Here is a 45,630-nt window from a genome sequence, read left to right on the forward strand (position 1 = left end):
AAATGTGGAATATATCTATCGCTTATACTGAGGCTGACGGACAGAACAACTTCTTCTGAGGTGCGGAAAAGCGGCCCCAAGCCAAAGAGAACGCGATTTACGCACTGCGAAAATACTGAGATGAGACGACCTGTGCTGCAGTAACCGTGTTTCGCACTCATCTCTATGCTTCCGCGCTGAAAGAACGGAAGCATCCGGAGTATGGGTTTGGTATCCGCCATGCTCGCTCCGCTCACCCGACCAGTTTCCTTATCTGTTTTTACGGCTGCGGTCGACAGACTCTCCAGCGTCAAATGGACCTTGCAGTCGACACGCGAACTTGCCGAAACGCGAGGCTGTCAGGCTAGAGCAGATTCGACTTGTTCTGGGTCATAGCCGGCTGCCTCGAAATAGTGCCTGCATTGGCCGGCGATGAACGCGGAGAGGCAGTTTGGCCTACAAGCGGGATCACGGAACAGGGCCGGCGCCCTGACTGAAGTTAATGTCGCCGCCTTCGTCACTGTCGAGGAAATCGCCAGCAACTGGATTCCCCTCCACAAAGACGCTCACGTCGGTAACCTCCTGCGTCGACAAGCGCGCGGACCAGCTTTTCAGCGGTCATCGGCGTATTGCTGGACGGCTTCAGGATGCGCGCGCCACCGCGACCGTTTCGACAAGTTCCTGTATTGCCTTCGCGCATTCCGGGTCACCCGAATGAATGCCGTCCGCCAGTGCGTGTTGCAGATCTTCGAGTTGCTCTTCGTAGCGCTCCAGGACGGCCGGATGCAGCGATACGACCTCGAAGGCGGATGGAGCTTTCTCCAGTTCTGCAAGAACCGCCTCACGCTCATGGTAAAGTTCAGTCGAGCGCGGACCAATTACGTGGGGATCGCCCATTCCCTGGCGAGGTGATCAACCATCCCGTCAATCTCTCGCAAGGAATGCCCGCGCATTTCAGCAGAAGCGCCAGTATGTCCAAACGGCGGTGTCTCCGGCTATGCCTGTGGACGGCTTTCCTCGACCAGCCGTGCACACATGAAGGCAGGAGGATTTCCGCGGTCGCTCTCCAGAGATCGATACAGCTTGCGAATGTCGGTCGCCGTCACACCGTCGGCGGCCATCAGCTTGCGGACGATTGGTTCTGACAGGATTTCGTCGAGCGTCAGTCTTTTCTCATGTGCCATGCGTGACCTCAAACGTCAGTTCTCGATTTCCAGCATCATAGGCGGGAACGGTGACCAGCTGATATCGTCAATTTGGCCGATATGTGTGGCCAGATGACTGTGTCCACCGTGTCAACTGTGAACAATGTAGTGCCGAACATGAGATCGGTTGGGCTGACTCCTCCCAGATGGCTCTCTTGGGTGCCGGTGCCATTATAGCGGTGCTCGCCAGAGCAGTGTATACGGGGATCAAACGGACTGCAGCCGCCTCGGAAGTGCGGCCGGCCGCAGTGCAGCATCATGGATGGTGCTGACGTGGCGCCCCGAGAAGCGCCTGTTTTACGCTGGTGGGCGGATAAAGATAACGTCCTATATCGCACTTTATACAAAGCTGACGTACAACAACGCCGATCAAAATGACCAGGGAGGCCCTGATGAAAAAGCATGTTGCAACGCTGTGCGCGGCGGCCATGGCGTTTTCGCTCGCGGCTATGCAAACCGCGCCGTCTATCTCCGCGCCATTGTATCCGGCGCCCTCGGCGACACCCTCCAACGGCAAGATGCTTCAAGAGGTAACCCACGAGAGCTGGCGCCATGACCGCGACTATCATCGCTACAAGAAACATCGTCACCGTCGCGGCAATGCGGGTGCATTCTTAGGCGGGCTAGCGGCGGGCGCAATCCTTGGCGGGCTGCTCAGCCAGTCGTCGCGCGCCGCACCCGTCTACCGGGGTGATCCGCATGTGCAGTGGTGTTTGCAGCGGTACCGTTCCTATGACGTGCGCACGGACACCTTCCAACCGTATAGCGGACCGCGGCGGTATTGTAACTCACCCTATCGATGAGGCCCGGTAAATAGCAGAGCCCCACGGCAAGGTGGCACGAGACCGAGCGCACGGCGCGCTATCCTATCCATTTGTGCAGCACTGGCATCGAAAGATGATCTTGCTGAGAGATGGAAAATGCACCCTGATGGTTCTTCACCAACATTGGGGGGGGAGGCACATGGCCCAAGAAATCGACGCATCGGCACAACTGATCTATGAGGTGGTGACCGGCAGGGATTGGTCGACGGCCGACGATGACGAGCGCCGTGTTTGTCGTGCCAAAGCCCGTGAGGTGCAGGCTGGTATTAAGGGACCCTGGCCCACTCACCTGGCCGCCCGCACACCGCAAAGCGGCGGCCGCCAGTCGAGAATTTAGATAGAACAAACTCTGGACTACTCTGGACCAAGTCACCGGTTTCTGTGAGCGGAGCGGTGTCTCGTCAAGCCAATCCGCACGGCGGTCATGCCGGCGAAGTCGTCGACCGATCTTTTCCGGTGCAGCCGCAAGCGGGTACCGCCTTCATGTCCATATCAAGCGGGTACCGCGGCCATATTCGGCGCCCGTCCGTGGGCCGAGGCACGCTGGGCCGTGGCCATCGCCATCCCGTGCTGAAGCGAACGCGTTGGGGTCTGCACATCATCGCCATCGGCGGCAACCTGGCCGGTGCGGCCGAGGTCGGCACCAAGGTGAGACCCGTCAAGATCGGCAATTTCGTGTTGTGCAGCGTGCTCGGCGGTCTCGCCATCCCGGGCGCTTTCCGCATCGGCTCGATCGATCCGCTCGCCGGCGGAACCGAAATCATGTTCGCGGCGATCACCTCGGCTGTCATCGGCGGCACGCTTCTGACCGGCGGGGTGGGCACGATCGTTGGCGCGCTTCTGGGCGCTCTGGTGCTCGGCATCCTCAAGGACGGCTTCACCTTGCTCGGCGTCAGCGCCTACACAAGGCCTGTGATGGTGGATGGAAACGGTTCCGAGGCTCTGCGTGCCGAGCACATCTCGATGTCCTTCGGCCGGGTGCGGGTCCTCGCCGACATCAACTTGCGGCTTGGCCGCAGCAAGATACTTGGTCCCATCGGCGACAACGGCGCCGGCAAGTCGACGCTGATGAAGACCTTTACCGGTAATCCCGGCCGACTGGAGGCCAGCTTTATCTCGACGGCAAGTCCGTCACGGGCAGCACGCCTTTGAAGGTAAGGACGAAATCGACGCTTCGGCTACGTCCGACAACACCGCTGAATGCGCTCTGGGTTCCGATTCCGCCCCAACCCTACCGGCGCTTTTGTGCAGGGCCGATGTCATGCAGGTTCAATGCCGTTCCGACCAGGGCGAGGTGGGAGAAGGCCTGCGGAAAGTTGCCGACCTGTCGGCGCAAGCGAGGGTCGTATTCCTCGGCGAGCAGTCCGACATCGTTACGCAGCGCCAGGAGGCGCTCGAACAGGGCGCACGCCTCCGCATTGCGGTTCTGCAGGGCGTAATTGTCGGCCAGCCAGAAGCTGCAGGGCAGGAAGGCGCCCTCCCCGGGCGGCAAGCCGTCGACGTCCTGCTGCGTGCGATAGCGCATAACCAAGCCGTCCACCACCAGTTCGCGCTCGATCGCGGCGACCGTGCCGAGGACGCGCGGGTCGTCTGGCGGCAGAAAGCCGACGATCGGGATCAGAAGGAGGCTGGCGTCGAGCTCTTTGCTGCCGAAGCTCTGCGTGAAGGTGTTGCGCCGACGGTCAAAACCTTGCTCGCAAATCGTTGCGTGCATGCGGTCGCGAAGCGCGCGCCAGCGCTCGAGCGGAGCCTCGAACCCAAAGTGCTCGGCATCGTGCAAGGCGCAATTGAGCGCCACCCATGCCATCACCTTGGAATAAGTGAAATGCCGCGGCCCACCGCGAACTTCCCAGATACCCTCATCCGGCTGTTCCCAGACCGCCTCCAGGTGGTGGATCAGCTTCTCAAGCAGGTCCCAGCCGGATGGCACCGGCGCGAGACCGTGATTGCGCGCCTGGTGGAGGGCGTCGAGGAGTTCGCCGTAGACGTCGAGCTGCAGTTGATTGCAAGCCGCGTTGCCGATGCGCACAGGGCTGGAGCCCTGATAGCCGGGCAGCCACGGTACCTGCCATTCGTTCAGCTGTCGCTCGCCGGCCACACCATACATGATCTGTATCTGCTCGGGACTGCCGGCGGCACTGCGCAGAAGCCATTCCCGCCAAGCCCGCGCTTCCTCCACATAGCCGGCCGACATGAGCGCGATCAGCGTCATCGTGGCATCGCGCAGCCAGCAATAGCGGTAGTCCCAGTTGCGCGGGCCGCCGATCTGTTCGGGCAGCGAGGTGGTGGGGGCGGCAACGATCCCGCCGGTGGGAGCGTAGGTCAGCGCCTTCAGCGTCAGCAGAGAGCGCTGGACCGGTTCCTTCCAGGCTCCTTCATAGGTGCACTGTTTGCACCAGTCGCGCCAGAAGGTCTCTGTTGCCTGTAAGGCGGCACGCCAGTCGAGGGCCCCCGGCGGGGGCAGGTGGGACGGCCCGTAGGTCAGCACGAAGGGAACGGATTCGCCCTTAGCGACGGTGAATTCCGCGACGGTGGCGTGGTTCTCGCCGCACAGCCTGATCGGCGTGCGCAGGGCGACGGCGTTCGGCCCTGCAACCGCGCAGAGGCCCGAACCGTCCTCGAGCCGCGTGACCCACGGGACGGAGGCACCGTAGTCGAACCGTAGCCTGAGGTCGAAGCGCATTGTCACCTTGCCGGACCGCCCTTCCACCAGCCTGACGATGGAGGAGTTGGGCTGCCCCAGCGGCATGAAATCTATGAGGGCGACCTCGCCCTCGGGCGTTTCGAAGACGGTCTCCAGGACCATCGTGCCGTCACGATAGGCACGCCGCGCACGAGCCGCCGGATCGGCGGGGGAAAGGCGCCAGCGACCGTGCTGTGCCGTGCCGAGCAGGGCGGCGAAGCAGGCGCCGCTGTCGAAGCGTGGCCAGCACAGCCAGTCGATGGACCCATTGCGGCCGACGAGCGCGGCCGTGGTGCAATCGCCGATCAGCGCATACTCTTCGATGGGGAGCGGCAGATCCGGCTCGGCATGAGGTGAAGGCTTCGCCGAGGGGTTGCGATGCCCGAGTTTCCGGTCGTCGGCGGGGGCGGTGGGGCGTTGGCCGCGCTCGCGGGTTCCGCCGGGGCCCGATCCTTGCCCTTGTCCCAGCCCTAAATCTTTGACAATAAGGCGGACGATACCGTCGGTGGGAGAAGCGATATCGACCGTGATCGCGGGCTCCTCCGGCGAAGGCGCTTCGAGCACCGCCATCTGGCTGGCGAGCAAGTCGGGCGGCATGAAGTGGCCTTTGCGGACTGCAAGCCGTGCTGCGATCAGTGTCTGTTCGCCGCACAGATACACGAACCGAACCTCCGGCCGGCCTGCGGCGAGGAAGTCGCGATAGCTGCGCTTCAGCGCAGAGCATGTGATGACGCCTGCACTGCCGGCCCGCCGCCACTCGTCGATCCACACCCGGACTTTCTCAAGCCATGGCTTGCGGTCGGCATCGGTGAGCGGGGTGTCGGCGTACATCTTTTCGATATCGGCGGCGGGATGCAGGTCGTCGCCCTCTTCGAAGGGCCAGCCTAGCCGTTGGGCGAGCGCCTTTCCGATCGTCGTCTTGCCGGAGCCGGAGACGCCCATTACGACCAGGATCGGATGTGGTCGATCAGAGGAAGCCACGAATGCTGCGGCCTTTTCAATGGCGGTCTCGCTTGGGTTGGTCATTGTCTCCCCCACTTCATGTACCAGGGCGAAGAGGCAGCCAGGCGCGGCCGTCACGCGTCATGAGCGTATCGGCTGCCAAGGGGCCGCTGCCGCCGGACTCATAAAGCTGCACGCCGTCGCTGGCCTGAGCCCAACAGTCCAGGAATGGCTGCACCGCGCTCCATCCCGCCTGGATGTTGTCGGCGCGCTGGAAGAGCGTGGGATCGCCGATCAGGCAGTCGTAGATCAACGTCTCATAGCCGGTGGAGGGCTCCGCCGCAAAGTAATCGGAATAGCGGAAATCCATGTCCACCTCGCCGAGCCGCACTGTGCGACCGGGCACCTTGGCGGCGAAGCGCAGCGAGACGCCTTCGCTCGGCTGGATGCGGAAGACCATAAGGTTCGGATCTGGCAGACCAGCCGGCGTGTCCCGAAAAAGGATGCTTGGCGCTTGCTTGAACTGGATGGCGATCTCGGTGCGCCGAACGGCCATCGATTTGCCGGTCCTGATGTAGAAGGGCACGCCCGCCCAGCGCCAATTGTCGATCATCAGCTTGAGGGCGACATAGGTCTCGGTGTTGCTGTCGGGCGAGACGTCCGGCTCCTGTGCGTAGGGGCGCATCGGGCGGCCGCGCACCGAGCCTGCATCATACTGGCCGCGTACCAAGTTTTCCATGGCCTCCTCGGGAGACCAGCGGCGCACCGCCTCGATCACCTTGGCCTTCTCCGAGCGCACCGCATCCGCGTCGAAGGAATTCGGCGCCTCCATGGCGGTCATGGCCAGCAACTGGAACATGTGGTTCGGCACCATGTCCCTGAGCGCACCGGTGGTATCGTAAAAGCGGCCGCGTTGCTCGACACCGACGGTCTCGGCGGCGGTGATCTGCACGTGGTCTATGTGGTCGCGGTTCCACAGTGGCTCGAAGAAGCCGTTGGCGAAGCGCAGCACCATGATGTTCTGGACCGTCTCCTTGCCCAGGAAATGGTCGATCCGATAGAGTTGGCTTTCCCCGGCAACATTGAGGATGCGGCGGTTGAGCGCCTCGGCGGAGGCAAGGTCGGTGCCGAAAGGCTTTTCGATGACGATGCGCCGGAAGCCGTGCTCCGTCTCCCGCGAAAGGCCGACAGCGCCCAGCTGTTCGATGACCGTGCCGAAGAAGCGCGGTGCGGTGGCGAGGTAGAAGACGGCGTTGGCATGACCGCTTTCCTTGGCGCGCTTTTCCAGGCGCCCGGCAAGGCGGTGATAGGTTTCCGGGTTATCGAAATCACCTGTGAGATAGCCGAGGCGTCCGGCAATCCAGCCCCAGGCCTCCATATCAAGCGCCGTTGCCTCGAATTCCCCGCCTCCTCCCGTCACAAGGGCCTGCATTGAGTTGGTGAGATAGGCGCGGAAATCGTCCTCGCTGCGCTCGACATGGTCGACGCCGATCACCTCGAAGGCCGTGTCGAGCGCCTTTTCCCTGGAGAGGTTGTAGAGCGCAGGCATCAAAAGTCGCTTTGTCAGGTCGCCGGAAGCGCCGAAGATGACGAGCGTACTCGGCGGCGCCGGTTCGGTGTCGTCGGGGAGATGGCAGGCTGCGACAGGGGACTTCATGATCAACCTCCTGATGGACGCTCGACATGGCCGCCGAACTTGAAGCGCATCGCGGAGAGCAGCCGCTCGGTGAAGGTGGACTCCTTGCGGGAGCGGAACCGGGCATAGAGGGCGGCCGACAGAACCTCCGCCGGAACAGCTTCCTCCATTGCCGCCATGACTGTCCAGCGCCCCTCGCCGGAATCGGCGACCGCGCCGGAGAAGGCCGACAGCGCTTCGTCCTCGGCAAACGCCATGGCACCGAGATCGAGAAGCCAGGGGAGACGATGCTGCCGCGCCTCCAGACCTCGGCAATGTCGGCGAGATCGAGATCGTAGCGCTCGTCAGCGGGCAGCATCTCCGAGGCCCGGCCCTTCAAGATCGAGGCCCGACCCTTCAAGATGTCGAAGCCCTCGACATAGGCCTGCATCAGGCCGTATTCGATTCCGCTATGGACCCCTTCACGAAGTGACCGGCGCCCACCGGGCCGGTTCCCCTGGTGCCGAGGCTGCTGTTTGCGTGGCGCTACACCGCCGTCGCTATGCTGGTTCGTTACTTCTGATCTTGACGGAATCTCGCCTTCACTCTGATGGGCATGCGGCAACCACCGAGGTGCTGGCAGAAGTGATGCTGCAGGAATGCGCCTCGTCGCCGGGACACTTCTTCGATGCGCCATCGCGCGGTCAGCTTGACGGCCAACAGCATCGGGCGTGAGGCTCAAAACCGCAGATCCGCCGGCGAAAGGATCTCGACAATCCGCAAGCGCGGATCACGCAGGGCTTCGGTCTCCGCCGGACTCGTCGCCATTTCCGGATGCGCCATGACATCCGCGGGTCCCAGCGCGGAGAAATCCAGCATCGTGCGCATGGAAAGATCCGACAGCGTGACCTGGAAGATGCGGAACGGGTCGAGTTCGAGCGTTTCGAGATCGTGCAGAAGGTCGGCCTGGGAGAGCACGAAGGCGGAAATGCGCAAGGCGCCGTCGCTACCCCTGTAGGCGATAAGTTTCCAGAAGCTGCGCGGAAGGAGCGCGTCGCGATATCTGGTGTCGTCGTCGGCGAAGATCGGTCCGCCGAAGACAGAGATCCGGATGTCCTGCGCATCCGCCTGCTCGAGCGCCAGGTTTTCCAGCTCGCCCCAAAGACCCCTTCTGCTCGACTGGTTGAAACGCTCGTGCTGGGGCGCGATGTTGGTGAAAAACGACGAGTCGCGGTTGGCCTGATCGGCCTCGGCCACCGGCCCCCAGCACAGATCGGCCCGCCGGGCGATGTGGCCCCGGTCGAGCTTGTTTCCGGCATAAAGCTTCTCGCCGAGTTGGTGCTTCGGCTCGATGCGCGGATCGAGCTTGAAGGCGCGGCGGGGCAGGATCACCCGGCGCGTCCCGTCCACATTCCATGCCACGAAGCGCGCCATCCGCCGGCGCGCGCTCAGACAGACTGAGAAATGCGTGTAGGGGATGGTCTGTGAGCGGCCGAAATTCACCGCGTCCCGCTTGAGCGACAACGACAGGCCGGGCATGGGAACATGGAGTCCCAGGAAATCGGGATCGTAGCCGGTGCGCGGCACCGCCGTCTCGAGCCGGTCGTCCGGCAGAATCTGGTCGGGCCGCGGCTCCAAAATGAAATCGAGCTTCTTCTGCACCGACAGGGCGTAGCAGGCGAGCGCGTGCTCGTCCGCGCTCGATTCCACTTCGCCGGCGAAATGCAACCCGGCGAAAAGATCGGTCGCCGCGCCATCCTGAGAAATGAGCCAGGCAGCACCCGAGTCCCCGCCCATGCTGATTTCGCCATCTTCCCGGGTGCGCTCGGGGTCCACGCCGATCTCGAAGCAGCCGATCACCCGCACGCCCGCGGGTGGGCCGTAATTGAGCCTGGCCATCACGTCGACGCGGCGAACGATGCCGTATGTAATGCCGGTCGTCCTGCCGGATTTCACCACCCGATCACCGAGTGCCACCCGCGCAAGCCTCTTCGGCACCACGTCGAGTTCGAGGACGCTGCGGTCGTGGCCGCGTGTGCGAATGCGGGCCAGCGCGCAATCACCGGCTGCACCCAGATGGCTGCGCAGAAGCTCGCCACAGAAATTGCCTGCGAGATTGTTGTCGTCGAACGGACCGGGCTGGACGATCGGGGCACCGATCGCGCCGCGATTTCCGTGCAGCACATGCCAGTTGGAGAGGATGGAGGGCGCGCCCGTAGCGCGGTCGAAGACGATGAGGCCGATCGTGCCAGCCGTCTCCTCCACATGGGCGACACTGATGCCGGGACGCATGGGATCGGCACGCATGCGCCGCTCGCCCAGCGTCTCGGGCTCGACCACCTCGAAGGAAGGCCGGTAGTCGCGCTCGATCACGTCGGTCGGCACCTGCCGCCCCTCGACTTCGATCGTCTGCGGAATGCGCCAGCTCCCCAAGCTCTCGATAGCGAACTCGCTCTTCTCAGCCACAGTGAACTGCAGGCAAACGGGGCCGGTGCCATTCTTCAAGCCGATGCCCACAGAGGTGATGTTCGGATCCTTCAGATAGTCGGCGCCCTTGGCCCGCACATGCCGGCGCAGCGCATCCTCCAAGGCCTTGTCCCCTCGCCCCGCGCCTTTTCCCCTTCGCTTCTCCGCCACGGCCACCTCCGCGTCTGGCACTCAGGTCACCCGCCTCCATATCATTTTTGCGCCATGACGGCGAGTTGTCGTGCCGGCCGACAATCCTTCCGGAAACTCTGCAGGAGCACTTCTGACAGAACGCCATCCGGCTTGCTGTCGGGACAGTCAGACCAGGACCATGATGCCCGCCCACAGCACGACGGCCACCTCCGCCAGCCGCGCCCATATCGGCGGGCCGGTGTAACGGGCCGCGCTGCGATGGACGCCGACGACCGCGACCAGCAGATAGGGCAGCGGAAGAAAATGGACCGCCAGCGCGGCTGCCGCCGGCGCCCCGGCGGCAAAGAGCGCGAGAGCCGACCCTGTGGCCAGCAGGCTGGCCAGCGTGCCATAGATGAGCGCGTATTCCCAGAACGCGCGCCGCAACGGAAGCTGGCCAGCCCACAATGCGCGCATAGGCTACTCCGCGTCGGCCGGCTTCTCGGCCGGCACGGCCGGGCTGCCCGGCACCCAGCCCGTGGGCAGCACATGCGGCTCGGCAGGCGGCGCGCCACGCGTGCGGATGAGCGAGAGGACGATCGATCCCCCGATCAGTACCACCGTGATCAGCAGCGCAAGCTCCGTCGGAACAAACTTGCCGCCGTAGAAGTAGTTGGCGATCATCTTGGAGCCGATCACCACCAGCACCAGCGACAGCCCGTATTTCAGGTAGATGAAGCGCGGCACGATGCCGGCCAGCGCGAAGTAGAGCGCGCGCAGGCCGAGGATGGCAAAGACGTTGGAGGTGTAGACGATGAACGGATCGGTGGTGATGGCGATGATCGCGGGGATGGAATCGACGGCGAAGACGAGATCCGTGAACTCGATCATCACGAGCACGAGAAACAGCGGCGTGGCATAGACAAGGCCGTTCTCGCGGACGAAGAAGTGCTTGCCGCGATAGGTATCGGTGAGCCTGAACCGCCGTCGCACGGCCTTCAGCACGATATTGTTTTCCATGTCGGGCTTCTGGTCCGCCACGATCAGCATCTTGACGCCGGTTACGATGAGAAACCCGCCGAACAGGAGCGCCATCCAGGCGAACTGGTGGATGAGCTGCACGCCGGCGAAGATGAGGACGCCGCGCATGAAAAGCGCGCCCAGGATGCCCCAGAAGAGCACCCGGTGCTGGTACTGCGCCGGCACGGAGAAATAGGTGAAGATCAGGACGATGACGAAGATGTTGTCGACGCTGAGCGACTTCTCGATGAAATAGCCGGTCAGGAAGTCGACGCCGTCCTGCGTGCCCCGCAGCCAGAAGAGGCCGGCGCCGAACAGGAGGGCGAGAACGATGTAGAAAAGGCTCAGCCACAGGGCTTCGCCGACCTTGATTTCGCGTTCCTTGCGGTGGAGGACGCCGAGGTCGAAGGCCAGCAGCGCCAAGACGAACAGGTTGAACCCAACCCAGAGCCAGATGCTCGATTCCATAAGTTTTCTTCCGCTGATCCTCCCGTGCCGGGAGGGAGAAAATGAAAATGGACGAAGAAAGGCCGACCCATGGGGCCGGCCTTCATCGGATAATCACATCAAAAGTCGAACAGCTCGCCGAGCAACGACTTGCGCTTCTTGTGGCGCGGCTGGTCGTATCCGGACTCGCGGTATTGCGGCCGGGCCTCCTCCTGCCGGTAGGGCCTCTCCGCGCGCGGCGCCTCGGCAGGGGCGGACCGCTCGATCAGCTTGTCGAGCTCCCCGCGGTCGAGCCACACGCCGCGGCATTTCGGGCAGTAGTCGATCTCGATCCCCTGCCGCTCTGTCATTACCAGTTCCGTCTCGTCGATCGGGCACTTCATTTTCTTCTCCACGCTCTGGCCATGCCGCGGCCAATCGGGCTGCGGCTTGAGATCTTACCTGGAGGACGACGGAAGTTCGAAAAGGGTCGGCCAACAAGCAAGATGCGCATGCCGCAACTAACTCGAAGTCCGACATCGCAATGCTGCCGCATTGCCAGAGGGGCCCGGACCGCGCAAAATCTGGGGAACCGCGCGGCCGTTTTCAAGCTCCTGCGGTGAAAATTTCGAGAAGGCCGAACCAGCCTGGAAACGCCAGGCATCGGCGCGAAACAGGCTGGATAGCCGAGAGGCTCGAGGTCGCTCGCGACGTGGAGATGGCTGCGACACCAGCAGCGACCGATGCACCTGGCGGATGCACTAGTCCGGCAAGAAATCAAGGCGGACGCGGCCGTTCTCCGGATCCTCGCGGACGGTGGCTGCGACCTCGAAGACGGATCGGATGAGATCGACGGTCATCACGTCGGCCGGCCTCCCCTGGATCACCAGCGTACCATCCTTGACAACGGCGATCTCATCGCAGAACGCGACCGCATGATTGAGGTCGTGGAGGGCGGCGATGCAACTTGTGTCAAGACTCTGAAGCAGCTTCAGGAGGTCAAGCTGATGGCGAATGTCGAGGTGGTTCGTGGGCTCGTCAAGGAGGAGTTCACGGGGTTCCTGCGCCAGGGCGCGGGCAATCTGGATGCGCTGCCTTTCGCCGCCCGAAAGGGTTGACCAGAGTTGGTCCGCCCGGTCTGCCATTCCGGTCCGCGCCAGGGCGGCCGAGACCGCAGCATGGTCAGCCTCGCTCCAGGCCTCCCATGCACCACGGTGCGGAGTGCGGCCGAGGGCAACGACCTCGCGCGCGGTCAGGACGACTTCCGTGGAGACTTGCTGCTCGACGAACGCGAGCCGGCGCGCCACTTCGCGTCGCGGAACGGCCGACATTGGCCGGTGGTCGAGGAGGACCGCGCCGTCGGAGCCGCGCCTGAGCCCGGCGAGCAGGCGCAGAAGGCTGGATTTGCCGGAGCCGTTCGGTCCGACAAGGCCCAGGAGCCGCCCTTCCGGAACACGCAAGGTCACCCCCCTGACGATGGGCTGGCCTCCAGCCTCCCAGGCGATGTCGCAGGCATGCAGCGTCATGCCCCTCGCCTCGACCGCCAGAGGATGAAGGCGAAGGCAGGCGCGCCGAAAAGGGCGGTCACCACGCCGATCGGCAGGACCTGCCCCGGCACCACAATGCGCGACAGAACGTCCGCGGCGACCATGAAAACGCCGCCCGCCAGCGCCGACGCGGGGAGGAGCCGCCCGTGGGCCGGTCCGACGAGGAAACGGGTGGCATGCGGCACGACGAGACCGACGAACCCGACTGCGCCTACGAGGCTGATAATCGCCGCCGTAAGCAGCGCTGTGACGGCGAAGAGTTCCGTGCGGACGCGCGAGACGTCTATGCCGATGGAGGCGGCAGCGTCTTCGCCAAAGGCGAAGGCATCCAGCGCGCGCGCCCGGAAAAGACAGACCGCCAGACCGACCGCGAGCACCGGCAGGGCGAGAGCGGTGTCGGCCCACCGCGCTCCGCCGAGGCTGCCAAGGAGCCAGAACATGATACCCCTTGTCTGCTCGGCATTGGCCGAAGTCGTCACGATGAAGGAAGTCGCGGCATTGAAGAGCTGCGACCCGGCGATGCCCGCCAGAATGACGCGCTCCGTGCCGCCACCCGATCCGTGTGCGAGAAACGCCACGAAGGCGAAGGCAAGGCCGGCACCGAGAAAGGCGCCCCCCGGCAGGGTGACGGTTCCGGCGCCGATACCGAGAACCATCACGAGGACGGCGCCCGTCGACGCCCCGGCCGAGATGCCCAGGAGATACGGCTCCGCCAACGGATTGCGCAGCAGCGCTTGCAGAACGGTACCGCAGATCGCCAGGGCTGCGCCGGCCGAGGCGGCCATTGCCGCGCGACTGAGACGGTAGTGCCAGACAATGCCCTCGCGGATCGGATCGACGGCCAGGTCCATCCCAAAAAGGCGGTTGCCCAGGACCTTGAGGATCTCTGCCGGAGGTATGGCCACCTCACCGATTGAGATGGCGCCGGCCGCCGCAAGGAACAGCGCCGCAAGGGCGATCAGGCCGAAGGCCGGTAGGCCCAGCCGGCGGAAGGAACGTGGCCTCACTTCGGCCTGCACGTGCACAGTCACTGTGTCAGACCAAGCGCGCGCAGGCCTTGTGCGAGAATCTCCACCCCATCGACCGCCCGCAGCGTCGGGTTCATGGATTGCGCCTTCATTTCGATCAAGCGCCCTTCGCGCACCGCTGTCATCTGGCTAGTGACCGGATCATTCAGGAGGAATTCGCGCTTGGCGGCAATGTCATCGGCCGGATAACGGCGGCGCTCCATCGCGGCCAGCACGATGACGGTGGGGTCGAGCGCGGCGATCGTCTCCCAGCCGACGAGGGGCCATTCCTCCTTCGACGTTATGACGTTGCGCACGCCGACCACCTCCGAGATCCACGCCGGCGCGCCGAAGCGTCCAGCCACATAGGCGTCACCGCCTAACTCGAGTGAGGAGAACCAGTACAGGACCGAAACGTCAGCGGCCTGAAGCGCCTCGGCGTTCTCGGCTGCCTCCTCGATCCGCGCTCGGTTCTTCGCGATCAGCACGTTTCCAGCCTGCCGGGCATCGAAGATCGCCGCAATCTCTTCGATCTCCCGGTGCAACAGGTCGAACGTCCAGGCCTTGGACCGTGCGCCGTCGCCACTGCCGGCGCTGAAGGTGCTTTTGGCGCATTCGGCAGGGGAGACATAGACCGGGATGCCGAAGTCCCCGAACTGGGCGAATGTGCCGACACGGCCTTCATCGGGGCCGATGTCGCTGGCCCACTGGTTCGTGACGAGGTCGGGCCGCGTATTGAGAACCGCCTCGAAGCTCGGAGAATTGTCAGCGAGCCGCGGCAGGGGCCCGCCCTCCCCTGCAAGCTCCTCCGGCAGGGGCGCGAGCCAGACCGCGGTTCCAACGATCCGGTTGCCAAGGCCGAGTGACAGCAGGATCTCGGTCGAACCTTGTCCGACAGTGACCGCCCGGTCAGGCGCCAAGGCGAACGACAGTGTGCGCCCGCAATTCTCGACCTCAACCGGATACTCCGTTGCTTGCGCCGAGGAGGAGGAGGAGGAGGCGACGGATGCGAAAAATATACCTGCAAACAGGCCGCAAAAGCAGCCCGTCCCGCCAGTTATGGTGGACATTATCGTTCCTTTCCCGGACGCCCCGCCCGGTCTCATGACGACGAGAAGCCGCGTTGCCCGCGACTCCGGAACGGCAGTTCTCCTGACTTGCGACCCTGGTTCCGACCCCGGCCTTCCCATGCGCGTACGCACAGTGGCTCCGGCCTCCAGCGCCGGACGGGACGGAACGGTCGCCTACAGTTGCGGGGGCAGTTCCGGAATTCGCAAGACACGCTGCGGCACCGGATTCCCTTTTGAGCCCACTCGGGCACCGTTTCCGACGACAAATTATTTCGGCTAGGTGCGCTGTCAATAGACTTTTCGCGACCCCATCAGCGACGCAGCGATTCTGATCAATGCGCCATCATCGCGCCGACGATCTCATTTCCTCCTAGCGACGAGGGATAATAGGTCGGCCAGTTGGTCAGTTCTTCCAGCAAGGCCTCGCGATCATCCCCCCAATAGAGGTGGTAGTGATCGGCCTGCGCAGGCGCGATGCGGTGATCGCTGAACTGAATGAACTGCGGGGCCTCGTCGTCGCCCCCAGTCTTCCTAAAAATGAAGCGCACGCCCCGGTTGCCCTTCTTGTAGGTCAGGATCTCGTATCCATCGGTGGCGTAGCGACCTTCGACAATGTCACCATCTCTATAAAATGCGACACTGTTACCGCTGATGACGATGCGGTCGACGTCCGTCGTGTATCCCGTTTCATATTCGGCGCGGTACTCCTCGACACTCTTGTCGCCCTGTTCTGCTTTGTGCGCCATGACCGGATCCAGAGTACCATTCTGCAGATAGAGATAGACGGATTGCCAGTCGCCTTCCCAATCCGAAAGCATGCGCGCCTCGATCTGGCTTTCGTCGAAATAGCCCTTGTAGATGGCGTCGTCAGAATCGTGAGGATGATCCTGTACCCTATCCTGGTCGTGCGAATGATCATGCGCCGAATTTTCATCAACGCTCTTGTTTCCATGCGCCACTGCCTGCGCAGGAAGAAGCAGCATCGATCCTATTGCCAGCGCGCCAACATACCTAACAATCGCCGTTTGCATTTTCCGAGTCCTCTACTGGTGCTGAGTGAAGACGATGAACGCCCGTGCATTTGTAATGTTATTATGTAACGACGTTTGCATAGCCCAATGCGCTCGCTCTGACAAGGGGCGCGAAAAGCGGTCTCCTATCGCCGGGCACGAGTTTGAAAAATCACAAATGGCTGGATCGATAGCTGACAAGGTAATCGAAGCAGAGCAGCGGTGCCGCCCGGCTTGCCCCGAGGAAAGGTAGAACTGGGCAACCGTGCGCTCGAATAGCGGCAAGCGCACGGGAGGAGATGTCGGTCTACGATCCTTAATGCACGTTCGGTCTTCTACTTCCGGAAGTCTCGCAGGAAGTCGATCATCGCCCGCACTTTCTCCGGAAGATAGCTGCGGCTCGGATAGACAAGCCAAGCCGCCGTGTCGAACGTCGTGGCTGTAACCGACCGGCCGTCGATGCAGGGTTGCAGCATGCCCTTGTGGAGGATCGCGCTCAACCCGGTCAGTCGGCTCGATCGGTCCGCGCATATTCCGGCGGAATGGGGCGCGCGCGCGATCGCATAGCTCGCTACTGATGCGGCGGATGCGCATCTTGGCACGGACTTCTCGATCAAGACGAACGAGGGACGAGAACTGGTCGGGTTACCGGGCCTCTGAGGCCGTCGCCACCCTGCACCGCAATCGCGTGGCTTCGTGCGAACGATCAGAAAGGTTCGAAAACGCAGTAGCGCAGAAAATCGGGGGTGCAGTCGGCTCTAATTCGGACCAAGAGCGGCCCGTCCGATTGCGGCATGAGGTCAGCGACAAGCGGTCGGAGCAGTCTAGACGGCGTGGAGCATCAGGTTAAAATGAGGCGCATATGTGCATCGGGCTGAGATTGGAGGGAACCTTTTCGCCTGACGCGCATTTCCAGCTGTTATGAGCAAAGCTGGGGGCTTCCATGAGTGCAGAGGCAACTATAGCCGCGGCATTCGCGAGTGACGGCTACGACACCTTGCTCGTTCTCGATCAAGGGTTGCTCGACGCCCTCCCGGTCGGCCTTTACATCTGCTCCACTGACGGCATGATCCAGCGCTTCAACAGGCTTGCGACTGAGCTGTGGATGCGCACACCAAAGGCCGGCGACAACGACGAGCGCTATTGTGGATCGTTCCGGCTGTACGATCTGACCGGAAAAGTGCTTCCGCACGCCTGCACGCCTATGGAGGAGGCGTTGCGCTCCGGCAAGCCTCAGAGGGACAAGGAGGTGGTCATCGAGCGCCTGGACGGCTCGCGCATCACCGTGCTGGTCAACATCCAGCCGCTCAAGAGCGCGACGGGCAAGGTGCTGGGCGCCATAAACTGCTTCCAAGATATCACCGCAGCCAAGCGCGCGGAAGAATCACTCAAGGAAGCCGAGCAGCGCCACCAGGCGATCCTCAACGCGATCCCCGCAGCAGTTTATACGACAGATGCGGACGGTCACATCACCTATTTCAACCGCGCCGCAGCAGAGCTTGCCGGGCGTGAGCCCGAACTCGGCAAGGACAAATGGTGCGTGAGTTGGCGCCTCTATAACGAGGACGGCTCGGAAATGCCTCACGATTCCTGCCCGATGGCGGTGGCGCTGAAGGAAGAGCGCCCCGTACGCGGCGTCGAGGCGCTGGCGCAGCGGCCCGACGGGACGCGTGTGCCTTTTCGCCCCTACCCTACGCCGCTGTTCGACCCGTCCGGCGCTCTGACCGGCGGCATCAACATGCTGGTCGATGTCTCCGAAGAGCATAAAGCGCGCATACGTCTCGATGAGAGCGAGGCGAAGTATCGCCGGATTTTCGACGGCGCGCATGTGGCACTCTGGGACCAGGATTTTTCGGCGCTGGTGGAACGGCTCGACAAGCTGCGGGCCGAGGGCGTCGACGACATACGAGAGTTTTTCAAGGCCAATCCCGAGGCACTCGCTGAAGCGGTTCAGCTGGTGCATGTGCGCGATGTGAACCAGTACACCGTCGATCTCTTCGAAGCGGACGACAAGTCCGCCATGCTCGGCAAGTTGGGTGCCATCTTCCTGCCGGAGTCGGAAGAGGTGTTCCTGGACGAGATTGTGGCGATCTGGGAGGGCCGGCGGACATTCGAGAGCGAGGCGCCGGTCCGGACATTCAGGGGCCACCGTCTGGACGTGCTCCTCACCATCGCCTGGGAAGGCGAGAAATACGAGCGCTCGCTTGTCAGCATTCTCGACATCTCGAAGCAGAAGGCCGCCCAGCGCCGCTTCGAGACGCTGAACAGCGTGGCTCAAACCGTTTCCAGCGATCTCGATCTGGAGCGGGTCGTCCAGGACGTAACCGACAGCGCCACGAAGCTGTCGGGCGCGCAGTTCGGCGCCTTCTTCTACAACGTCACCGATGCCAGCGGCGAGAAGTTCACGCTCTACGCGCTGTCCGGCGCTCCACGGGAGGCGTTCGAACGCTTCGGCGTGCCCAGAAACACCGCCGTGTTCGAACCGACCTTCCGCGGAACCGGGATCGTGCGTTCCGATGACATCAGGAAGGATCCGCGCTACGGCCACAACGCGCCGCACCACGGGATGCCGGAAGGACATCTGCCTGTCGTCAGTTATCTTGCGGTGCCGGTGATCTCGCCCAGTGGCGAGGTTCAGGGCGGGCTGTTCTTCGGACACGAGAAGCCAGGCGCCTTCAGCGAGGACACGGAGCAGATCGTGGCCGGCATCGCCGCCCACGCCGCGATGGCGATCGAAAACGCCAGGCTGCTGCGCACGGTCCAGAACGAGCTGAGGCATCGTCAGGAGGCGGAGCTGAACGTGACGCGGTTGGCCTCGATCGTGGAATCCTCGCAGGACGCGATCGTCAGCAAGAATCTCGACGGGATCATTACCAGTTGGAACCACGCCGCGGAGAGGCTGTTCGGCTACACCGCCGACGAGGTCGTGGGCAGGCCGGTGACGACACTTTTCCCGGACGAACTCGTCAGTGAGGAAGATCGCATACTGGAGCGTCTCAGGCGGGGCGAACGGATCGAGCACTACGAGACGGTGCGCAAGCGCAAGGACGGAGCCGAGATCGACATTTCGCTGACCGTCTCGCCCGTAAAGGATGCGCAGGGCCGTGTCGTCGGTGCATCGAAGATCGCCCGCGACGTCTCCGAACGCAAACGCGCGGAAGAAGCGTTGGCGCGACGGATGACCGAGCAGGCGGCGCTCTACCGCATGACCGACCGGCTATATCACGGCACCAGTCTCGCGGATGCATTCGACGCCGCGATCGACGCCATCACCAGTGCGCTCGGTTGCAGGCGGGCGTCGATCCTGCTGTTTGACGAGAACCAGGTGATGCGCTTCGTGGCCTGGCGAGGACTGTCGGACGATTATCGGCGCGCCGTCGACGGCCATTCGCCGTGGACTGCCGAGACGCGCGATGCGGCGCCAATCTATGTCGCCAGCCTCGACGAAGCCGACCTCGGACCGGAGCTGCGCGCGACGATCGAGGCAGAGCATATCGCCGCGCTGGCCTTCATCCCGCTATTCAGCCAGGGCCGGGTCGTCGGCAAATTCATGACATATTACGATCAGCCGCACGACTTCAGCGCGGAGGAAGACGCGTTGGCCATCACCATCGCGCGGCAACTCGGCTTTACCGTGCAGCGCTTCCGGGCCGAAGAGGCGCGCCAACGCGCGGAACAGGAGTTGCGCACCAATCAGGAGCTGGAGCGCAAACGGGCGGCGGAACTGCAGGCGATCATGGAGGCAGTGCCGGCCGCGATTTTCATCGCACGCGATGCGGACTGCCGCACGATCGGCGGCAACAGGGCCTGCTACGATCTGCTTCGCATGCCGGCGGAGGCGAATACTTCGCTATCGGCGCCTGGCGAGGAAAGGCCGGATCATTTCGAGGTAAGGGTCAACGGGCGTGTGCTAGCGCCTGAAGAGCTGCCTGTTCAGCGAGCGGCGCGCGGCGAGGAGATAAGGGGCTTCGAGGAAGAGATTCACTTTGTAGACGGCCAGTCCCGCTTCCTCATTGGCAACGCCACGCCGCTCAGGGACGACGACGGCAGGCCGAGCGGCGCCGTGGCCGCGTTCGTGGACATCACCGAGCGGCGCGCGGCCGAGATAAACCTTCGCGACAGCGAGCAGCGCCTGCAGATGGCACTCGAAGCAGGCGGCATGGGAGCCTGGGAATGGGAAGTGGCATCCGGCAAGGTAAACTGGTCGCCGACGCTGGAGGCTATCCACGGGCTCGAGCCCGGCACGTTCGGCGGCACGTTCGAGGACTTCAAGCGGGACATTCATCCAGACGACATCGCCGCGGTTACGGCAGCGATCGAGGTGGCGGCGCACGAACGTGAGCCCTACCACGCGATCTATCGCGCTGTCCTACCCGACGGGTCGCTGCGCTGGCTGGAAACATTCGGTCGCTGCGTCGAGGACCACGACGGATCGCTGAAGAAGCTGACCGGCATCTGCATGGACATCACCCAGCGCAAGGCCGCCGAGGCGCAGCGCGAGATCATGATTGCCGAGCTCAGCCACCGTGTGAAGAACGCTTTGGCGACTGTGGTGTCGATCGCTCGACAATCCTTCTCCAAGGACGCCGACCCGAGACACGCCTACCGGTCCTTCGAGGCAAGAATCCGGGCGCTCGCGCAGACGCACGGCCGGCTTGCCGAGGCGCAGTGGGCCGGTGTCGTACTCAAGACGATACTGGACGACGAACTGGCGCCCTATCGCCACGAAGACGGGGTGAATGTGCGCCTGAACGGGCCATCGGTCTCGCTGCCGCCGAAGCCGGCGCTGGCGCTCGGCATGGCGTTCCACGAACTGGCCACCAACGCGGCAAAGTACGGCGCCTTCAGCGTCAAGGACGGTTGCGTCGAGGTCAACTGGAAGTTCGAGGGCGAGCAGCTGCGTATCACCTGGGCAGAGAGAAATGGACCGGAAGTTGCACCGCCGACCAAAACCGGCTTCGGTCGACTGCTTCTGGAGCGGGTGCTGGCCGCGGACTTCAACGGCAAAGTCGACGTCACTTACGGTCGCGAGGGGGTGCGGTGCGCCTTCACCGTTCCGATCGCTGAAGGACCACGGGATGCCGGCGGGGTGCGAGGACCGCAGGGTGGAGGGACGGCACTGTGAAGGGATCAAGCCTGCGCATTCTCATCGTTGAAGACGAGGCGATACTGGCCTTCGGGCTCGAGCAGGAACTGGTCGAGGCCGGTCATGCGACGGTGGGTCCGTTTCGCAATGTCGCCACGGCCTGCCGCGCAGCCATGCAAGAGACCTTCGACATCGCCGTCCTCGACATCAACCTCAACGGTGAGCTGGTCTATCCGGTTGCCGAGCAATTGACCCGACGCGGTATCCCGTTCCTCTTCCTGAGCGGCTACGGCAGCGAGAGCATTCCCGAGCCGTTCCGCGCCTTTCCCCGGCTAGCAAAGCCATATGACCCGACTGAGATGGCACGTATCCTGAAAGAACTGACGTAAGAGAGCGACGGGACGGATACCGCGCAATCACTAACCTACAAGCCAGCGCCAGTGCGGAAATTCCGGTTCTGGCACGCGGCGCAAAGCGGTCACCGTCGCGGAGTTCTGGACTTCGCTCTTGGTCAACTTGCACGTCGCGTTGGCGAACTCGGACTGCCGCAATGGGCGTTCGCCCACCCGTTGGTATCAAGCTGTGCCGAGCCGGGTGAGTTCCAACTCGAAGGCCGGACGATCAGAGATCAAGCCATCTGGAGTCGCTCCAATTCGAGAGCAAATACGGGCCGCCTAAGGCGGCCCGTCGATCCCGGAATTTGCGAGAAGGTTGGCTGTCCAATCCACAAACACCCGCAGCTTGTTGCTCAGGTGGCGGTTCGGCGGATAGACGACAAACAGCGGCATCGGGTCTCGCGTCCAGCCCGTCAGGACCGGCTGCAAGGTGCCGGCGGCAAAGGCATCCCTGACCATGAAGAGCGGCGCCTGGACGACGCCCATGCCGGCCTGCGCGGCGGTGATGTAGGTTATCGCCTCGTTGGTCGCGATGATATATCGCCCGTTCACCTCCACCTCTTCATGGCCGCGCCTGAAAAGGAAGGGCTGCTGGCGTCCGGTCTGCGCGCGGAAGAAGCTCACGACAAAGTGGTCCCTCTCCAGATCGAGGGGATGTTGCGGCGCGCCGAACCTTTCTAGGTATGAGGGCGCGGCGCATGTCACGAGACTGATGGCCGAAACGCGCCTGGCGATCAGGGATGGGTCGGTGAGCTCGCCAGCTCGGATGGCGCAGTCAACATTTTCTCCGAGTATGTCGATGGGCCGGTCCGATATGCCGAGATCGATCTGGATGTCGGGATAGCGATCACGAAAATCGCAGAGCGCAGGGATTAGAATCAGGTTTGCGATTGCGCCCGACATCTCGACGCGGAGCTTGCCGTTGGGCAGGCTCTGAGAGCTTGCCATGCTGCTGTCGAGCTCCTCGATCTCCGACAGAAGCCGGATGGCCCTTTCGTAATAAAGCGCCCCGTCGGGGGTTACGAGCACGCGGCGCGTGGTCCGGTTCAGGAGCTTGGTCCGCAGGTGCGCTTCCAGGCCCTGGATCAGTTTGGTGACTGTTGCCTTCGGGATGGCGAGAGAATCAGAGGCGCGGCTGAAATTGCCGGTCTCCACAACACGGACGAAGGTCCGCATGGCTGCAAGCTGATCCATGGTGCCCTCCTGTCTGCAGCTTTAGAGCTAATTATTCACACAGGTGAATAGTGAAGTCACAAATGCAGTACTTTTCACAAGGAAGAACAGTTACCATCTTCAGCACCGACGCGGTAGCCTGCGCCTTGTCCTGACAAGATGCTGTCAGGAGGAGTGTGCGATAGGACTGGCCATCTGCGCCGATGCAGTTTGCGAAAGAGCCTGAAGGTCATGAGCAGCGAGTGGACAGAGGAAGTGCTGGATGGCGACACTGGGCCCGTCCCGGTGCGTATCTATCGCGGCAGCGCGCACGCGGAAAAGCCGCCGCTCGTCCTGCATCTTTACGGCAGCACTTTTTTCGATGGGGCGTTTGCGAATGGGCAGGCGATAGCCACGCTGCTCGCCAGGGCGGGTGCGGTGGTCGTGGCGGCCGATTATTCCAAGGCGAACGAACATCCGTTCCCAAAAGCGCTCGAACTGTCGTTCAATCTCTTGGGCCGCCTGTGCAGCCTACGCTCGAAGCTGGCAGACAGGAAGTCCGCCCTTTATGTCGCCGGGGAAGAGGCGGGTGGCAATATTGCCGCCGGGCTTGCCCTGATGGCCCGCGACCAGCACTTGGGAGGGTTGCAGGGGCAGATCCTTCTCTCCCCGATGCTCGACCCGTGCATGGCGACGGGATCGTTCCGCGGGGCGGAAGCAAACCCCAAGAGCTGCCGCTGGGCGGAAGGCTGGAACCGCTATCTCGGGTTTGCAGCCAATGCCTGCCATCCCTATGCGGTGCCCGCCTATTGCGAGCGCCTCGCCGGCGTCGCTCCGGCTCTCGTCCTGACCGCTGAAGACGATCCGCTGCGCGACGAAGGCATCGCGTATGCAAAGCGCCTGCGGAGGGCGGGCGTGAAGGTGCGCCAAGAGGTGTTGACCGGCCCGACCGGGTGGCCTGCAGCCTATTCGAAATGCCGGGATACCAAACCGGAATGGGGGGAGAGAGTTCGCGGCTTCTTTGCCGAGTTTTTCCAGGAAACAGGAGCTTTTTCCCACTAGCGACCCTTTCAACCTGATCCGGCCGGGTGCCGTCAAGGAGATCATCAATGAAGAAGAATGCTCGCCGGCTCCTCTGGGGCGCCGGACTGACCCTTATTGTCTCGATTTCAGGCGCCACGCTCGTGGCTAATCTTCGGCAGGACGCACAGGCCGATACCGCGGCACCCGCGCCGATACAGGCCACGCCCGTTTCCGTTGCTGTGGTGGAGCCGCGCGAACTGATGACCTGGGAGGAATTTTCGGGGCGCCTCGAAGCGGTGGACCGAGTCGAAGTGCGCTCGCGGGTGGCGGGCGCCATCGAGATGGTGCATTTCCGCGAAGGCGCCCTCGTCAAAGAGGGCGACCTCCTTGTCTCCATCGACCCAGCACCCTATGCCGCTGCGGTCGCGCAGGCGGAAGCCCTGGCCGCCGCCGCGAAGGCACGGGTGGACCTGACCCGGCTCGAACTCGAACGCGGCCGCAAGCTCGCCGAGAACCGCACCGTCTCACAGAGCGACCTCGACCAGAGGCTTAGCGCCTATCACGAGGCGGAGGCGAGCGTGAGATCGGCCGAGGCCGCGCTGCAGGCCGCACAGCTTGATCTCGGCTATACCGAGATCCGCGCGCCAATTTCCGGCCGCGCCGGCAAGCTAGAGATCACGGCGGGCAATCTGGTCGCCGCGGGGGCCGGCTCGCCGGTGCTGACAAGTCTCGTTTCGGTCGACCCGATCTATGCGAGCTTCAGCGTAGGCGAGGAGTTCGTCACGCGCGCCCTGGCCGAGCTTCCGACCGCTTCCTCCGGCGCATTCGCCGTCGAGCGGATCCCGGTGGAGATCAGCACAACGAACGGCGAGCCGATCCGGGGCAAGCTCCAGTTCGTGGACAACGCGGTCGACACGGCAAGCGGCACCATCCGCGTCAGGGCCATCTTCGAGAATCCGGAGGGCCGCCTGATACCGGGACAGTTCGTCCGAGTGCGTCTCGGACAGCCGAACCCGCGGCCCGAGCTCGTCATCAGCGAGCGCGCCGTCGGCACCGACCAGGACAAGAAGTTCGTCTTCGTGGTCGATGGCGAAAACAAGATCGTCTACCGGCAGGTGACGCTCGGCCCATCGGCCGAGGGCCTGCGCATCGTGGAAGATGGGCTCGATGCCGGCGAGCGCATCGTCGTCAACGGCGTGCAGCGAATCCGTCCCGGCGCGCTCGTCGATCCCCAGCCCGTGGCCATGTCGCCCGCCGAACAGACGGTGGCCGGCGCGGAGACGGCGCTGCAGTAACCCAGGGGAGGCAGGGCTGCCTCCCTCATTGCTCCAATGAAAATCGGGGGTGGCCTTGCCGGCCATCCGCCGGTGCTGGTTCCGCGTCGTGAAAGGGCGGCAAGATGAATATTTCCCAATTTTTTGTTGACCGCCCGGTCTTTGCAGGCGTGCTTTCGGTACTCATCCTGGTCGCAGGCTTGCTTGGTCTCAGGGCACTGCCGATCTCCGAATACCCGGAAGTCGTGCCGCCCTCCATCGTCGTGCGTGCGCAATATCCAGGCGCCGGCCCCAAGGTGATCGCCGAAACGGTAGCGACCCCCATCGAGGAGGCCATCAACGGCGTCGAGGACATGCTTTACATGTCGAGCCAGGGCACGACAGATGGCGTGATGACGCTGACCGTCACCTTCAAGCTCGGCACCGATCCCGACAAGGCACAGCAACTCGTCCAGAACCGCGTCTCCCAGGCGGAGCCGCGGCTGCCGGAGGAGGTGCGGCGTCTCGGCATCACAACGGTGAAGAGCTCGCCCGATCTCACCATGGTCGTGCACCTGCTTTCCCCGAACGATCGTTACGACATCACTTATCTGCGCAACTACGCTGTGCTGAACGTGAAGGACCGGTTGGCGCGCATTGAGGGCGTCGGCCAGGTGCAGGTTTTCGGTTCGGGCGACTATTCCATGCGCGTCTGGCTCGACCCGCAGAAGATTGCCGAGCGCGGGCTTTCGGCAAGCGAGGTGGTGCAGGCGATCCGCGAGCAGAACATACAGGCGGCCGCCGGGGTCGTGGGCGCTTCGCCAAGCGTGCCGGGCGTCGACCTGCAGCTTTCCATCAACGCGCAGGGCCGGCTCCAGACAGAGGAGGAATTCGGCGACATCATCGTCAAGACGGGAACTGCCGGCGAGATCACCCGGCTGCGCGATATCGCCCGCATCGAGCTCGGCTCGGCCGAATATGCGCTGCGCTCGCTTCTGGACAACAAGCAGGCCGTCGCCATCGGCATCTTTCAGGCCCCGAATTCCAACGCGATCCAGATATCCGACGACATTCAGTCGGTGATGGACGAGTTGCAGCAGGTCATGCCGGAAGGCGTGGAATATCGCATCGTCTACGACACAACCCAGTTCGTCCGCGCTTCGATCGACGCCGTCGTACATACACTGCTCGAAGCCATTGCGCTCGTGGTGTTGGTTGTCATCGTCTTCCTGCAGACTTGGCGCGCCTCGATCATCCCGCTGGTCGCGGTGCCTGTCTCGATTATCGGTACCTTTGCGGTGCTGTATATCTTCGGCTTCTCTATCAACGCGCTCAGCCTCTTCGGCCTGGTGCTGGCCATCGGCATCGTGGTCGATGACGCTATTGTCGTGGTCGAGAATGTCGAGCGCAATATCGAGGAGGGCCTGTCGCCGCGCGACGCCACCTATCGCGCCATGAGGGAGGTCTCCGGCCCGATCGTCGCCATCGCCATGGTTCTGGTGGCCGTGTTCGTGCCGCTCGCATTCATCTCGGGGCTCACCGGCCAGTTCTATCGGCAGTTCGCGCTCACCATCGCGATCTCCACCGTCATCTCGGCCTTCAACTCGCTGACGCTTTCGCCGGCGCTGGCGGCCATGCTTCTGCGGGGCCACGATGCGCCGAAGGATTGGCTCACGCGGCTCATCGACCGCCTCTTCGGCTGGTTCTTCCGCGGCTTCAACCGTGCCTTCGGTGCAAGCTCCAGCGCCTATAGCGGCGGCGTCGGGCGCATCCTGTCGCGCAAGACACTGATCATGGGCCTTTATCTGGTTCTGGTGGGCGCGACGGTGTTCGTCTTCAACAAGGTGCCCGGCGGCTTCGTGCCGGCGCAGGACAAGCAGTATCTGGTCGGCTTCGCGCAACTGCCTGACGGGGCGACGCTGGATCGCACGGAGGACGTGATCCGGCGCATGAGCGATATCGCCCTCGAGCAGCCGGGCGTGGAGAGCGCCATCGCCTTTCCCGGCCTGTCGATCAACGGCTTCACCAACAGCTCCAACGCGGGAATCGTCTTCCTCTCGCTGGATCCTTTCGAAGAGCGGACGACGCCGGAATTATCCGGCGGCGCCATTGCCATGCAGCTCAACCAGCAATTCGGCGGCATACAGGAGGCATTTATCGCCATGTTCCCGCCGCCACCTGTGCAGGGCCTCGGCACCATCGGCGGCTTCAAGCTGCAGATCGAGGACCGCATCGGCCTGGGCTACGAGGCGCTGGACGAAGCGACCAGGGCGTTCCTCACCGAAGCCTATCAAGCGCCGGAGCTGGCAGGGCTGTTCTCGAGCTATCAGATCAACGTTCCGCAGCTTTATGCCGATCTCGACCGCGCCAAGGCACATCAGCTGGGCGTCGCCGTGACCGATGTCTTCGATACGCTGCAGATCTATCTGGGTTCGCTCTATGTCAACGACTTCAACCAGTTCGGCCGCACCTATTCCGTGCGCGTGCAGGCGGATGCCGATTTCCGCAGCCATGCGGAGGACATCGGCCGGCTCGAAGTCAGGTCGCGTTCCGGCGAGATGATCCCACTTTCCACCTTGCTCGACGTGCAGCAGAGCTCCGGTCCCGAGCGGGCGATGCGCTACAACGGCTTCCTGAGCGCCGACATCAATGGCGGGCCGGCGCCCGGCTATTCGTCCGGCGAGGCGGAAGCCGCCGTGGAGCGGATCGCGGCGGAGACCCTGCCGCTCGGTATCAGCTTCGAGTGGACCGATCTCACCTATCAGCAGATCTTGGCGGGCAATTCGGGTGTGATCATCTTCCCGCTGGCACTGCTGCTGGTGTTCCTGGTGCTTGCGGCGCTCTATGAAAGCCTGGCATTGCCGCTGGCCATCATCATGATCGTGCCTATGGGCATCCTGTCTGCTCTGACAGGCGTGTGGCTGACCGGTGGCGACAACAACATTTTCACCCAGATCGGCCTCATCGTGCTCGTTGGGCTCTCCGCCAAGAACGCGATTCTCATCGTCGAGTTCGCGCGGGAGCTCGAATTCGCCGGGCTGACGCCAAAGGAGGCGGCCGTAGAGGCGGCGAGGCTGCGCCTGCGGCCAATCCTAATGACCTCGCTGGCCTTCATCATGGGCGTGGTGCCGCTGGTGCTTTCAACCGGTGCGGGCGCGGAGATGCGGAATGCCATGGGCATCGCGGTCTTTGCCGGCATGATCGGCGTGACCGCCTTCGGCATCTTCCTGACGCCGGTCTTCTACGTGCTCCTGCGCGCGCTCACGGGCAACAAGCCGCTGAAGCAAACCGGAGAGGGCACGATACCCATTGCCGGCCAAACTTGATGTCGGCATTCCCGGCGACGCATCCGCTTTGACCCCGGCGTCGAGACTCACGGATCAGGGATGGTAAGATCATGCCATGCTGGTCTTCTCGGTGACGGAAAGGATGGTCGCCGGCCCACTGCTGACATTCCAGCCGTCATATCGTGCGGCATTCGCGTTTTTATCGCTGCGATTGTCGTGTCGACGCTTGGCTGATCGTCCTCGGCGTACCAGACCAACGGCCAGAGACTTGCGGGTCTGGTGAGATGCAACGAGCGGAAAAACTATTTCATGCTGAAGAGCGGACGGCCGACTCCACCTTCGTCGACAAGATCTGGCGTGCGCGGAGTGTTCCGTCCAAGGCATTCATCCCGGTTGCCGCAAGGTCACCGGGAGATGGTTCCGGTATGGGAACCTGGACATCAAAGGAGACCCAAATGCCGCGTAATCTGGTAGTGAGCGTCTACAGCTCTCTCGACGGTGTCGTTCAGGACCCTGTCGGCATGGAAAATTCCGGCCTTGGCAACTGGGTGGGGCCTTTCAGCCGTGGCGCCGAGGGTGATTACATCATGCACAAGGAGCTTCGGGCGGCCGACATCGTATTATTGGGCCGCACCACTTATGAGGGGTTTGCCCCGGTGTGGCCCACCATCGATGATCCAGCGGGCTTCGCACGCAAGCTGAACGCCATGCGCAAGTACGTGGCCTCGAACACGCTCAAGGAGGCGACCTGGACAAATACAACCGTCCTTTACGGCGACGTGGTCAGCGCGGTCCGCGATATCAAAGCTGAGAACGGCGGAGACATTGTCGTCTATGGCAGCGTGGGCCTCGTCCATTCTCTTCTGCCTCACGGCCTTGTCGACAAGGTACACATGCTGATCTATCCGACCGTGCTCGGACGCGGCACCCGACTCTTTCCGGCCGGGTACGCTTCGGCCTTCGAACTCGGAGATCTAAGGCGCCTGGAGTCTGGCATTGTCCACGCCGAATATCTTCCGAACACTGCGTGAGATGCGTCAACGAAGTGCAACTGCGGCGGAATAGATTAGAGTGCATGTAAAGGCGGCAGCGGTCCTCCGCTACCATCCAATGAAATCGATATCTGGGTCTAAAATCTTGGGGCGCTACCGCCGTTCCCACGAAACGCCCGGCTCGCGCGGCACTCGTTGAGTGGATGGCAACGAAGCGTTATCAAAATTTGTGCGGACCTTTTCGGAAGCCTTTATGCCATAAAGCGCTAGAATAAGTGGCATAGGAGGAACTGTGATGGCATCCGATCCGAAATCGAAAGCCGCCTCGCCCGCGCCACTTCGCCTTCATGTTCCCGAACCGGAAGTGCGGCCCGGTGACATGCCCGATTTCTCGAAAGTCGAGATCCCGAAGGCCGGATCGGTCGAGCGTCCGCCGATTGACGCCGATCCCGAGTCGATCCGCAAGCTGGCTTTCTCGATTATTCGCGTCCTCAACCGGAAGGGCGAGGCCGTGGGCCCTTGGGCCGGTTCGCTAACGGACGAGGAACTCGTTCAGGGCCTGCGCCATATGATGACGCTGCGCGCTTTCGACGCGCGCATGCAGATGGCCCAACGGCAGGGCAAGACCTCCTTTTACATGCAGCATCTCGGCGAGGAGGCTGTGAGCTGCGCCTTCCGCAAGGCGCTCGAACCCGGCGACATGAATTTTCCGACCTATCGGCAGGCGGGCCTGCTGATTGCCAACGGCTATCCGATGGTCGACATGATGAACCAGATCTACTCCAACGAGCTCGATCCCCTGCACGGACGGCAGCTCCCGGTCCTGTATTCTTCCAAGGAGCATGGGTTCTTCACGGTTTCGGGCAACCTTGCCACGCAATTCGTTCAGGCGGTCGGCTGGGCGATGGCCTCGGCGATCAGCGGCGACACGCGCATCGCCGCAGGCTGGATCGGAGATGGCTCCACGGCCGAATCCGACTTCCATTCCGCGCTCGTCTTCGCCTCGACCTACAAGGCGCCGGTCGTCCTCAACGTCGTCAACAACCAGTGGGCGATCTCCACTTTCCAAGGCATCGCGCGCGGCGGCGCGGGCACCTTTGCCGCACGCGGCCTGGGCTTCGGCATTCCAGCCTTGCGAGTGGACGGCAACGACTATCTAGCTGTGCACGCCGTGGGGAAATGGGCAATCGAGCGGGCGCGCAGCAACCTCGGCCCGACCCTGGTGGAGTATGTCACATACCGAACCGGGGCGCATTCGACCTCCGATGATCCGTCCGCTTACCGACCAAAAGCGGAGTCCGATGCCTGGCCGCTCGGCGATCCCGTCATCCGTCTCAAGAACCACCTGACCGTCCGGGGCGCCTGGTCGGAAGAACGCCACAACCAGGCGGAAGCGGAGATCCTGGACGAGGTCATCAGCGCCCAGAAGGAAGCGGAAAAACACGGCACGCTGCATACAGGCGGCAGGCCTTCCGCGCGCGACATCTTCGAGGGGCTTTACGAGGAGATGCCTCCCCATCTGAGACGTCAGCGCCAGCAGGCGGGAGTCTGAGCCATGCCGCGCAAGACGATGATCGAAGCGATCAACGATGCCATGGACGTGTCAATGAAACGGGACGAGCGCGTCGTGGTCTTTGGTGAGGATGTCGGCTATTTCGGCGGCGTTTTCCGCTGCACCGCCGGGCTGCAGGCCAAATACGGCAGGTCGCGCTGTTTCGATACCCCGGTCAGCGAGTCCGGCATCGTCGGCACGGCCATCGGCATGGCCGCCTATGGTTTGAGGCCTTGCGTCGAAATTCAGTTTGCGGACTATATGTATCCTGCCTACGACCAGTTGACGCAGGAGGCGGCGCGGCTGCGATACCGCTCCAATGGAGACTTCACCTGCCCGATCGTCGTGCGCATGCCGACCGGCGGCGGCATATTCGGCGGACAGACCCACAGCCAGAGCCCCGAAGCCCTCTTTACTCACGTTTCGGGCTTGAAGACGGTCGTGCCGTCGAACCCGGCGGATGCCAAAGGCCTGCTGGTCGCGGCCATCGAAGACCCCGATCCGGTTATCTTCCTCGAGCCGAAGCGCCTCTATAATGGCCCTTTCGACGGCCATCATGAAAAGCCGGTCATCCCCTGGTCGAAACATGAGCTTGGAGAGGTCGCACCAGACCATTATACGGTCCCGCTTGGCAAGGCAGCGGTCCGCCGGGAAGGTTCCGCCCTCACGATTCTTGCCTATGGAACCATGGTCTATGTGGCCTTGGCTGCAGCGGAGGAGACCGGGATAGACGCCGAGGTGATCGACCTGCGCACCCTGCTGCCGCTCGACCTGGAAGCCATTGTCGAGTCGGTGAAAAAGACCGGACGCTGCGTCGTCATCCACGAGGCGACGATGACCTCCGGCTTCGGCGCCGAGCTTGTTGCACTGGTGCAGGAGCACTGCTTCTATCACCTTGAGGCGCCGATTGCCCGCGTAGCCGGCTGGGACACGCCCTATCCGCACGCACAGGAATGGGACTATTTCCCAGGTCCGGCACGTGTCGGACGCGCTCTTGCCGAAACCATGGAGGCCTGAGATGGGCGAGTACGTCATCAAGCTTCCCGATGTCGGCGAAGGCGTGGCGGAAGCCGAGCTCGTGGAATGGCATGTGAAGGTCGGCGATTTGGTCCGCGAGGACACTGTCCTGGCTGCCGTCATGACCGACAAGGCCACGGTCGAGATCCCTTCTCCCTCCGATGGCGAGGTGATCTGGCTGGGTGCTGAAGTCGGCGACAGGGTGCCTATCGGCTCGCCCGTTGTGCGGCTGAAAATCGCCGGCGAAGGTAACGTCACGGAGAGCGAGGAGCCACGCCCTGCAGCGGGCAAAGCCGAACCAGAAGCAACGCCCGAGCGGACGAAAGCCGCATCGAAACCTGTCGGTATTCCAACAACTCGTGCGATTGCCGCACCAGCGGCAGTTCCAAGGCCCGAAGGCGAAAAGCCGATTGCCTCGCCCGCCGTCCGGCAGCGCGCGCGGGAAGCCGGCATAGACCTGCGTCAGGTGTCTGGCAGCGGTCCCGCCGGCCGCATCACCCATGAGGACATCGACGTCTTCCTGACGCGGGCGCCGCAAACAGCGCGAGCCGGTCTGGTACGCAAGACCTTGGTGGAGGACATCAAGATTGCGGGCCTGCGGCGCAGGATCGCGGAGAAGATGAGCCTCTCCAAATCGCGTATCCCGCACATAACCTATGTCGAAGAGGTTGACGTCACGACGCTCGAGGAACTTCGCGGATCGCTCAATAAGGACAAGCGCACCGATCGGCCCAGACTCACCCTGCTGCCCTTCCTCATGCGCGCCATGGTCAAGGCCATCGACGAGCAGCCGCAACTCAATGCCATCTTCGACGACGAGGCCGGCACCGTTCACCAGCATGGCGCCGTCCATATCGGCATCGCGACCCAGACCCGGAACGGCCTGATGGTCCCCGTGGTCAAGCATGCGGAGGCGCGCGATCTATGGGATTGCGCTGCGGAGGTGAACCGTCTGGCGGAAGCCGCGCGCGAGGGAACGGCGATGCGAGAGGAACTCTTCGGTTCGACCATCACGATCACGTCCCTGGGCGCGATGGGCGGCGTTGCCACAACGCCTGTCATCAATCATCCCGAAGTCGCTATTATCGGCGTCAACAAGATGATGATCAGGCCGTTGTGGGACGGCACGAATTTCGTGCCGCGCAAGGTGATGAACCTGTCCTCGTCCTTCGACCACCGCGTTATCGACGGGTGGGACGCCGCCGTCTTCGTTCAGCGCATCAAGGCGCTGCTCGAAACCCCCGCACTGATTTTCGTAGACGGTTAGGGACTGCGTGACATGAAAGAGATCTCCTGCAAGCTTCTCGTTATCGGGGCGGGACCTGGCGGCTATGTCTGCGCCATTCGCGCCGGACAGCTCGGCATCGACACTGCAATCGTCGAGGCTGGAAAGCTTGGCGGAACCTGCCTCAATGTTGGATGCATTCCTTCCAAGGCAATCATACATGCGGCCGAGGAATACGAGAGCGTCGCGCGTTTCGCTGCTGCAAAGAACCCTTTCGGCATTACGGCCGGCGCGCCTTCTCTTGATTTCCGCCAGACCCTGGAGTGGAAGGACGGCATTGTGAGCCGGCTGAACAGCGGCGTCGCCGGTCTCCTGAAGAAAGCGAAGGTCAAGACGGTTCCGGGCTGGGCCACTTTCCGCGACGGAAAAACGGTCGCTGTCGAGACGGAAACGGGAACCCAGTTGATCAGGGCCGAGACGGTCGTCATCGCCACCGGCTCCGCCCCTGTCGAGCTCCCGTTCCTAAAGTTTGGCGACACGGTCATTTCATCGACCGACGCGCTGGCGCTCGATGAAGTGCCGGCGCGCCTGGCCGTGGTCGGCGGCGGCTATATCGGCCTTGAGCTGGGTATCGCTTTCGCCAAGCTGGGTTCCAAGGTGACGGTGGTCGAGGCCCTGCCCCGAATCCTGGCCTCCTACGATGCCGAACTCACCCGTCCTGTCGCAAAGCGATTGGGTGAGCTCGGCATCGTGGCGATGACCGGCGCCAAGGCCAAGGGCCTTTCCGCCAAGGGAGACGCATTGCTTGTCGAGGACAGCGCGGGCAACGACCACAAGATCCCGGCGGACAAGGTCCTTGTGACCGTCGGGCGCAGACCGGTGACCGAAGGCTGGGGGCTGGAAGAGATCGACCTGACCATGGCCGGGCCGTTCATCCACATCGACGATCAATGCAGGACATCCATGCGCGGCGTATATGCCATCGGCGACGTGACGGGTGAGCCGATGCTGGCGCACCGTGCCATGGCACAAGGCGAAATGGTGGCGGAAATCGTCGCCGGTCACAAACGCGCCTGGGACAAGCGCTGCATCCCGGCGATTTGTTTCACCGACCCGGAAGTGGTCTCGGTGGGGCAATCGCCGGACGAAGCGAAATCGACAAATCCAGAAATCAAGGTTGGGCTGTTTCCCTTCCAGGCCAATGGCCGTGCCATGACCAAGGCCGACGAAGACGGCTTTATCAGGGTTGTCGCGCGCGCCGACAATCACGTGGTGCTGGGTGTACAGGCGGTCGGTAAGGGCGTTTCCGAACTGTCTACCGCCTTCGGGCTGGCAATCGAAATGGGCGCGAGGCTGGAAGACGTTGCCGGCACGATCCACGCACATCCCACCCAGGGCGAGGGATTCCAAGAAGCCGCGCTGAAAGCGCTTGGGCACGCGCTGCACATATAATACCTAGGTGCATGAATACCAGCCGATCAGATCGGCTTTACCGCAAGGCGAACGCCGGGATCGGCCCGCATCGTCATGGCCTTGGTTGACGCCCGCAGCGCCTGGAGCGGCTCAACCGCCTAAAGCGATCCGTCACAGACGAATGCCACATGGACGAAGCGGAGCGTGTTCGCTGCCTGTGGGCGACCTTAGAGCAGATCATCGTTTCACCGAACCGCTGTTCTACTCTATCTACTTGTTTTTACCGCATTTGTGCGACGTCGGGTGATTCCACCTGACTGCAAAATGCTCTAGCGGCGTCTAGCCCTGGGTGCGCCGGCGGCCGCGTTCTCGTCATGCAGCTTACGCCAACGTGAAAAGCGCGTGGGATCGATCTCCCCGCGCACGACAGCGGTGAGCACGGCGCAGTAAGGCTCGTGGGAGTGCGTGCAATTGCTGAACTTGCACTCGGACGCCAGTTCCGTAATCTCGGCGAACACCGCATCCAGGCCCTCTGCCATCTCGCCCAGATGCAACGTGCGGATCCCGGGGGCGTCGAGCACCCAGCCGCCGCCGGCGACCGGATGCAGAGAGCGTGCGGTGGTCGTGTGCCGCCCCTTGGAATCATGAGCGCGGATGGCACCGGTGAGTTGGACAGTGCCTGCGCCTTCGGCCGCCAGTGTGTTGACGAGGGTCGACTTTCCCACTCCAGAGGATCCGGTGAGGGCCACGGTCTTGCCCGCGCCAAACCAAGGCTGCAGCGCGGTGCGGGCATCAGGCCGGCGCGGGTCAGTCAGAACAACGGGCAGGTCGCGCGCCAGCGCGCTCGCCTGCGCGACAAAGGGCACGGCGTCCTCCGCCGTGTCGGCCTTGGTCAGAACGAGGACTGATGCGATCTCGGCCTGGCTTGCCATAGCCAGGTAGCGCTCGAGCCGGGACACGTTGAAATCGTCGTTGCAGGAGGTGACGATGAATAGCGTGTCGATATTTGCACCCGAAAGCTGGGTGCTGCCGTCGCTCATGCGCCGTGAGAGGAGCGACCTGCGCGCGAGCCGCCGCCGCACGACAAAATCGTGCGGTTCGGCAAGCACGAAGTCGCCCACCGCATAATCGCCGGTGCCGCTATTGGCCGGCAGAGCGAGATCGACCAGGCCGTTGGCGGAATGTCCGCTCATTCGCTCGCGATGGATATGAGCGATACGCACGGGCACGAGGTAGGCTTCTTCTTCATCGAGCTGATCGCCAAAGAAGGAAGACCAGCCTAACCCGATGAGTTCTGCCTCGCGCGTCTGTTCGGTCAATACCATTTCCCTTGTTCAAGCCCGCCGGATGCGCTTTCTGCAGCGCGTGATGAGGGCCGCTGGCACCACAACGCAATCTCTAGCACAGCGAAAGAGTCCCCGTTGGCAGAAATCGGATTCCGCGGCGCGGCCTGCATGCGGCTTCATGCCCGCATCCTCGCCCCAGAGAATTTACTGCACCGATCCGAAAAGCCGGGATGCGCAAGCACGGAGCCAGCGTCGCACGCGCCGCAGCGGCTGGTAGGGCGCGGGTGGGTCAAACATCTCCGTGCCGAGCAATGGAGTCGTCTTGCCGCTCTTCACGTTTACAAGAAGACAGCTCAATTTGCGTGCGCGAGTGTTGAGCTTATCTGCAGCAGCAAGCATGGAGCCGCTCCTGGAGATTTCGCGTGCGACGGTATCTGCGTCGCTTTGCATATGTTCCGCGAGAAGCCGGTTCCTCAGGCCCACGATTGCGGCTCTCTGTTGATCGTTTCCAGCCTCGAAGGCGATGTCGCACTCCGTATCGAGCCCTTCTGAGCGATTGTTGAGGTTCGAGGAACCGATACGCAAGAACGTGTCGTCGACGATGATGACCTTGGAGTGAACGAGGATTTCCGTCCTGCTTCCATCGGCACTTTCCGTCGTGGGGTACATCACGCGCAGGCGATTGTGGACATCTGCCCGCCGCAGCCGACGTATCAACCGGTTACGATTGTGAGCCATCACAAACTGTTCGAAGATGCCGTGCGAACGTTTGGTCAGGATGATCAGAATTTCGGGTCCATCCGGCTTCCGCAGGCACCGGGACAATTGTTCAGCCACCTTGAATGAAGCTAGATATTGCGTCTCGATGTAGAGATGCCGTCGGGCCGCCGCCAGCGCGTCAAGCGCGAGTGACGCAGCCTCATGACGGCCGGGCCAGCGGAAACCTGCAGGACGCGTCCGGGCTATCGCCACGTCGCAATCGAATAGGTCGGGCTTGAGCCGCTGCGGCCACGGCAGCGGCTTTTCCATCTTGCCCGCGGCAACGGACTTGCCGGTCGCGGCACGCCATCGCGTGGCTGCAATCTCGGATATCGCACCCGCTGCCGCGCCAGACACCATGGCCTGGACGTCGTGCACGGGCGCATAATTTTCTCCCGATGGCTTTTCCCTTCGATGCCAGTTCGGACGATGGCTCGAACTGTCCCAGCGCCCGGCGGTCAGGTCTATCCCCCCGACGAATGCTACCGCATCGTCAACGCAAACGATCTTCTGGTGGTGGGAGGCCCGCAGCGGGTGTCTGCTGTCGAAATTCAGGAAAATTCGCGGATGGTCCGCCCATTCGTGGTCTCGGAAGACCTTCAACGTCTTCCCGGAATAGAGAGGACCCAAAGCCCAGATCAGTATGCGAATATCGAGTGTGCTGCATTCCTCGACAAGGTTGCGCAGGAACGAGCCGAGGGTCGGGCAGTCGGAACCGGGAGCAAGCTTGATCCACGGGTTGAAATCCCAGCCGATGATCCAGATACGCTCCCGCGCCATTGGAAGCGTCCGGGCCAGCGCGCCATAGTAGGCTTCTCCGTCGACAAGGAACGCGGAGAATCTGCTTTTTTCAACTCTCCAGCAGTTCTCGCCCGGGCGGGCAATTCGCATTCGACGTGTGCCGATGGAACTCTGCTCCTCCACATTCGTCACAGCAAGGCATACGCGATCAGCAGCATTATCACCACGGCGGCAAGCAGTGCCCAGATCTGCCATCGCTTCATCCTGCGAAACGTGAAGGACTCGCGAGCGAACTTATCGTCTTCCTGCCTCATCAGAGAACCTATGTGCTTCAGTCTGGGTTATAGACCTGAAAGATAAACGAGCGGGCACAGGAAAAGTTTCAAGTGCGCCGTTCGTGTCGATGCCGGAACGAGGGCTGCCTGCTAGAACCGGTTGGCTATCGGCCTTCACGGTAGAGCTTGCGTGTCCGCTCATCCCGCTTGGCTTTCTCCTCCCGGGACAATCGGCGGCGTCTCAGGAGCGCGTATATGATGGCCAAGGCGAGCACGAGCGGTCCGCCCGCAACTGCAAAGAACCATAAATATTCAGATGCCGTCATCGCTTAGCTCCTCGAGTTGTGTTTGGAGCGCACTTTGACAGATCGTTTTGCAGGCGCTTTTTTCGATCCTGTCGATCTCGTTTCCGGCCGGCCAGCCAGACGGTTGCGCCTGCGACGTATCCATTGCGGGAACAATTCTGCAAGAAGACTTGATACAAACCTGCGCATTGGCTCACCTGACGTTCAGAGAGTCTAACGGTTTTCTCCGCTAAAATGTTTCCGAAAACGATCGCCTACGGTTTGGAAACTGTGGCCCACACCTCCGTGGCAGCAGGAGTTGCGAAGGCGATAACCGCGCCTGGCCCTACAATGGCGAGCAGGCGGGCGGTCGTATTATATGTCCGCTCGGAAGCGGGCCCGATTCCATACTCCGCTTCCGAAATGTGAGGAAACGCACGACGACAGGCATTGCGCCCGCTGTCGACGCAATCACCACCCGAGCTTGTGGATTCTGGCGGCCCCGGCGCTTTCCTTTTTACGGTCATCGCGCAATTCCAGGGTTGCCACGACGGGCAGATGGTCTGAAGCCATTCTTGGCGAGCTGCCGGTAAGCACCTCGGTACCGCGTGAAACGAGCCCGTTGCGGACGAAGACGTGGTCGATCCTGAACAGCGGCCACCGCGCCGGGAACGTGGCGCGCCGCCTGCCTTGCCCGACGGGCTGGGCGTCCCGAAACGATCGCGTTACGAGGCGATAGAGAGGGGAGCGCGGTCCGGCATTGAAATCGCCGAGGAAGATCGTCGGCAGATCCCTGATTTCGGGCTGCTCCAGCCAGTCAGGCCCTAGCAGCGTTTCGATCTGTCTCATCCGCTCGCGACGTCTGAGACCCAAATGCGTGTTTGCGACGAGCAGGTCCTTGCGGCCCATCCTCACCTTCGCCAGCAGCGCCCCGCGGGGCTCGCCGACCGACGGGAGAGGCCCCGCTTTCAGCACCTCCAGCGGCAGCCTCGTCAAAATCGCGTCGCCGTATTTCTCCTCGCCCAGATGCAGGGCCGGGTGAAAATAGGATTGGACCTCGAGCGCATGTGCGATCATCCGCGCCTGATCGTCGCCTCCCGACCGCTGTCGACCTACGTCCACTTCCTGCAAGGCGATGATGTCGGCGTCGGCTTTGGCAATGACCGAGGCGATGCGTGCCGGATCCACGCGCCGGTCGACTCCGCGGCAACTATGCACATTGTATGTCAGCACCCGGACAGTGGCTACAGCGTCGGTTTGGCGGGGTGTATCGGCGGGCATGCTCCAGGAACCACCGAAAGCCTTCGAACGTTCCGCCATTATTGCCCCTCGCGGATCATACGATGTCCTATCGCAAAGCCCTCCTCAGTCTGGTCGTTTTGATCATCGCCTGTGTCGCGCTCTATTTTCTTTACCGGGCGATCGACCGGTACGGCTTCGATCGGGTGATCGAGGCGCTCACGTCGCTGCCCACGGCAAGCCTTGCCGCTGCGACGGGCTTCGCCGTGGCCTCCTATTTGTGTCTTGCCGGTTTCGACTATCTCGGCGTGCGGTATGTCGGCAAGCCTCTGCCCTACCGCAAGACGGCGCTTGCCTCCTTCGTCGCGCTCTCCATCGGCCACAATGTCGGTGTCTCCGGTCTTAGCAGCGGAGCGATCCGCTATCATTACTACTCCCGCTGGGGCCTTTCCGTTGCCGATGTTGCAAGGATGATCGTTTTTTCCGGGGTTACCGTTGCTATCGGGCTTTCGGAGATCATCGGGCTCGGAATCTTGTTCTATCCATCCGATACCGAAAGTTTCATTGCCATGCAGCGCTCCACCGCGGTGCTGCTCGCCTGTGTCTGCGTGGCCTGGCCTTGGGCCTATGTCGGCACAGCCGCTTTCGTGCGCGGGAAAATCTGCATATGGCGCTGGCACCTGTTCTTCCCGCGGCCCGTGCTGGCTCTTTGGCAGATCGCCTTGGGGACCGTCAACTTCGCCCTCGTCGCCGCCTGTCTGCATCAGCTCGTCAACGGGCTCGCGGAGACACCTTACGCCCAAGTCGTCGCGGTCTATGCGCTTGGCCAGAGCGCCGGATTACTTAGCCACGTTCCGGGAGGTTTGGGCGTTCTCGAAGCGACGGTCCTGTACCTGCTGCCGGGGGCAACTTCACTGGCCGCCCTGATCGCGTTTCGGGTCGTTTATTTCTTCATACCACTGTTGGCCGGCATTGCCCTGTTTCTCACGACCGGAGCTTACGAGGGAGTGAAGCTGCATCGGCAAACGAAAAGCCGGACGCCGTAGGCTCTGCCCGTGATTGAGGCACCGCCTTGCGTATCAGGCCCAATACAGGATCGGCATGGCAGTCGCCGCCATCAGCAGCGCCACGGCTTAGGAAGACGCCCAATGCCACCACGATGGCCACCGGCACCAGCCAAACCACGGCGTCGACCGGCACGGAATAGGACCAGTCGGGCCTGTAGCGCCCTCTCCCCCCGGACGCGCGGTAGCGCCAGGCAAAAATGAAGGCCATGACGAACACCGGGACTATAACGATCAACATCACCAAGGCGGCGGTGAAAAGGAGATCGCGTTCGGCCAGCGCCACGGGCCCTTTCGGGTCCAGGATGGGTGCGCGGCTGAGGCTGCAGCCGCCGACCAGCAAAAATACGAAGCATAACAGGGCATGCCGCCCTGCCCGGGCCACCACGCCAAGCACGCCCCCCTTACCGCTTGCCACCGTGCATCCCCCGTTTAGATCGTCATTCCTTCAGGCCTGGCGGCCTGCCGCGCGCGCCAGGAAGAAGAAGGCGAAACCCGAAGAGATCATGTTGATGCCGGTCAGGAGCCCTATCGCCCAGCCGGCGGAACTCGGCAACTCCGCGAAGATGAGGGCTCCGACGACGAGGGCTACGATGCCCGAGAGCAGCATCCACACCCAGCCCTCGTGATCGCGAATGCGAAACGCCATGACCGTCTCTATGCCGCCCTGAACGAGAAAGGCCGCCGAGAGAAGGATTGTGAGCGTGACGATGCCGGAAACCGGCGCAAGGGCCAGCCATCCGCCGGCCAGCACATAGACGACGCCGATCAGCAGGCTGAGCAGGAATCCGCCCCATTTCTTCACCGAGAAGGTGTGGACGATCTGCGCGATTCCGCCGATGAATATAAGCCAGCCGATGAAGACCGTGACCGCTATTCCGGTGACGAAGGGGAAAAGGATGGCGAGCGCGCCAAGCACGATAAGCAGAACGCCGAGCATCGTGAACCATTTCCGGTTCTCCACCAGCGCAGCCCGCATCTGTTCGGGAAGCCTATCGGAAGGCGTTGGCGTTGTGTCGATTGTCATGGAGACCCCCTCGTGAGTTACAGGTTAGGTATTGGCACCGGCAGCCAGTTTCGGCAATTTGGCGCAATTGTCCGGCGCCCGCGTTCCCGCGAAGCGTTCCGCAAGCCAGACGGCGGCTTGATCAGCGCTTTTCGCCCCAATCAGGTCATGTGTCACGCCCTCCTGCCAGTCTAGGTAAACGGCAAGGCCCTTGCGGCAGACAGCCTGAGCATAATCGACGGTGAGTTGTGGATCGACAATCGTGTCGGCCGAGCCCTGGGCCAGGAAAAGCGGGACACCGCCCGTGTCAGGAGCGGGCGTGTTTTCGGCTATCAGTGATTTCCACGGCTCGGTCGTCGTCAGGTCGGCTTTCAGGAAACCGTGCTGCAGCACGCGTTCGCGCAGCCCTACCACAATGCCTTGGAGCCGGCTTTCTATACATCCGGCCGCAACCCTGTCGACCGCATGCTTGGCCGAAGGAATCAAAACCGCGTCCAGCGGTGCGCCGTAAAACCGATTCCACGACCACAGCGAGAAGGAGGTTAGAACCTTGCCCGCCTTGAGCGCCATATCGTCATGCAGCAGCGTGGCGAGACTGGTCGCCGGTGCCGCCGCGGCTACGCCCACCAGCCGCAGGTCGGGTGCATAGGCCTTTGCCAGTTGCCCGGTGAAGAGCGCAGCATGCCCGCCTTGCGAATGGCCCCACACGGCGAACGCCCTTCCCGCATTCGCCTCGGGGAGGTTCGCCGCCGCGCGAACCGAATCCAGAACCGAGCGCCCTTCGCTGGCGCCGACCAGATAGGGGTGCGGACCGGGCGTTCCAAGTCCCGGATAGTCGGTTGCCGCGACCACAAAGCCATGGTCGAGAAAAGCCTTGAGCCCGGCAATCCTCTCAACGGGGTTCCGGAACAACGAGGGAGCGCATTGAGTGGCGACCCCGGTGGTGGGATGCGCCCAGGCAACGACCGGTCTCGGATCCTTTCCGGTGCTGTCGTTCGGGGCGTAGACCGTGCCGGAAACGGCTATCGGCGTGCCGTCGGGTGCTGCGGAACGATAGAGGATGCGCCATGCCTGCGCGCCTTCCGGGGCTCCGGCCAGCGGTTCGACACGCAGTATCTTGCCAGAGGCATCCGCGAGCGATCGGTCCCATTGATAGAAGGCGCCTGGGGCGATCGGCTGTATCGCGCATGAGGTGAGCGCTGCCAGGAAAACCGCTGCGGTCGCAATCTTGAACGACCGAAGTCCGAAAGCCCACCTTTTCGCCGCCATTCATCCTCTCCTGTGGTGGCAATCGGAAAATTTCCACGCGGGAACATCTCATCGTGACGATGCCCCTCTATTCCTGAACAGCTTACACGATTCGCAAACACCGCTTTGCTATTGTCCGCCCTTTCCGCTATCGAAGCGACATCCGCGGCCGAAACGTCCTTTGCCCGCCTTCCCCAGCACGCCCGCATCCACGTCGCCAGGTCAGCCGCTGTCCGGTCGCGCGCTTTGCAAGCCCTACCCCCGTACATCGCCGAAACGGTCGCGAATAATTCGCGGCGGCTATATCTCCCGTCTTCTGGAGCGCCGCCGCGCATGAGGGTCGTCGCCGAAACGTCTCGATCTCCCGCATCTACTTCAGTGCGGTCGCTGTTACTTCAGTGCGGTCGCTGTCGTCATGCCCACCTGAAGAGACAGGAAGTCATCCTCCACGAACTCCTTCCATCGCTCGCAGACCTCGCGCTGCAGTGCGGCGCGCGTGGCCTCGTCGGCCTGAGTCGCCGGCTCGGCGAGCGGCGTGCTGTGGATGTATTGCCACAGGAAGTCGGCTGGCGCCGGGAGACGAAGGTTTTTGGGCTTTGCCTCGACATCGGCATTGCCGAAGCCGGCGCTGCGCATGAGTTCCTTGATCTCGTCGATATCGTGCATCGAGAACACGAGATCGCCAAACGCTGCGGCTTCCTGGCTGAGGTGGCGGGCCAGTGCATCGGTCATGATCGCGAACAGGGGCGGCTTGGGTCCTGGCACGCTGATGACGGCCCGTCCACCCCGCTCCAGAACGCGCCGCATCTCGCGCAGAGCCGTGAGTTTGCCGGAGACGAACTGAAGGCCCATCTGGCAAAGCACCACATCGAATGCGTTGTCCGGGAACGGCAGCGACTCGGCGTTCGCTTCCCGCCAATCGATCGACAAGTGCGGCGGAGTTGCCGACCGGGCGACCGCCAGCATTCCCGGATTTATGTCGAGGCCGGTCACGGAGCCGGTGGCACCGACGCGCTCCGCCGCCAGCCGTGTTACCACTCCCGTGCCGCACGCGATGTCGAGCACGCGCTCACCCGGTTGAAGATCGGCGATGGCGATGAGATCGTCGGCCACAGGGGCGCCGATGGCCGGCACAAAGAAGCGCTGATAGTTCTCGGCAGCGGTGCCCTTATAGCTCTTACCATAGACATGATGCTGGTTCACTGTTTCCTCCCTTTGTTGGAACAGCCGATATCCTACGAGGGAGGGAATGCACCGCGCATCGCTTGAATTCACCACGCCGTGTCTGTGGTCATATGGTCAGAATTGACCACCCGGATCAGACGAGCTTGTGCTTGTGGGCGAACGCGCTGGCCGCGGTCCGGGACGAAGCGCCAAGCTTGTCAAAGATGTTGCTCAGATGACGGGCAACGGTGTGCTCGCTGATGCCCAGCGCAGCGGCGATTTGCCGGTTGGTCTCACCGGAAGCCACGAGTGAAAGCACCTCGCGTTCGCGGTGCGTCAGTGCGCCGAACGGACAGGCACCGCCGGTGGCCGTCAGCCGTTCGAGTTCTGCCAGGTCGGGCGCAGCACCCAGCTGTTCGAAAACGGCGCGCGCGGCCTCTAAGTGCATGCGCGCCGTCTCGCGGTCTTCGAGCCGGTGACAGACCTGCCCGATGAGAGCCCGCACGCGCGCAGATTCGTAAGGCGTCTCAAGTTCCTGCCAGATCGCCCATGCCTCGCGCAGAAGGGCGAGGGACGCTTTCATCTTGCCTTCTGCCAACAGAACAGCTCCGGTGGCCTGGGTGGAGGTTGCCAAAAGGCTCGGCGCGTCGATGCCCGCGGCGATCCGCGACAGTTCGTCGGCGGCCGCGCGTGCGGTTCCGAGATCGCCGGTGGCAATCAGTATCTCGACATATGGGCCGAGCAGCTTGACGCGCGAGGAAACAGCGCTGGCGGAATCGGCAACGCTGCGGATCAAGGCAGCGGCAGCGATGGGCTTGCCCTCGGCCAGCCGAAGCAGCGACATGCCCGGCTGCGGTTCACATCCGTACCGGCCGGCCTCGCGGTACATCTCGTCGGCTTGCGCAAACTCTCCACGCAGACGGTGAAGTTCGCCCTGCTGATAGCAGGCTCGTCCGACGACGGCTTCCGACCTTCCGGCAAGATGGTCGCGGGCTTTCATCGCCTCAGCGAGAGCGCCCTCCCAGTCGCCATCCAATTGCAGTATCTCGGATCGATGTACCAGACACTGGCCGCGGTAGGGCACCAGATCCGGCTGGGAGGCGCACCAGGCGTCGAGTTGTCTGGTCCATTCGCGCGCCCGGCGGAGATCGAAGACGCTTTGGCAGGTCAGGATGACGGCGCAATAGACGATTCCGGTCAGCATCGGCGATACCTCTCTCGCCGCAACCGCCACCATCGCCTCGTCGAGCCGGGCTACGCCCTCGGCGCTCTTTTTTGACCGGATCAGGCTCTGGCCGCGGCCGAGCAGTCCTAGCGCCAGCAAGTCGGGATCTCCGAACTGTTCGGCAAGCGCGACGGCGTGATGGAATCTGGCGCCGGCGCTCTCTATGTCTCCCTTGCCCATGGCTAGCAGGCCGGACACGATCAGCCCGTATCCCTGCTCGACGCACGCCTCGCGATCCTTGAGCACCCGCTCCGAACGGGCGAGCCAGCCAGTGGCCTGGGCCACCTCCCCGGCGAGAAGCATGTGAAGACTGAGCCAGAACCCCCAGCGTGCGGCGCGCTCCACGTGACCCCGATCGATGAGATCGTGATGCACACGTGTCCAGATGGTGGCTGCGTGAGCATCTTCTCCGACCAGATATGCCGCCGTCGCAAACCGTTCCAGGTCAGCCGGTCCAAGGGCTGACTGGCGATCCGCGACGGAAAGCTGCTCGTACGCCTCTCTCCATTTCTGTCGGGCGAACGCCTCTCGCCCGTGAACGATCGAGGGGGTCTGTGCCATGCTCCCCTGTATCACAATCCGGTCCGGAATGGACCCCAGCGAGAACACGGCAACCGTAGCCGGAGACAAATCGGGACGTCAGAAGGCCTGGCAGGAGAGTTATACTTTACCCAGTAGCGTTCTTGACCAAAGGAAGCCGCGGCTCTGCCAGCAATTCGATTCCAGGATTGACCGTCAAGCCCATCAGCAAATGCACGCGATCGGAAGGTTCTTGACTGCGATTGACAGCGCGATGCTCGACGTCGACCCGCACCAGCCAAGCGGAGCCATCGGCGGGAAGATGTACACTTTCAATGCTGCCGTCATCAAGTTTCCATTCGAAGAGACAATTGGAGGTCTCGAACTACCGTCGTTTTTGATGCCGAAACCGCCAAAGCGGACCCGAGCCACCGAGTTCGGTTGTTTGGCGTGGGTTTCGCGCCCTTATCGGGCTCATGATTGGTCGATTTCGGCGTAT

The 45,630-nt window shown here is 62.7% G+C and carries 38 protein-coding genes, 1 pseudogene and 1 riboswitch; of the genes and pseudogenes, 15 read left to right on the top strand and 24 right to left on the bottom strand.

The window, feature by feature from the left end; genetic code table 11:
- From N1058_RS22360 to N1058_RS22370, 3 genes are all read right to left on the bottom strand, one after another.
- The coding region (locus N1058_RS22360) for a hypothetical protein (RefSeq protein WP_265519802.1) at positions 1–221 on the bottom strand (221 nt) is incomplete at its 3' end.
- A gap of 400 nt (positions 222–621) precedes the next feature.
- Entirely contained in the window at positions 622–876 is a 255-nt protein-coding gene (locus tag N1058_RS22365; protein ID WP_265519803.1) for a hypothetical protein, read from the bottom strand.
- 98 nt (positions 877–974) lie between these two features.
- The gene (locus tag N1058_RS22370) at positions 975–1,163 is read right to left on the bottom strand and encodes a hypothetical protein (RefSeq protein ID WP_265519804.1); all 189 of its coding nucleotides are present in this window, start codon (positions 1,161–1,163) and stop codon (positions 975–977) included.
- Positions 1,164–1,576: 413 nt separating this feature from the next.
- Between N1058_RS22370 and N1058_RS22375 the strand changes: the two genes are divergently transcribed.
- The 3 genes from N1058_RS22375 (at position 1,577) to N1058_RS22385 (ending at position 3,160) form a co-directional block, all read left to right on the top strand.
- Positions 1,577–1,987: a BA14K family protein gene (locus N1058_RS22375; RefSeq protein WP_265519805.1), complete on the top strand. Its 411-nt coding sequence runs from the start codon at positions 1,577–1,579 to the stop codon at positions 1,985–1,987.
- Between the two features lie 160 nt (positions 1,988–2,147).
- A complete protein-coding gene (locus N1058_RS22380; RefSeq protein WP_265519806.1) occupies positions 2,148–2,345 on the top strand; it encodes a hypothetical protein in 198 nt (65 codons plus the stop codon).
- Between the two features lie 146 nt (positions 2,346–2,491).
- Positions 2,492–3,160 (top strand): ABC transporter permease subunit, encoded by a 669-nt coding sequence (locus N1058_RS22385; protein WP_265519807.1) that lies wholly within the window; start codon positions 2,492–2,494, stop codon positions 3,158–3,160.
- A gap of 79 nt (positions 3,161–3,239) precedes the next feature.
- Here N1058_RS22385 and N1058_RS22390 read toward each other — a convergent pair whose 3' ends face one another.
- The 12 genes and pseudogenes from N1058_RS22390 to N1058_RS22450 form a co-directional block, all read right to left on the bottom strand.
- Positions 3,240–5,717, bottom strand: a complete 2,478-nt coding sequence (locus N1058_RS22390) for a gluconokinase, GntK/IdnK-type (protein ID WP_338040725.1) — start codon at positions 5,715–5,717, stop codon at positions 3,240–3,242.
- 13 nt (positions 5,718–5,730) lie between these two features.
- Positions 5,731–7,290, bottom strand: coding sequence for a glucose-6-phosphate dehydrogenase (gene zwf / locus N1058_RS22400; RefSeq protein ID WP_265519808.1), 1,560 nt, complete (start codon positions 7,288–7,290; stop codon positions 5,731–5,733).
- A gap of 2 nt (positions 7,291–7,292) precedes the next feature.
- Positions 7,293–7,758 (bottom strand): annotated as a pseudogene (locus N1058_RS22405) (phosphogluconate dehydrogenase (NAD(+)-dependent, decarboxylating)); the annotation flags it as partial.
- A gap of 228 nt (positions 7,759–7,986) precedes the next feature.
- The gene (locus N1058_RS24190; RefSeq protein WP_265519809.1) at positions 7,987–9,885 is read right to left on the bottom strand and encodes a DNA/RNA non-specific endonuclease; all 1,899 of its coding nucleotides are present in this window, start codon (positions 9,883–9,885) and stop codon (positions 7,987–7,989) included.
- A gap of 147 nt (positions 9,886–10,032) precedes the next feature.
- Positions 10,033–10,323 carry a hypothetical protein gene (locus N1058_RS22415; protein WP_265519810.1) on the bottom strand — a complete coding sequence of 97 codons (291 nt, stop codon included), beginning with the start codon at positions 10,321–10,323 and terminating at the stop codon, positions 10,033–10,035.
- 3 nt (positions 10,324–10,326) lie between these two features.
- On the bottom strand, positions 10,327–11,334 hold the full coding sequence (locus N1058_RS22420) for a TerC family protein (protein ID WP_265519811.1): 1,008 nt from the start codon (positions 11,332–11,334) through the stop codon (positions 10,327–10,329).
- Between the two features lie 98 nt (positions 11,335–11,432).
- Positions 11,433–11,696 (bottom strand): TFIIB-type zinc ribbon-containing protein, encoded by a 264-nt coding sequence (locus tag N1058_RS22425; protein WP_265519812.1) that lies wholly within the window; start codon positions 11,694–11,696, stop codon positions 11,433–11,435.
- Positions 11,697–12,053: 357 nt separating this feature from the next.
- The gene (locus N1058_RS22430) at positions 12,054–12,818 is read right to left on the bottom strand and encodes an ABC transporter ATP-binding protein (RefSeq protein WP_265519813.1); all 765 of its coding nucleotides are present in this window, start codon (positions 12,816–12,818) and stop codon (positions 12,054–12,056) included.
- Complete coding sequence (locus N1058_RS22435; protein ID WP_420848031.1) at positions 12,815–13,846, bottom strand: FecCD family ABC transporter permease; 1,032 nt, start codon at positions 13,844–13,846, stop codon at positions 12,815–12,817. The genes N1058_RS22430 and N1058_RS22435 overlap by 4 nt, the downstream gene beginning before the upstream one ends.
- Before the next feature lie 20 nt (positions 13,847–13,866).
- Positions 13,867–14,916 (bottom strand): ABC transporter substrate-binding protein, encoded by a 1,050-nt coding sequence (locus N1058_RS22440; protein ID WP_265519814.1) that lies wholly within the window; start codon positions 14,914–14,916, stop codon positions 13,867–13,869.
- Positions 14,917–14,971: 55 nt separating this feature from the next.
- Positions 14,972–15,186, bottom strand: a riboswitch (cobalamin riboswitch).
- Positions 15,187–15,248: 62 nt separating this feature from the next.
- Positions 15,249–15,947, bottom strand: coding sequence for a ZinT family metal-binding protein (locus N1058_RS22445; RefSeq protein WP_265519815.1), 699 nt, complete (start codon positions 15,945–15,947; stop codon positions 15,249–15,251).
- 314 nt (positions 15,948–16,261) lie between these two features.
- Positions 16,262–16,426, bottom strand: coding sequence for a hypothetical protein (locus tag N1058_RS22450; protein ID WP_265519816.1), 165 nt, complete (start codon positions 16,424–16,426; stop codon positions 16,262–16,264).
- 443 nt (positions 16,427–16,869) lie between these two features.
- On the opposite strand from N1058_RS22450, the gene N1058_RS22455 reads away from it, so the two are divergent.
- Both N1058_RS22455 and N1058_RS22460 read left to right on the top strand, forming a co-directional pair.
- The gene (locus N1058_RS22455; protein ID WP_265519817.1) at positions 16,870–21,051 is read left to right on the top strand and encodes a PAS domain S-box protein; all 4,182 of its coding nucleotides are present in this window, start codon (positions 16,870–16,872) and stop codon (positions 21,049–21,051) included.
- On the top strand, positions 21,048–21,401 hold the full coding sequence (locus N1058_RS22460; protein ID WP_265519818.1) for a response regulator: 354 nt from the start codon (positions 21,048–21,050) through the stop codon (positions 21,399–21,401). Before N1058_RS22455 ends, N1058_RS22460 begins: the two co-directional genes overlap by 4 nt.
- Positions 21,402–21,686: 285 nt before the next feature.
- Here the strand turns inward: N1058_RS22460 and N1058_RS22465 are convergent, their stop codons facing one another.
- Complete coding sequence (locus N1058_RS22465) at positions 21,687–22,601, bottom strand: LysR family transcriptional regulator (RefSeq protein ID WP_265519819.1); 915 nt, start codon at positions 22,599–22,601, stop codon at positions 21,687–21,689.
- A 210-nt stretch (positions 22,602–22,811) separates the two neighbouring features.
- Here N1058_RS22465 and N1058_RS22470 point away from each other — a divergent pair, with 210 nt between their 5' ends.
- From N1058_RS22470 to lpdA, 8 genes are all read left to right on the top strand, one after another.
- Positions 22,812–23,621 carry an alpha/beta hydrolase fold domain-containing protein gene (locus N1058_RS22470; RefSeq protein ID WP_265519820.1) on the top strand — a complete coding sequence of 270 codons (810 nt, stop codon included), beginning with the start codon at positions 22,812–22,814 and terminating at the stop codon, positions 23,619–23,621.
- Positions 23,622–23,668: 47 nt separating this feature from the next.
- Positions 23,669–24,877: an efflux RND transporter periplasmic adaptor subunit gene (locus N1058_RS22475; protein WP_265519821.1), complete on the top strand. Its 1,209-nt coding sequence runs from the start codon at positions 23,669–23,671 to the stop codon at positions 24,875–24,877.
- Between the two features lie 104 nt (positions 24,878–24,981).
- Complete coding sequence (locus tag N1058_RS22480) at positions 24,982–28,161, top strand: efflux RND transporter permease subunit (RefSeq protein ID WP_265519822.1); 3,180 nt, start codon at positions 24,982–24,984, stop codon at positions 28,159–28,161.
- A 416-nt stretch (positions 28,162–28,577) separates the two neighbouring features.
- Positions 28,578–29,153 carry a dihydrofolate reductase family protein gene (locus tag N1058_RS22485; protein WP_265519823.1) on the top strand — a complete coding sequence of 192 codons (576 nt, stop codon included), beginning with the start codon at positions 28,578–28,580 and terminating at the stop codon, positions 29,151–29,153.
- Positions 29,154–29,409: 256 nt separating this feature from the next.
- Positions 29,410–30,666 (top strand): 3-methyl-2-oxobutanoate dehydrogenase (2-methylpropanoyl-transferring) subunit alpha, encoded by a 1,257-nt coding sequence (locus N1058_RS22490; protein WP_265519824.1) that lies wholly within the window; start codon positions 29,410–29,412, stop codon positions 30,664–30,666.
- A 3-nt stretch (positions 30,667–30,669) separates the two neighbouring features.
- Complete coding sequence (locus tag N1058_RS22495; RefSeq protein WP_265519825.1) at positions 30,670–31,683, top strand: alpha-ketoacid dehydrogenase subunit beta; 1,014 nt, start codon at positions 30,670–30,672, stop codon at positions 31,681–31,683.
- A 1-nt stretch (position 31,684) separates the two neighbouring features.
- Positions 31,685–32,950, top strand: a complete 1,266-nt coding sequence (locus N1058_RS22500) for a dihydrolipoamide acetyltransferase family protein (protein ID WP_265519826.1) — start codon at positions 31,685–31,687, stop codon at positions 32,948–32,950.
- A 12-nt stretch (positions 32,951–32,962) separates the two neighbouring features.
- On the top strand, positions 32,963–34,360 hold the full coding sequence (gene lpdA, locus N1058_RS22505) for a dihydrolipoyl dehydrogenase (RefSeq protein WP_265519827.1): 1,398 nt from the start codon (positions 32,963–32,965) through the stop codon (positions 34,358–34,360).
- A gap of 290 nt (positions 34,361–34,650) precedes the next feature.
- Here lpdA and rsgA read toward each other — a convergent pair whose 3' ends face one another.
- The 3 genes from rsgA to N1058_RS22520 form a co-directional block, all read right to left on the bottom strand.
- Positions 34,651–35,640: a ribosome small subunit-dependent GTPase A gene (gene rsgA / locus N1058_RS22510; protein WP_420848032.1), complete on the bottom strand. Its 990-nt coding sequence runs from the start codon at positions 35,638–35,640 to the stop codon at positions 34,651–34,653.
- Positions 35,641–35,811: 171 nt separating this feature from the next.
- Positions 35,812–37,362: a phospholipase D-like domain-containing protein gene (locus N1058_RS22515; protein ID WP_265519829.1), complete on the bottom strand. Its 1,551-nt coding sequence runs from the start codon at positions 37,360–37,362 to the stop codon at positions 35,812–35,814.
- 775 nt (positions 37,363–38,137) lie between these two features.
- Positions 38,138–38,947 (bottom strand): endonuclease/exonuclease/phosphatase family protein, encoded by an 810-nt coding sequence (locus N1058_RS22520; protein WP_265519839.1) that lies wholly within the window; start codon positions 38,945–38,947, stop codon positions 38,138–38,140.
- Between the two features lie 62 nt (positions 38,948–39,009).
- Between N1058_RS22520 and N1058_RS22525 the strand changes: the two genes are divergently transcribed.
- Positions 39,010–39,951 carry a lysylphosphatidylglycerol synthase domain-containing protein gene (locus tag N1058_RS22525; RefSeq protein ID WP_265519830.1) on the top strand — a complete coding sequence of 314 codons (942 nt, stop codon included), beginning with the start codon at positions 39,010–39,012 and terminating at the stop codon, positions 39,949–39,951.
- Here the strand turns inward: N1058_RS22525 and N1058_RS22530 are convergent.
- The 5 genes from N1058_RS22530 to N1058_RS22550 form a co-directional block, all read right to left on the bottom strand.
- Positions 39,890–40,387: a cytochrome ubiquinol oxidase subunit II family protein gene (locus N1058_RS22530; RefSeq protein ID WP_265519831.1), complete on the bottom strand. Its 498-nt coding sequence runs from the start codon at positions 40,385–40,387 to the stop codon at positions 39,890–39,892. The two genes, N1058_RS22525 and N1058_RS22530, sit on opposite strands and share 62 nt — an antisense overlap.
- A gap of 30 nt (positions 40,388–40,417) precedes the next feature.
- Positions 40,418–40,996, bottom strand: coding sequence for an HdeD family acid-resistance protein (locus N1058_RS22535; protein ID WP_265519832.1), 579 nt, complete (start codon positions 40,994–40,996; stop codon positions 40,418–40,420).
- 24 nt (positions 40,997–41,020) lie between these two features.
- The gene (locus tag N1058_RS22540; protein ID WP_265519833.1) at positions 41,021–42,244 is read right to left on the bottom strand and encodes a lipase family protein; all 1,224 of its coding nucleotides are present in this window, start codon (positions 42,242–42,244) and stop codon (positions 41,021–41,023) included.
- Positions 42,245–42,613: 369 nt separating this feature from the next.
- On the bottom strand, positions 42,614–43,426 hold the full coding sequence (locus N1058_RS22545) for a methyltransferase domain-containing protein (RefSeq protein ID WP_265519834.1): 813 nt from the start codon (positions 43,424–43,426) through the stop codon (positions 42,614–42,616).
- Positions 43,427–43,541: 115 nt separating this feature from the next.
- Complete coding sequence (locus tag N1058_RS22550) at positions 43,542–45,173, bottom strand: LuxR family transcriptional regulator (protein ID WP_265519835.1); 1,632 nt, start codon at positions 45,171–45,173, stop codon at positions 43,542–43,544.
- Positions 45,174–45,384: 211 nt separating this feature from the next.
- On the opposite strand from N1058_RS22550, the gene N1058_RS22555 reads away from it, so the two are divergent.
- A partial coding sequence (locus tag N1058_RS22555; RefSeq protein WP_265519836.1) for a hypothetical protein occupies positions 45,385–45,630 on the top strand: 246 nt, incomplete at its 3' end.

Origin of the sequence: Nitratireductor luteus, assembly GCF_026162365.1 — a bacterium.
GTDB lineage: Bacteria > Pseudomonadota > Alphaproteobacteria > Rhizobiales > Rhizobiaceae > Chelativorans > Chelativorans luteus.

What these genes read in the sequence shown, in the direction of transcription:
- N1058_RS22490 (WP_265519824.1), top strand. Translation starts at nt 29,410, where the DNA reads ATGGCATCCGATCCGAAATCGAAAGCCGCCTCGCCCGCGCCACTTCGC.
- N1058_RS22500 (WP_265519826.1), top strand. Translation starts at nt 31,685, where the DNA reads ATGGGCGAGTACGTCATCAAGCTTCCCGATGTCGGCGAAGGCGTGGCG.
- N1058_RS22380 (WP_265519806.1), top strand. Translation starts at nt 2,148, where the DNA reads ATGGCCCAAGAAATCGACGCATCGGCACAACTGATCTATGAGGTGGTG.
- N1058_RS22445 (WP_265519815.1), bottom strand. Translation starts at nt 15,947, where the DNA reads ATGCAAACGGCGATTGTTAGGTATGTTGGCGCGCTGGCAATAGGATCG.
- lpdA (WP_265519827.1), top strand. Translation starts at nt 32,963, where the DNA reads ATGAAAGAGATCTCCTGCAAGCTTCTCGTTATCGGGGCGGGACCTGGC.
- N1058_RS22475 (WP_265519821.1), top strand. Translation starts at nt 23,669, where the DNA reads ATGAAGAAGAATGCTCGCCGGCTCCTCTGGGGCGCCGGACTGACCCTT.
- N1058_RS22465 (WP_265519819.1), bottom strand. Translation starts at nt 22,601, where the DNA reads ATGGATCAGCTTGCAGCCATGCGGACCTTCGTCCGTGTTGTGGAGACC.
- N1058_RS22415 (WP_265519810.1), bottom strand. Translation starts at nt 10,323, where the DNA reads ATGCGCGCATTGTGGGCTGGCCAGCTTCCGTTGCGGCGCGCGTTCTGG.
- N1058_RS22440 (WP_265519814.1), bottom strand. Translation starts at nt 14,916, where the DNA reads ATGTCCACCATAACTGGCGGGACGGGCTGCTTTTGCGGCCTGTTTGCA.
- N1058_RS22455 (WP_265519817.1), top strand. Translation starts at nt 16,870, where the DNA reads ATGAGTGCAGAGGCAACTATAGCCGCGGCATTCGCGAGTGACGGCTAC.
- N1058_RS22480 (WP_265519822.1), top strand. Translation starts at nt 24,982, where the DNA reads ATGAATATTTCCCAATTTTTTGTTGACCGCCCGGTCTTTGCAGGCGTG.
- N1058_RS22515 (WP_265519829.1), bottom strand. Translation starts at nt 37,362, where the DNA reads ATGGCAGATCTGGGCACTGCTTGCCGCCGTGGTGATAATGCTGCTGAT.
- N1058_RS22375 (WP_265519805.1), top strand. Translation starts at nt 1,577, where the DNA reads ATGAAAAAGCATGTTGCAACGCTGTGCGCGGCGGCCATGGCGTTTTCG.
- N1058_RS22550 (WP_265519835.1), bottom strand. Translation starts at nt 45,173, where the DNA reads ATGGCACAGACCCCCTCGATCGTTCACGGGCGAGAGGCGTTCGCCCGA.
- N1058_RS22420 (WP_265519811.1), bottom strand. Translation starts at nt 11,334, where the DNA reads ATGGAATCGAGCATCTGGCTCTGGGTTGGGTTCAACCTGTTCGTCTTG.
- N1058_RS22535 (WP_265519832.1), bottom strand. Translation starts at nt 40,996, where the DNA reads ATGACAATCGACACAACGCCAACGCCTTCCGATAGGCTTCCCGAACAG.
- N1058_RS22365 (WP_265519803.1), bottom strand. Translation starts at nt 876, where the DNA reads ATGGGCGATCCCCACGTAATTGGTCCGCGCTCGACTGAACTTTACCAT.
- N1058_RS22520 (WP_265519839.1), bottom strand. Translation starts at nt 38,947, where the DNA reads ATGCCCGCCGATACACCCCGCCAAACCGACGCTGTAGCCACTGTCCGG.
- zwf (WP_265519808.1), bottom strand. Translation starts at nt 7,290, where the DNA reads ATGAAGTCCCCTGTCGCAGCCTGCCATCTCCCCGACGACACCGAACCG.
- N1058_RS22425 (WP_265519812.1), bottom strand. Translation starts at nt 11,696, where the DNA reads ATGAAGTGCCCGATCGACGAGACGGAACTGGTAATGACAGAGCGGCAG.
- N1058_RS22370 (WP_265519804.1), bottom strand. Translation starts at nt 1,163, where the DNA reads ATGGCACATGAGAAAAGACTGACGCTCGACGAAATCCTGTCAGAACCA.
- N1058_RS22495 (WP_265519825.1), top strand. Translation starts at nt 30,670, where the DNA reads ATGCCGCGCAAGACGATGATCGAAGCGATCAACGATGCCATGGACGTG.
- N1058_RS22390 (WP_338040725.1), bottom strand. Translation starts at nt 5,717, where the DNA reads ATGACCAACCCAAGCGAGACCGCCATTGAAAAGGCCGCAGCATTCGTG.
- N1058_RS22470 (WP_265519820.1), top strand. Translation starts at nt 22,812, where the DNA reads ATGAGCAGCGAGTGGACAGAGGAAGTGCTGGATGGCGACACTGGGCCC.
- N1058_RS22525 (WP_265519830.1), top strand. Translation starts at nt 39,010, where the DNA reads ATGTCCTATCGCAAAGCCCTCCTCAGTCTGGTCGTTTTGATCATCGCC.
- N1058_RS22430 (WP_265519813.1), bottom strand. Translation starts at nt 12,818, where the DNA reads ATGACGCTGCATGCCTGCGACATCGCCTGGGAGGCTGGAGGCCAGCCC.
- N1058_RS22385 (WP_265519807.1), top strand. Translation starts at nt 2,492, where the DNA reads ATGTCCATATCAAGCGGGTACCGCGGCCATATTCGGCGCCCGTCCGTG.
- N1058_RS22540 (WP_265519833.1), bottom strand. Translation starts at nt 42,244, where the DNA reads ATGGCGGCGAAAAGGTGGGCTTTCGGACTTCGGTCGTTCAAGATTGCG.
- N1058_RS22485 (WP_265519823.1), top strand. Translation starts at nt 28,578, where the DNA reads ATGCCGCGTAATCTGGTAGTGAGCGTCTACAGCTCTCTCGACGGTGTC.